The 44,583-nt window shown below is 45.2% G+C and carries 34 protein-coding genes and 1 pseudogene; 27 read left to right on the forward strand and 8 right to left on the reverse strand.

Annotation, left to right across the window (positions count from 1 at the left end):
* The first annotated feature begins 527 nt into the window (after window positions 1–527).
* Window positions 528–1,358, forward strand: coding sequence for an endonuclease/exonuclease/phosphatase family protein (locus PSI17_RS07590; protein ID WP_273551427.1), 831 nt, complete (start codon window positions 528–530; stop codon window positions 1,356–1,358).
* An 83-nt stretch (window positions 1,359–1,441) separates the two neighbouring features.
* Here PSI17_RS07590 and PSI17_RS07595 read toward each other — a convergent pair whose 3' ends face one another.
* Window positions 1,442–2,827 carry an amino acid permease gene (locus tag PSI17_RS07595; RefSeq protein WP_273551399.1) on the reverse strand — a complete coding sequence of 462 codons (1,386 nt, stop codon included), beginning with the start codon at window positions 2,825–2,827 and terminating at the stop codon, window positions 1,442–1,444.
* Between the two features lie 169 nt (window positions 2,828–2,996).
* Here PSI17_RS07595 and queE point away from each other — a divergent pair, with 169 nt between their 5' ends.
* Entirely contained in the window at window positions 2,997–3,668 is a 672-nt protein-coding gene (queE, locus tag PSI17_RS07600; RefSeq protein WP_273551400.1) for a 7-carboxy-7-deazaguanine synthase QueE, read from the forward strand.
* A 34-nt stretch (window positions 3,669–3,702) separates the two neighbouring features.
* On the opposite strand, the gene queD is transcribed toward queE, so the two are convergent.
* A complete protein-coding gene (gene queD, locus PSI17_RS07605) occupies window positions 3,703–4,065 on the reverse strand; it encodes a 6-carboxytetrahydropterin synthase QueD (protein WP_273551401.1) in 363 nt (120 codons plus the stop codon).
* A 330-nt stretch (window positions 4,066–4,395) separates the two neighbouring features.
* Here queD and cysJ point away from each other — a divergent pair, with 330 nt between their 5' ends.
* The 3 genes from cysJ to PSI17_RS07620 all read left to right on the forward strand — a co-directional run bounded on the left by cysJ (window position 4,396) and on the right by PSI17_RS07620 (window position 8,704).
* Complete coding sequence (gene cysJ / locus PSI17_RS07610) at window positions 4,396–6,201, forward strand: NADPH-dependent assimilatory sulfite reductase flavoprotein subunit (protein WP_273551402.1); 1,806 nt, start codon at window positions 4,396–4,398, stop codon at window positions 6,199–6,201.
* 101 nt (window positions 6,202–6,302) lie between these two features.
* Window positions 6,303–7,973 (forward strand): assimilatory sulfite reductase (NADPH) hemoprotein subunit, encoded by a 1,671-nt coding sequence (gene cysI, locus PSI17_RS07615; RefSeq protein WP_273551428.1) that lies wholly within the window; start codon window positions 6,303–6,305, stop codon window positions 7,971–7,973.
* Complete coding sequence (locus PSI17_RS07620) at window positions 7,970–8,704, forward strand: phosphoadenylyl-sulfate reductase (protein ID WP_273551403.1); 735 nt, start codon at window positions 7,970–7,972, stop codon at window positions 8,702–8,704. The genes cysI and PSI17_RS07620 overlap by 4 nt, the downstream gene beginning before the upstream one ends.
* Before the next feature lie 7 nt (window positions 8,705–8,711).
* Here PSI17_RS07620 and PSI17_RS07625 read toward each other — a convergent pair whose 3' ends face one another.
* On the reverse strand, window positions 8,712–8,873 hold the full coding sequence (locus PSI17_RS07625) for a hypothetical protein (RefSeq protein WP_273551404.1): 162 nt from the start codon (window positions 8,871–8,873) through the stop codon (window positions 8,712–8,714).
* A 135-nt stretch (window positions 8,874–9,008) separates the two neighbouring features.
* On the opposite strand from PSI17_RS07625, the gene cysG reads away from it, so the two are divergent.
* The 12 genes from cysG to rpoS all read left to right on the forward strand — a co-directional run bounded on the left by cysG (window position 9,009) and on the right by rpoS (window position 20,312).
* Window positions 9,009–10,463, forward strand: coding sequence for a siroheme synthase CysG (cysG, locus tag PSI17_RS07630; RefSeq protein ID WP_273551405.1), 1,455 nt, complete (start codon window positions 9,009–9,011; stop codon window positions 10,461–10,463).
* 10 nt (window positions 10,464–10,473) lie between these two features.
* A complete protein-coding gene (cysD, locus tag PSI17_RS07635) occupies window positions 10,474–11,382 on the forward strand; it encodes a sulfate adenylyltransferase subunit CysD (RefSeq protein ID WP_273551406.1) in 909 nt (302 codons plus the stop codon).
* An 11-nt stretch (window positions 11,383–11,393) separates the two neighbouring features.
* Entirely contained in the window at window positions 11,394–12,836 is a 1,443-nt protein-coding gene (gene cysN / locus PSI17_RS07640) for a sulfate adenylyltransferase subunit CysN (RefSeq protein WP_273551407.1), read from the forward strand.
* Entirely contained in the window at window positions 12,837–13,436 is a 600-nt protein-coding gene (gene cysC / locus PSI17_RS07645; protein WP_273551408.1) for an adenylyl-sulfate kinase, read from the forward strand.
* Window positions 13,437–13,691: 255 nt separating this feature from the next.
* The gene (gene ftsB / locus PSI17_RS07650) at window positions 13,692–13,985 is read left to right on the forward strand and encodes a cell division protein FtsB (protein WP_273551409.1); all 294 of its coding nucleotides are present in this window, start codon (window positions 13,692–13,694) and stop codon (window positions 13,983–13,985) included.
* Between the two features lie 32 nt (window positions 13,986–14,017).
* Entirely contained in the window at window positions 14,018–14,896 is an 879-nt protein-coding gene (gene ispD / locus PSI17_RS07655; protein WP_273551410.1) for a 2-C-methyl-D-erythritol 4-phosphate cytidylyltransferase, read from the forward strand.
* Window positions 14,893–15,366 (forward strand): 2-C-methyl-D-erythritol 2,4-cyclodiphosphate synthase, encoded by a 474-nt coding sequence (gene ispF / locus PSI17_RS07660; RefSeq protein ID WP_273551411.1) that lies wholly within the window; start codon window positions 14,893–14,895, stop codon window positions 15,364–15,366. The genes ispD and ispF overlap by 4 nt, the downstream gene beginning before the upstream one ends.
* Before the next feature lie 48 nt (window positions 15,367–15,414).
* Complete coding sequence (truD, locus tag PSI17_RS07665; RefSeq protein ID WP_273551412.1) at window positions 15,415–16,464, forward strand: tRNA pseudouridine(13) synthase TruD; 1,050 nt, start codon at window positions 15,415–15,417, stop codon at window positions 16,462–16,464.
* 191 nt (window positions 16,465–16,655) lie between these two features.
* Window positions 16,656–17,420 (forward strand): 5'/3'-nucleotidase SurE, encoded by a 765-nt coding sequence (gene surE, locus PSI17_RS07670; protein WP_273551413.1) that lies wholly within the window; start codon window positions 16,656–16,658, stop codon window positions 17,418–17,420.
* Entirely contained in the window at window positions 17,414–18,040 is a 627-nt protein-coding gene (locus tag PSI17_RS07675) for a protein-L-isoaspartate(D-aspartate) O-methyltransferase (RefSeq protein WP_273551414.1), read from the forward strand. Before surE ends, PSI17_RS07675 begins: the two co-directional genes overlap by 7 nt.
* 153 nt (window positions 18,041–18,193) lie before the next feature.
* Window positions 18,194–19,264 carry a murein hydrolase activator NlpD gene (nlpD, locus tag PSI17_RS07680; RefSeq protein ID WP_273551415.1) on the forward strand — a complete coding sequence of 357 codons (1,071 nt, stop codon included), beginning with the start codon at window positions 18,194–18,196 and terminating at the stop codon, window positions 19,262–19,264.
* 52 nt (window positions 19,265–19,316) lie between these two features.
* The gene (gene rpoS / locus PSI17_RS07685) at window positions 19,317–20,312 is read left to right on the forward strand and encodes an RNA polymerase sigma factor RpoS (protein WP_273551416.1); all 996 of its coding nucleotides are present in this window, start codon (window positions 19,317–19,319) and stop codon (window positions 20,310–20,312) included.
* A 411-nt stretch (window positions 20,313–20,723) separates the two neighbouring features.
* Here rpoS and miaE read toward each other — a convergent pair whose 3' ends face one another.
* The gene (gene miaE / locus PSI17_RS07690) at window positions 20,724–21,215 is read right to left on the reverse strand and encodes a tRNA isopentenyl-2-thiomethyl-A-37 hydroxylase MiaE (protein ID WP_273551429.1); all 492 of its coding nucleotides are present in this window, start codon (window positions 21,213–21,215) and stop codon (window positions 20,724–20,726) included.
* A gap of 47 nt (window positions 21,216–21,262) precedes the next feature.
* On the reverse strand, window positions 21,263–23,824 hold the full coding sequence (gene mutS / locus PSI17_RS07695) for a DNA mismatch repair protein MutS (RefSeq protein ID WP_273551430.1): 2,562 nt from the start codon (window positions 23,822–23,824) through the stop codon (window positions 21,263–21,265).
* Between the two features lie 533 nt (window positions 23,825–24,357).
* On the opposite strand from mutS, the gene PSI17_RS07700 reads away from it, so the two are divergent.
* The 6 genes from PSI17_RS07700 (at window position 24,358) to yjiA (ending at window position 36,970) form a co-directional block, all read left to right on the forward strand.
* Entirely contained in the window at window positions 24,358–30,333 is a 5,976-nt protein-coding gene (locus tag PSI17_RS07700) for a DUF3320 domain-containing protein (RefSeq protein WP_273551431.1), read from the forward strand.
* A gap of 300 nt (window positions 30,334–30,633) precedes the next feature.
* On the forward strand, window positions 30,634–31,443 hold the full coding sequence (gene map, locus PSI17_RS07705) for a type I methionyl aminopeptidase (protein ID WP_273551417.1): 810 nt from the start codon (window positions 30,634–30,636) through the stop codon (window positions 31,441–31,443).
* 304 nt (window positions 31,444–31,747) lie between these two features.
* A complete protein-coding gene (locus PSI17_RS07710; protein ID WP_273551418.1) occupies window positions 31,748–33,211 on the forward strand; it encodes a phosphoethanolamine transferase in 1,464 nt (487 codons plus the stop codon).
* A 299-nt stretch (window positions 33,212–33,510) separates the two neighbouring features.
* A complete protein-coding gene (locus tag PSI17_RS07715; protein WP_273551419.1) occupies window positions 33,511–35,664 on the forward strand; it encodes a carbon starvation CstA family protein in 2,154 nt (717 codons plus the stop codon).
* Window positions 35,665–35,798: 134 nt separating this feature from the next.
* On the forward strand, window positions 35,799–36,002 hold the full coding sequence (locus PSI17_RS07720; protein ID WP_047962587.1) for a YbdD/YjiX family protein: 204 nt from the start codon (window positions 35,799–35,801) through the stop codon (window positions 36,000–36,002).
* A gap of 11 nt (window positions 36,003–36,013) precedes the next feature.
* The gene (gene yjiA, locus PSI17_RS07725) at window positions 36,014–36,970 is read left to right on the forward strand and encodes a GTPase (RefSeq protein WP_273551420.1); all 957 of its coding nucleotides are present in this window, start codon (window positions 36,014–36,016) and stop codon (window positions 36,968–36,970) included.
* 357 nt (window positions 36,971–37,327) lie between these two features.
* On the opposite strand, the pseudogene PSI17_RS07730 reads toward yjiA, so the two are convergent.
* A pseudogene (locus PSI17_RS07730) lies at window positions 37,328–37,894 on the reverse strand (tyrosine-type DNA invertase); the annotation flags it as partial.
* A gap of 824 nt (window positions 37,895–38,718) precedes the next feature.
* On the reverse strand, window positions 38,719–40,044 hold the full coding sequence (locus tag PSI17_RS07735; RefSeq protein ID WP_273551421.1) for a hypothetical protein: 1,326 nt from the start codon (window positions 40,042–40,044) through the stop codon (window positions 38,719–38,721).
* 774 nt (window positions 40,045–40,818) lie between these two features.
* On the opposite strand from PSI17_RS07735, the gene PSI17_RS07740 reads away from it, so the two are divergent.
* From PSI17_RS07740 to PSI17_RS07750, 3 genes are all read left to right on the forward strand, one after another.
* The gene (locus PSI17_RS07740; protein ID WP_273551422.1) at window positions 40,819–41,490 is read left to right on the forward strand and encodes a CsgG/HfaB family protein; all 672 of its coding nucleotides are present in this window, start codon (window positions 40,819–40,821) and stop codon (window positions 41,488–41,490) included.
* A 69-nt stretch (window positions 41,491–41,559) separates the two neighbouring features.
* The gene (locus tag PSI17_RS07745) at window positions 41,560–41,916 is read left to right on the forward strand and encodes a DUF4810 domain-containing protein (RefSeq protein WP_273551423.1); all 357 of its coding nucleotides are present in this window, start codon (window positions 41,560–41,562) and stop codon (window positions 41,914–41,916) included.
* On the forward strand, window positions 41,916–42,578 hold the full coding sequence (locus tag PSI17_RS07750) for a DUF799 domain-containing protein (RefSeq protein WP_273551424.1): 663 nt from the start codon (window positions 41,916–41,918) through the stop codon (window positions 42,576–42,578). Before PSI17_RS07745 ends, PSI17_RS07750 begins: the two co-directional genes overlap by 1 nt.
* 98 nt (window positions 42,579–42,676) lie before the next feature.
* On the opposite strand, the gene PSI17_RS07755 is transcribed toward PSI17_RS07750, so the two are convergent.
* Window positions 42,677–44,017: an MATE family efflux transporter gene (locus PSI17_RS07755; protein ID WP_273551425.1), complete on the reverse strand. Its 1,341-nt coding sequence runs from the start codon at window positions 44,015–44,017 to the stop codon at window positions 42,677–42,679.
* Between the two features lie 257 nt (window positions 44,018–44,274).
* On the opposite strand from PSI17_RS07755, the gene PSI17_RS07760 reads away from it, so the two are divergent.
* A partial coding sequence (locus PSI17_RS07760; protein WP_273551426.1) for a transposase occupies window positions 44,275–44,583 on the forward strand: 309 nt, incomplete at its 3' end.

Raw genomic sequence — 44,583 nt, forward strand, 5'->3', positions numbered from 1 at the left:
CTGAGAGATATCTCTCAGGGGTTTTTTCTGTTTATTATCCAATCCATAGCTTATTGCTCATCCTTATCACCTATTTTAAATTCGTTTCTTTCTTTGGTTCTTGGCAGATAATAAACCTGAAACTTTCATTTAGCCGATAATTGGGCTTACCTACATTTTAATAACAAATTTTATAAATTAATTTATTTTATGAAAAAGACGTCTAATTAATCAGGCCATCATCACCCTTCATCAGTTTGAAAGGGGGGGTTGGTTATTAGGAGTCTATGTATTGCGCCGTGGAATGATTTATGTCTTAAGAATGATATTTATTGATACTTATCAAATGTATTAATGTTATTTTTAATATTAAATAAATCTTTCTACTCATTCTAAAGTTTAATGAATGATTATTTTGCCAGTATATTGTTTTGTTAACATATTGTTACGCAATAATGCTGCCTTTTTAAGCGTTAGAGATTGAAATCATTTATCAAGGTGTCATATTAGTAGAAGTAACGGTGTTTAGGTAAGCAGGGGGAAACTTGATCAGGAGTCGTTATTTAAGAAAAAGTTGGGCGAAAAAAGATCACGCTCAAAAGAATTATGCCATGAGATATGTCGCTGGGCAGCCTGTGGAACGAATTTTCCCCACCTCTAAGCGATTACTTGAAGATGCACTGTTACCACATGGAGAACCGCTTCTTGCCAACAATCGAGAGCTTTCTGTCGCCATCTGGAATATCTACAAACAGCAGCGCCCGTCATGGCAACATGTTTTGGCTTCTTTAATTGAGGGGAGTGATCTTGTCTTGCTGCAAGAGGCACAAACGACCCCTGATTTATTGAAATTTATTACGGTCAGCGGATTAGTCGCGGATCAGGTTCCGGCATTTGCTATTCCCCAACATCCATCAGGCGTGATGACACTGGCATACTCTTCACCCGTTTATTGTTGCCCGCTTCGTGAGAAAGAGCCGATATTCAGGCTGGCTAAATCATCATTAATTACGATTTATCCATTACCCGATGAACGTCAGTTGATGGTGATAAACGTGCATGCCATTAACTTTAGTCTTGGTGTCGATGGCTATAAGCGACAATTAAATAACATTGGTATCCATATCAGCTTACATCATGGCCCGGTCATTTTTGCCGGTGATTTTAATGCCTGGAGTCGGCAGAGGTTAAAAATATTAGAGCGCTTTGCCCGCCGTATGCAATTGAAAGAGGTGTATTTTAATGATGACCATAGAACGATTGTTTTTGGCAAACCGTTGGATTTTGTGTTTTATCGTGAATTAAACGTTTCGCGTGCAACTGTTGTCATGACCGGTGCTTCTGATCATAACCCGCTGATAGTGAATTTCTCTTTGTAACGACTTCTTTGCGCAATGATAACTGGGAACAAATAAAAAAGCGTCGGGGAAGACCGACGCTTTTTGAAACAGGATTGATTAGCTTACTGATTGAAGGCGCGTTTTGTTGATAGTTGCTTCTTTACGCCGAAGAAATAGGCCAGCGTTAGCACAACTACCCAACCTATACCAACATATAGCGCATCTCTTGTTTGCTCAAAATAGCCCAACAAAACGATGACGCTGACCATGAAGACGATCGTGATGGCGGGGGCAATTGGCCACATTGGAATTGGAAATTTCAATGTCTTGGTTTCTTCTGCACTCATTTGGCGGCGCATGGCAACATGTGAGACTAAAATCATCAGCCAAACCCATACGGTTGCAAATGTAGCAACAGAAGCGATAAGAATGAAAATCTCTTCAGGAATGAGGTAATTTAGAACCACGCCGAACAACAGAACCGTCGTCATGACAAGAACCGTCATCCATGGCACACCATTACGAGTCAGTTTCTTGAATGCTTTGGGCGCTTGTCTTTCTTGGGCCATACCATACATCATCCTGCCTGCGCCAAATATATCGCTATTGATAGCAGAAATAGCCGCAGTAATCACAACCACATTCAGAATATTCGCGGCGGCATTAATTCCTAAATGGGAAAAAATCTGGACGAATGGGCTTCCATCCTGACCAATTTGATTCCACGGATAGATGCTCATCAGGATACACAGCGTCAAAACATAAAAGATTAAGATGCGAAATGGAACAGCATTAATGGCTTTAGGAATTGTTTTTTCTGGATTTTTCGCTTCACTGGCCGTGATGCCAATGACTTCAATGCCACCAAAGGCAAACATAACAATGGCGAATGAAGCGATGACGCCACTGATACCATTTGGCATAAAGCCGCCATGCTCCCATAAATTGGACAAGCCAGTTGCATGCTCTGTTGTTTGCCCGAACCCGTAAAGCATAATGGCAAGGCCACCGACAATCATGGCAATGATGGCCGTGACTTTAATGATCGAAAGCCAAAATTCCATTTCACCAAAGATCTTGACGTGACACAGATTCAAGGCACCGATAAAACACACAATCCCCAGAACCCAAATCCACTGATCAACATGGGGGAACCAGAGCTTCATATAGGTGCCGAATGCGGTAATATCAGCCAGACAAACAAACAACATTTCAAGAACATAGATCCAGCCAGTTAAAAAACCGGCCAAAGGCCCCAGATAATGGCTGGCATATTGTGAAAAAGAACCAGAAACGGGATGGTGGACAGCCATTTCGCCCAGTGCTCTCATCACGATAAATACGGCGGCACCGCCGATTAAATAGGCCAGTAATACAGCGGGGCCAGCTTGCTGTATCGCTGCTGCCGAGCCATAAAACAGCCCCGTGCCTATTGCAGAGCCTAAAGCCATGAAGCGAATATGCCGCACGCTTAGACCCTGTTTAAGCTGATTTTCATTATTTTGCATTCGTTATTCCCATCTATCCTTTCATGCCTGAGAGTATGTTAGGCATACGATGCCCTGTCTGACGCGAGTTGCCAGCAAAAGCAACCTAGTACCATACCATAAAGATGGATGTTCGCGGGATAGATATCTGTAATAATAACGGGCAGCTTATTAAAACCAGAGTTTTTTTATGATTTACCCAATAAATGAAATTTTTCAGACTTTACAGGGAGAAGGCGTGTTTACCGGCGTACCTGCGGTTTTCATCCGACTACAAGGATGTCCGGTAGGGTGTAGCTGGTGCGATACCAAACACACGTGGGAAAAAGAGGCTGATAAACAGCAGCCGATGGAAAATATCTTACTGAAATCACAAGACAGTGATTTGTGGGGAGTGGCGAGTGCAAGGCAACTACTCAGTATATTCACTCGTCAAGGTTACAGTGCGAAACATATTGTCATTACCGGTGGAGAACCGTGCCTATATGACTTGCGCCCTTTGACTGAAACACTGGAAAGTGCCGGTTATCAATGTCAGATAGAGACAAGTGGCACACATGTGATTCAGTGTTCTGACAACACTTGGGTGACAGTTTCTCCGAAAGTGAAAATGCGTGGAGGATATCAGGTCTTGCCTGAAGCGATGAAACGTGCCAATGAAATCAAGCATCCGGTTGGGCGGCAGCGCGATATTGAAGCATTGGATGAATTATTGACTATGCTTGATGGAAATCCTGCTCCGGTTATTGCCTTACAGCCGATCAGTCAGAAAGAAGATGCAACCCGCCTGTGCATCGAAACGTGTATTGCCCGTAATTGGCGTTTTTCGATGCAAACCCATAAGTACTTAAATATCGCTTGAATTTCATTCAGCACCAGCCTCTGGTGCTGAATCTTTACTTGCCTCGATAAATACAACCGGCGCTACAGGTTTCTTTGACCATAACAGCACTGAGTTGAGGCAACGTCGGTTTTAACTGTTCCCAGATCCATTTGGCCAAGACCTCACTGGTTGGATTTTCAAGCCCCGTAACTTCATTGAGATAGTGGTGATCGAGCTGTTCCCAAATTGGTTTAAAGACCGCTTTTACATCGGCAAAATCCATGAGCCAGCCACTGAGGGGATCGACTTCCCCGGTGATTTCCAGACGTACCATAAATGAATGCCCATGCAGACGCCCACATTTGTGCCCTTTAGGTACGTTTGGAAGGTAATGTGCTGCTTCGAATTGAAAATCTTTAAAGATGGTTGTACTCATTGTGCTTTCCCCTGATGTCAAAAGGTCGGCTATTCTACCTGAACTTTACGCTCTTAACGTGATTTTTCTGGAGATAAAAAGCACGATGCTTAACGACTTTACCGATATATTAAATCTGTAAATAAAATTAGGCGTTTTGGTTATGAGATATTACGATCCTTTCTTTAAATATGGCTCCTATTTTGGGATAACCTGACGCCTAATCCATGTTTATGATTTCTACATTGTTTATAACTATTTATAACTATACCGCCTATAACGACATCGTTGATAACGACAACATGCAACGACAGCATGGATTCTGGCTATATAGCAAAGGGCACTGGGACAATGACCGCAAAACCACCTTCAACCGCATTACTACCCGTTTCTCCAGAACAATTATCACGCTTGCAATCTGCCATTAGCGATTATTCACCCCATCAATTAGCTTGGCTGTCTGGTTATTTTTGGGGAATGGTGAATCACCCGTCACAAACTGAGACAGAAACCTCAGCCGTTTCCGTTCAGGAAACCGTGACTTTGCTTTCTGCATCGCAAACAGGCAATGCCCGTCGTTTAGCAGAACAACTGAGAGATTCCCTCTTGGCAGAGGATCTCAATGTCAACTTGATTAATGCAGGTGACTATAAATTTAAGCAAATTTCCCAAGAGCGAATATTGATTATTATTGCTTCGACACAAGGTGAAGGTGAGCCTGCCGAAGAAGCCATCGCACTCTATAAATATCTCTATTCCAAAAAAGCACCGTCAATGAAAGAGACGGTATATGCCGTATTTGGTCTTGGGGATACGTCGTATGAAAACTTTTGTCAGGCAGGGAAAGATGTTGACCGTCGTCTGCATGAGCTTGGCGCGCAGCGTCTGCTGGATCGTGTTGATGCGGATGTTGAATACCAAGAACAAGCGGATCAATGGCGTCAGCAAATTACGGCTATTTTGACGCAACGCTTGTCTGTACAGGCGAAACCCGCACAGGCAAAATCGGCCACTTCACTTATCACTCCGGCACATGACAAACAAATCTATACCAAAGAAACACCGTTGACCGGTTCTCTGCTGACTAACCAAAAAATAACGGGGCGTGGATCGGACAAAGATGTTCGCCATATTGAAATTGATTTGGGTGAGTCAGGCGCGCGCTATCAGCCTGGAGATGCCCTTGGCGTCTGGTTTGAAAATGATCCGGCTTTAGTGGATGAATTAATGACCCTGCTTTGGTTGGATGGCTCAGAACAGGTGAATGTGCATGGAAAGTCACTCCCATTGCGTGAGGCGCTGATAAGTCATGTCGAGTTGACCCAAAATACCGGCGTGATTGTTGAAAAATATGCCGCCTTGGCGAAGGATGAAAAACTGTTGGCGTTAGTCGCTAACAAACCCGCATTGCAGCAATACGCCCGGACAACACCGCTTGTTGATATGGTCAGGGCGGTGGCTTCACATCCAGAAGCCCAACAATTTATTGATTTATTGCGCCCACTGACCCCGCGGTTCTATTCCATCTCCTCTTCACAATCTGAAGTGGAAAACGAAGTTCACGTTACCGTGGGCGTCGTCCGCTATGACATTGAAGGGCGTGCCCGTACAGGCGGTGCGTCAGGTTATCTGGCCGATCGCTTGCAGGCAGATGACAACATCCGCGTGTTTATCGAGCCTAACGACAATTTCCGTTTACCGACTGATCCTGATGCTCCCGTCATCATGATTGGGCCCGGCACAGGTATTGCACCGTTCAGGGCATTTTTGCAACACCGGGACAGTCAGGGGGAGAAAGGCAAAAACTGGCTGTTTTTTGGTAACCCACATTTTATGGAAGATTTTCTTTATCAGGTGGAATTCCAGCGTCATGTGAAAGATGGCTTATTGAGCCGCATTGATCTGGCATGGTCAAGGGATCAGCAGCATAAAATCTATGTACAAGACAAACTGCGTGAACAGGGAGAAGAAGTCTGGCGCTGGATTCAGGATGGTACGCATCTGTATGTTTGTGGCGATGCAAATCGCATGGCAAAAGACGTAGAACAAGCCCTGTTGGACATCATTTCACAACAGGGTGGCATGGATGCTGAACAGGCTGATGAATTCTTGGGTGAATTGCGCCTTGGGCGCCGTTATCAGAGAGATGTTTACTAATTATGAGCAATGTGAGCAAAGAGAAACCAGATCCGTTGATCGTTGAAGGTAAGATTGCTGAAGGTAAGATCGTTGAAGGCAAACTTGCAGACAGTGAGCGCATGAAGTCAGACAGCAATTATCTGCGCGGAACGATCAGCGAAGATTTAAAAAATGGGCTGACAGGCGGATTTGAGGGCGATAATTTCCTTCTTATCCGCTTTCATGGCATGTATCAGCAAGATGACCGTGATATTCGGGCGGAGCGTGCAGAACAAAAACTCGAACCGCGTCACGCCATGATGCTGCGTTGTCGCCTGCCGGGAGGGATTATTACCCCAAACCAGTGGCTGGGCATTGATCGGTTTGCAACAGAAAATACGTTGTATGGCAGTATTCGATTAACTAACCGACAGACATTCCAGTTTCATGGGATCTTAAAAAATAACCTCAAGCCGGCGCACCAATTATTGGCACAGATGGGATTGGATTCACTGGCGACCGCCAATGACGTCAATCGTAATGTGCTGTGTACCTCCAATCCGGTGCAATCGGCTTTACACCAACAGGCTTATGAGTGGGCGAAAAAGATATCGGAACACTTGCTGCCCCGCACCAGCGCCTATGCTGAAATCTGGTTGGATAAAGAAAAAGTCGCCACCACCGATGAAGAGCCGATTCTTGGTGCCACTTACCTGCCACGTAAATTCAAAACATCGGTCGTTATTCCGCCACAAAATGATGTGGATCTGCATGCCAACGATATGAATTTTGTCGCCGTTGCAGAAAATGATCAGTTAATCGGCTTTAACGTGTTGGTGGGTGGGGGATTAGCCATGACCCACGGTGACAAAAAAACCTTTCCACGACTAGCAAGTGAATTTGGTTTTATTGCACTGGAACACACACTGGCAATCGCGGAGGCGATAGTGACAACCCAGCGTGATTGGGGTAACCGAACTGATCGTAAGAATGCGAAAACCAAATATACCCTTGAACGCGTGGGTATCGAAACCTTCAAACAGGAAGTTGAAAAACGGGCTGGTGTGAAATTTTCCGCCATTCGCCCGTATGTGTTCACGGGGCGGGGCGACCAGATTGGTTGGTTAAAGGGCATTGATGACCAATGGCACCTGACCTTATTTATTGAAAATGGCCGTTTGCTGGATTATCCCAACAAGCCATTAAAAACCGGGATCGCAGAAATTGCGAAAATCCATCAAGGCGATTTTCGTCTGACAGCCAACCAAAACCTGATTGTGGCAGGGATACCTGAGAGTGAAAAATCGCGGATTGAAGACATTGCCCTTACTCATGGCTTAATTGATGAGAGCGTGACGACGTTGCGCCACCACGCTATGGCGTGCGTTTCATTTCCGACCTGTCCATTGGCGATGGCTGAAGCAGAACGTTTCCTGCCGGCTTTTGTTGACCATGTTGATGCGTTAATGGCAAAGCATGGTATTGGAGATGAAGAGATTATTCTGCGTGTGACAGGTTGCCCCAACGGATGTGGCAGGGCGATGCTGGCAGAAATTGGATTGGTGGGTAAAGCGCTTGATCGTTACAACCTGTATCTTGGTGGAAATCGCATTGGCTCCCGAATTCCCCGGATGTACAGGGAAAATATCACCTCAACGGAAATCCTTGAGATACTGGATGAATTAATCGGTCGTTGGGCAGCGGAACGTCATGCTGATGAATGTTTCGGTGATTTTCTAATTCGCGCTGACATCATCAAGCCAGTATTGAATTCAGCCGTTGATTTTTACGATTGGCAGGAGGCGGTATGAGCCAACTGAATTTACCGGAACTGGCAGCACTGACACCAGAGCAGCAAATTGCGTCATTGGCCGAAATCAATCAACGACTGGAAGCGCTGGATGCCCATAAACGTGTGAGGTGGGCATTGGAACATCTCCCCGGCGAATTTGTGCTTTCTTCCAGTTTTGGCATTCAGGCGGAGGTTTGCTTGCACCTTGTGACACGGGAGTATCCGTATATTCCCGTGGTACTGACCGATACGGGATATTTATTTCCTGAAACTTATCAATTTATTGATAAATTGACTGAAAAACTCAACCTGAACTTGAAGATTTTTCGTGCAGAGCACTCTCCGGCCTGGCAAGAATCACGTTATGGAAAATTATGGGAACAGGGAATAGCAGGGATTGAGCGTTATAATCAAATCAACAAAGTTGAGCCGATGAACCGTGCATTCAAGACGCTGCAAGCGCAAAGTTGGTTCGCGGGCTTGCGTCGTCAGCAATCAGAAAGCCGAACTCACTTACCGGTGCTGGCCATTCAACGGGGCGTTTTTAAAATCCTGCCTATTATTGATTGGGACAATCGGCAGGTACATCAATACCTGACAAAGCAGGGGCTTGAATACCATCCATTATGGGAACAGGGTTACCTTTCCGTGGGAGATACTCATACCACGCAAAAATGGGAACCCGGCATGAGTGAAGAACAGACCCGTTTTTTTGGTCTGAAACGTGAGTGCGGTTTGCACGAAAGTTAAATTAATATCACAGATCACAACCATTTTTATCAGGCAGCGCTTCTTGCAGCACGCAGCGCTGCTTTTTTCTGTGCTGGTTTCTGTACTGGATATGTTGCTGAACGGGCTTGGTTACCGCCGAAAAAAATAAGCTTATGCGATTCAGGAACAAATAATTACTTTTTGTCATTTCATAACCTGATCACAGCCTCATATATTCATCCTTTAGTCATCATAATAATTAAGAGCTATACCCTTCGTAACCTGAAATTCATAGGGTAGATCATGAAACAGGCTCTGACACAGGATAGTACAGGACAGTATTGTGGATTATTTACCTTTATTTATTGAGCTTAAAGCCCGATCCGTATTGCTGGTGGGGGGCGGAGAAATCGCTTCCCGCAAAGCAGATCTATTACTTCGTACTGGTGCCGCGCTAACGGTAGTTGCGCCTGAACTGCATGTAGAATTACAACAACGCCAGCAAAAAGGTGAATTTGAGTGGTTACAGGGAACATTTAAAACCGAATATCTTGACGGCATATTTTTAGTCATTGCCGCGACGGACGATCACAACCTGAATCAACATATTTTTGCCGAAGCCAATCAGCGCGCCATCTTGACCAATGTCGTGGATAATCAATCCCTCTGTTCAGCTATTTTCCCCTCAATTATTGATCGCTCCCCGGTTATCGTGGCGATCTCATCGGCCGGAAAATCGCCGGTCTTAACCCGGTTATTGCGGGAAAAGCTGGAATCTTTACTCCCATTCAGCCTTGGCGCAATGGCAAATATCGCCGGGCGTTGGCGTGAACGAGTGAAACAGCATTTTACTTCCTTACGTCAGCGGCGTCATTTTTGGGAAAAAGCGTTCAATGGGCGTTTTGCCACACTGGTCGCCAATGGGCAATTGCAGCAAGCCGAGAAGCAACTTGAGCAGCAATTGGCCCACGATGCTTCTCACCCTCAGGGAGAACTCGCGCTGGTAGGGGCGGGGCCCGGTGATCCGGGGTTATTGACCATAAAAGGTTTACAGGTGATCCAGCAAGCTGATGTCGTCCTTTATGACCATTTGGTGAGCGCAGGCGTGTTGGAATTAGTTCGCCGTGATGCAGACAAAATCTGCGTTGGGAAAAGGGCGGGTGATCACTCGGTGGCGCAGGAAGACATTCATAAACTTATCATCAAGCTCGCGGATCAGGGGAAAAAAATTGTTCGCCTGAAAGGTGGCGATCCCTTTATTTTTGGTCGTGGGGGCGAGGAATTGCAGATTGCGGCAGCAGCGGGGATACCTTTTCAAGTCGTGCCCGGTATTACCGCGGCGATAGGCGCTTCCGCTTATGCCGGTATCCCACTGACCCACAGGGAACACGCGCAAAGCGTCACCTTTATTACAGGGCATTGCCGTGAAAATGGCACCGAATTGGATTGGCCGGTATTGGCTCGGGGCAACCAAACATTAGCCATTTACATGGGGATTGTGAAAGCCGCCTTGATCAGCCAGAAGCTGATTTCACATGGCCGGGATCGCAATACGCCCGTGGCCGTGATTGGTTGTGGCACACGCCCAGAGCAGCAAGTATTGACCGGAACCTTATCCGAATTGGAGCGATTGGCGCAAGAAGCCCCATCACCCGCCTTGCTGGTCGTCGGAGAGGTGGCCCAACTCCACCATCAGATAGCATGGTTTGAACAGCAGTCCGCTGATCAAAAGCAATTCATTGAACAAAGAGATGCGGCTGGTCAGACAAATCGCCCTGCTGTGATTGATTTAGTATAAGGAGTGCTCAATGGACGAAAAAATACTGACACACTTACAGCAACTTGAAGCTGAAAGTATTCATATCATTCGGGAAGTGGCGGCTGAATTTGCCAATCCCGTCATGCTCTATTCAATCGGCAAAGACTCCTCTGTCATGCTGCATCTGGCACGTAAGGCGTTTTATCCGGGAAAACTGCCTTTTCCTTTATTACACGTGGATACCGGCTGGAAATTTCAGGACATGTATGATTTCCGTGATCGCACAGCGGAAAAGTATGGCTTTGAATTGCTGGTTCACCGTAATCCACAAGGAGAAGCGCTGGGAATGAATCCTTTTATTCATGGCAGTGCAAAACATACGGATATCATGAAAACAGAAGGGTTAAAGCAGGCGCTGGATAAATATGGCTTTGATGCAGCCTTTGGCGGAGCGCGGCGTGATGAAGAAAAATCGCGCGCCAAAGAACGAATTTACTCATTTCGCGACCGTTCCCATCGTTGGGACCCGAAAAACCAACGTCCCGAACTTTGGCGCAACTATAACGGCCAGATTAACAAAGGGGAAAGCATCCGCGTTTTCCCCTTATCCAACTGGACAGAGCTGGATATCTGGCAATACATCTATCTGGAACAGATCGAGATCGTCCCCCTTTATCTGGCTAAACCTCGCCCGGTTGTTCAACGCGAAGGGGCATTAATTATGGTTGATGATGATCGCATCGACCTGAAAGCAGGGGAAGTGATTAGCCAGCGCAAAGTGCGTTTCAGAACACTTGGCTGCTGGCCACTGACCGGGGCGGTGGAATCAGAAGCAGAAACACTGCCGGAAATCATCGAAGAAATGTTGATATCAACCACGAGTGAACGGCAAGGGCGGCTGATTGATAGTGATCAGTCCGGTTCTATGGAGCTGAAAAAGCGTCAGGGTTATTTTTAAGGAGTCCAGCTATGCCAGCACTTGCACATAATGAAACCATTGCCGGCCAGATCAAACAACAAGGCGGCGTTGAAGCCTATCTTCGGGCACAACAGGAAAAAGGCTTATTGCGCTTTTTAACCTGCGGCAGCGTAGATGATGGTAAAAGCACACTCATCGGCCGTTTGCTGCATGACACCCGCCAAATTTATGAAGATCAACTTGCCACCTTACAAAGTGACAGCAAGCGGATCGGGACTCAGGGCGAAAAACTCGATCTGGCTTTATTAGTTGATGGATTGGTGGCTGAACGGGAACAAGGCATCACCATTGATGTGGCCTACCGCTATTTTTCCACCGAACAGCGTAAATTCATCATTGCGGATACACCAGGCCATGAACAATATACCCGCAATATGGCGACCGGTGCCTCAACCAGTGATCTCTCCATTTTATTAATCGATGCCCGCAAAGGGGTTCAAGAGCAAACGCGCCGCCACAGTTTTATCAGTACCTTACTGGGCATTCGTCACTTGGTGGTGGCCGTCAATAAAATGGATTTGATTGAATATCAACAAGCTATCTTTGAACAGATCAAACAAGATTATTTGCATTTCGCAGCCCAATTACCGATTGATTTGAACCTCTATTTTGTGCCCATTTCGGCATTGGAAGGGGATAACATCGTCACCCGCAGTGAAAAAATGGCGTGGCACACGGGAGAAACCTTGCTGGACATCCTGGAGTCCGTAGATGTACAAACCAAAGCGGCGGAACAGCCCCTGCGTTTTCCCGTACAGTATGTCAACCGTCCTGATCTGGATTTTCGTGGCTACAGTGGCACCCTGTCGTCAGGGATATTACGGCAGGGCCAGCAAATAAAAGTGATGCCGTCTGGTGTTGTTTCTACCGTGGAAAGGATTGTCACTTTTAACGGCGATCTCACCTTTGCCGTGCCCGGACAAGCTATCACCCTCGTATTAAAAGATGAAATAGATATCAGCCGTGGTGATTTGTTGATTGCCGTAGACGATCAAATGAGAGTCACTCGCCATGCGGTGGTTGATGTCGTCTGGATGTCAGAACAGCCGTTGATTCAAGGGCAAAGTCTGGATATCAAAGTCGCGGGCAAAAAAAGCCGGGGCAAAGTCGGTAATATTCAATATCAGGTGGATATTAACCATCTGACCCAGAAAGTCGCGGTTGAGTTACCCCTCAATGCCATTGGGCGGGTGGAATTTTCATTTGATGAACCTTTATTGCTCGACAATTACGCGCAACATGCGGATAGCGGTGGCATTATCCTGATTGATCGCCTGACCAATGTGACGGTAGGCGCGGGATTGGTGCGTGAAATTCAGGCAGATGTTTACGAAGAGCCGAAAGAATACAGTGAATTTGAGCTGGAACTTAACCGATTAGTTCGCCGCCATTTCCCGCATTGGGGAGTACGTGATCTATTGGGAGGAAAATAAGTGGCGCAGAAGAATATCGTCTGGCATACACATGCCTTGGACAGGGAACAGCGGGAAACGGCAAATGGGCATCCTGCGCGGGTGATTTGGTTCACAGGGCTGTCCGGCTCAGGAAAATCCACGCTTGCAGGGGCATTGGAACAGGCCTTGTTTGCACAGGGAGTCAAAACATACTTACTGGATGGCGATAATGTCCGTCATGGCCTATGCAGTGATTTGGGTTTTTCTGAAACCGATCGGCAGGAAAATATCCGGCGGGTCGGTGAAGTCGCAAAATTGATGGTGGATGCGGGGCTGGTTGTACTGACGGCATTTATTTCTCCTCATAAAACAGAACGGCAAAAAATACGTGAATTAATGGGAGAAGGGCGCTTTATTGAAGTGTATGTTGATACACCACTGGAGGTATGTGAAGCCCGCGATCCCAAGGGACTGTATAAAAAGGCACGGGCGGGAGAATTGCACAATTTCACTGGAATCGATGCGGCCTATGAAGCGCCCGAACAGCCGGACGTTTATTTAGAGGGATCACAGCCGGTAGGTTCCTCGATTGAAAAGCTGCTTTTTACCCTGAAAAACAATGAGATCCTGCTAATTTAACTACCAAGCCAACAAATCATCATGAAACACATTATTCTTGTTAGTGGAATAATGTGTTTCTACACTCATTTAATCCAGTGCATTTCTGTATATGTTGCGCACGTCGCGCAGCCATGTCCTGCAACCCTGTTCTTGTCTGGCCTTATGGGGATATGTAAATGGTTTTATGGATGATTTTGCGAATGGTTTTGTGAGAGCTAGTGGCGTCATGCTTTTAGTTGTGGGATGATGAGCGGGTTTTTCAGGGGGGGGGAGATGGGCAAACTAACGCTACTATTACTGGTTTTGCTGGGTTGGTTACAATATTCGCTGTGGCTTGGCAAAAATGGCATTCATGATTATGTGAGAGTTAAGGCCGAAGTTGACAGACAAGAGGTCGATAACCTTAAGCTGAAAGCGCGTAACGACCAACTGTTTGCTGAAATCAAGGATCTTAAGGGCGGTCAGGAAGAGATTGAAGAGCGTGCTCGCAGTGAATTGGGCATGATTAAACCCGGCGAATCGTTCTATCGCATGGTGCCTGATACCTCAAAACAGAACGCGCAATAATCTTTAAATCAGAACAGTAAATAATAATCGAAATGAATAATTCACGACTTCATTCCTCTGTTGATGTTTCTCTTGCCGATAATGCTTTTGTTGAAGATCACGATATTGTTAACGATCAAAATAGTATTAAAGATCAAAATAGTATCAAAGATCAAAATAGTGCTGAAATCATTGCCGTGATCCCGGCTGCGGGTATCGGCAGCCGGATGCAGTCAGAGTGTCCCAAACAGTATCTCAACGTTGCCGGAAAAACGGTTCTTGAACACACCTTGGCGGCACTGCTTGGGCATCCTCGTATACAACGCATTATTCTCGCGCTGAATCCTGCTGATACCCAATTTGAGCAATTGCCCATCGCTTCCGATCCAAGAATTACAACCGTCATTGGCGGTAAAGAGCGGGCTGATTCGGTACTGGCCGGATTGGATTATTTGGCCAGTTTGCCGACAGGCAGGACAATCTGGGTCTTAGTGCATGATGCAGCCCGGCCTTGTCTGCACAGGAATGATCTCGATAGCCTGCTGCGGATTATTGATCACAGTGCCGCCTCTCCTGACGTATGCGGCGGGCTTCTGGCCTCACCGGTGAGGGATACCATGAAACGCATGGTATCGCCATCAGTGGCAGGATCATCCACAAACCACACATTGATTGCTCATACCGTTGATCGCAACGGGCTTTGGCACGCGTTGACCCCACAGTTATTCCCTTTGCCGCTATTGCGTGATTGCCTGATCAAAGCACTTGCCGATCACGCCTGCGTGACCGATGAATCTTCGGCACTGGAATATTGTGGCTACCATCCCGTATTGATCAATGGACGAGCGGACAATATCAAAGTGACTCAACCTGAAGATTTGGCACTGGCTGAATTTTACTTATCCCAAAAAGCGAAGGAATCTACCCTATGAGAATTGGACACGGTTTTGATGTGCATAAATTCGGCGGAGAAGGGCCATTGATCATTGGCGGTGTCCGCATTCCTTACGAACAAGGATTGATTGCCCATTCAGACGGCGATGTTGCCTTGCACGCTGCCACAGATGCCCTGCTGGGAGCCGCCGCATTGGGCGATATTGGTAAATTGTTTCCCGATACCGATCCTGCTTTTAAAGGCGCAGATAGCCGGGAATTACTGAAAGAAGCCTACCGCCGTATCCGTATGAAGGGCTATCGGATAGGGAACCTGGATATCACTATCATGGCACAGGCACCGAAAATGTTGCCGCATATTCCCCAAATGCGGGTTAATCTGGCGGAAGATCTTGAATGCCACATAGATGATATTAACGTTAAAGCGACAACCACAGAAAAACTGGGATTTGTTGGCCGTCAAGAAGGTATTGCCTGCGAAGCGGTTGCCTTATTGGTAAAAGAATAGTTGGTAAAAGAATAGTTGGTAAAAGAAATAGTTGGTAAAGAAATAAACATGGCATTGAATGAATTACATTGGTTTTATGGTCAACCAGAAGCGACCGGCGTTGTTAAAGCGACACCAGAAGATTTTATTGTTCGCGAAGACTTGGGATTTTCTCCTGATGGAGAAGGTGAACACTTAATGATACATCTCCGTAAAACGGGATGTAACACCCAATTTGTTGCGGATCATCTTGCCCGTTTTGCCAAAATACCGGCGCGTTCTGTCAGCTATGCGGGGTTGAAAGATCGCAATGCGGTGACGGAACAGTGGTTTTGTCTGCACTTGCCGGGAAAACAAGATCCGGATTTAACGGCATTTCAACTTGAAGGTTGTGAAGTGCTGGCGACCTCACGCCAGAAGCGCAAACTACGGATTGGCGCATTGAAAGGCAATGATTTTACTCTGTTATTAAGAGAAATCTCTGACCGTCCATCGGTGGAAAAACGCTTGCAGCAGATAGCGCAAACCGGCGTTCCAAATTACTTTGGTGAACAACGTTTCGGACGGGATGGACAAAATTTAGTTCAGGCCCAACGTTGGGCGGCTAATGAAATTCATGTCAAGGAACGCAGCCGCCGCAGTTTTTACCTCTCTGCCTGCCGTAGCGCTATGTTTAATACCATTGCCAGCAGACGTATCGCACAGGGTGAACATCAGCAGGTGAAAAAGGGTGATGCGTTACAATTAACCGGACGGGGTAGCTGGTTTGTGGCTGATGAATCTGAATTGTCAGTGTTGCAGCAGCGAGTCATGGATGGCGAGTTACAAATCACCGCGCCTTTACCGGGAGACAAGGCATTGGGAACGCAGTACCAAGCCTTGGATTTTGAACAGCAATGCTTATTGGATTACGAATCTCTTTGGGCATTGGTCAGACGTGAACGCGTGGAAAGCGCCCGTCGGGCAATATTGGTGAAACCGCTTAATCTGGGTTGGAAATGGCAAGATGACCAAACCGTCACCCTCCATTTCTCCCTGCCATCCGGTAGCTTTGCAACCAGTGTGGTCAGAGAACTCATCAATCAGGATCAAAATAAGGTGGCGGATATTGCTGAATAATGGCGCTGGCTAATTATATCGCCTGAATGCAAAGCCGCTCTACAAAACTGTCAACCTCATGCTAAGATCAAACAATTTTCTGATAGCCTTAATATTGTCCAATCATAGGTTATACCAGACAAACGGGACAACACAGGGTAAGTTATCGTATTAATCTATGTTATTATCAATGAAATCAACGAGATATATCAATGCTGCGGATATCGCTGAGTAACGATGATGGTGTCACCGCGCCGGGTATTCAAACCTTAGCGGCTACATTGCGGAAACACTATCATGTTCAGGTCGTTGCACCTGACCGTAACCGTAGTGGTGCGTCGAATGCCTTAACGCTGGATCGCCCCTTGCGCATCCACACACTGAACAATGGTGATATTTCTGTTCAGGAAGGTACACCGACAGATTGTGTGTATTTGGGCGTGAATAATCTGGTTCGTCCTCGTCCTGATATTGTCGTTTCAGGCATCAACTGTGGCCCTAACCTCGGTGATGACGTTATATACTCTGGCACAGTCGCGGCTGCAATGGAAGGGCGTCACTTAGGATTACCCGCACTGGCAGTATCGCTCAATGGTGACAAACATTACGAAACAGCGGCAGAAGTGACCGTGCGTTTATTAGCTTGGCTGCAAAAGTCCCCATTGCGAGCGGGCAATATTCTGAATATTAATGTGCCTGATATTCCCATTGAACAAATCAAGGGGTTTCGAGTGACGCGGTGTGGTAGCCGCAGCGCTGCTGAGCAAGTCTATTCCCTGGAAGATCCCAAAGGTAATATGCTCTATTGGATAGGCCCGCCGGGAGAAAAAAGTGATTTTGGGCCGGAAACGGACTTTGCTGCGGTGGACGAGGGATTTGTCTCCATTACCCCCTTGCAGGTGGACTTGACGGCGTATAAAGCTCAGGCGCTGATCAATGATTGGTTGGCAAAAGTCGGGGATATTGGGGAATGTTAAACCGGTCGATGAAAAATTTGCTGGCGCAATTGCGTCAGCAAGGCATTCACAATGAGCACCTGTTAGAAATTATTGCCAGAGTACCTCGGGAATGTTTTGTAGATGAAGCCCTTGCCCATAAGGCATATGAAAATACCGCACTGCCCATTGGCCATGGGCAAACCATATCCCAACCTTATATCGTTGCTCGCATGACAGAATTGCTGAATTTAACCGCTGTATCCACTGTATTGGAAATTGGGACAGGCTCAGGTTATCAAACAGCAATACTTGCTCACTTAGCCAAACACGTTTTCTCCGTAGAGCGGATTAAGGGATTGCAGTGGCAGGCTAAACGCAGACTAAAGCAACTCGACCTGCACAATATCTCAACCCGCCATGGTGATGGCTGGAATGGATGGCCATCAAAAGGGCCTTTTAACGCCATCATTGTCACCGCTGCACCACCAGAAATTCCGCAGGCGCTGCTTCATCAACTTGCCGATGGGGGGGTGATGGTTTTGCCTGTCGGCGAGCATACTCAATTACTGAAAGTGGTACATCGTTATGGGAATGATTTTCATGGCGACATTATCGAATCTGTCCGTTTTGTACCCTTAATTCAAGGCGAGCTAGCATAATCAGCTAAATTTATTTGAGAAGTCATTTTCAAATTAGCTGTTATTTTTTCTGAAATTAAGCAAAATGTTTCGCTTTAAGTCTTTAGTCATTCTAAATTTCTTTATAAATCATCGTTATTTACACTTATATTTGCCTTTATGGGGGAATAAAGTATGAACCTAGGAAACCCAGTGAAAAAAATAAAGTGGATAATCGCTAGCACCGTCATGGGAGCTATGCTGGTAGGTTGTAGCAATACACCAAATCGTCCGGCTCCAATAGTAAATATCGACAATAAGGAGAAAAACGGAGGATTACTCTCCAGACCATCATCAGTTTCGACGCCAATGGCATCTTCTCCTTCTGTACTCTCAACAAATCGCATACCAGATAATCATGCTGCTAAAAACCGTCATTCAGTGAATGATGCTGCCAGTGAGCAGGCATCTCAAGGACGAATCATCTATAGCCGTAACTACGAGAGCATCCCGAAAGGAAGCTACAACGGGAGTACTTACACGGTTAAACATGGCGATACCTTGTTTTATGTCGCTTGGATTACCGGTAATGACTTTCGTGATCTGGCTAGCAGAAATAATATTTCAGAGCCTTATAGCTTAAATGTTGGCCAAGTCCTGAGGATGGGGAATTCAACCTCCAAAAATGGTGTATTAATAGCATCAAATAGTACCCAATCTAAAATTAAGCAGGTTGATTTTCAAAAAATTAATGCGTATCCTGCAACTATTGATAGACCAAGGTCAGGAAAGATGTTGCCAAAGGAAACTATTTCTGGTAGCGACAGTGCCTCTTCAACAGTATCGACAGCAACAGATACGGGGATAAACAGCGCTATTAATGGGCTTGATACTATTAATAGTTGGAGGTGGCCGGCAGAAGGAAAAACTCTCGAAGGTTTCTCTGATTCTCAAGGGGGAAATAAAGGCATTGATATTGCGGGGACTCGCGGTCAACCCGTATTTGCAACAGCCAGTGGGAAAGTGGTTTATGCCGGAAATGCATTACGCGGATATGGAAATTTAATAATAATAAAACATAACGATGACTACCTAAGCGCTTATGCCCACAACGACACAATGTTGGTTCGTGAGCAGCAGGATGTTCAAGCCGGGCAAAAAATTGCCACGATGGGTAGCACCGGAACAAGTTCAGTAAGATTACATTTTGAAATTCGCTATAAGGGAAAATCCGTAAACCCGCTGCGTTATCTTCCGCAGCGATAAACCGGGGCAGGATCTGAAATCCTGCCCGCATTATCATGGGTAGGAGCAGCTAATGAGCCAAAGTACGCTTAAAGTTAATAAGTTGTATGATGATGCGGATTTAGACGAAAATAGCATGGAAGCTGATGACTTTGATGAAGCGTTGCTGAAAGATGAGGATGAATTAACTGGTCTTGATGAAGATTTGGATGTGTTGCAAGGAGTAAACCAACGGGTTCTTGATGCAACACAACTTTATCTGGGAGAGATTGGTTTCTCACCTCTGTTGACAGCAGAGGAAGAGGTTCTTTTTGCCAGACGGGCACTGCGAGGAGATATTGCTGCGCGCCAACGTATGATTGAAAGTAACTTGCGATTGGTTGTAAAAATATCCCGCCGATACAGTAATCGTGGATTGGCACTGTTAGATCTGATTGAAGAAGGTAACCTCGGGCTTATTCGTGCAGTAGAAAAATTTGATCCAGAAAAAGGTTTTCGTTTTTCTACTTATGCGACATGGTGGATACGTCAAACAATTGAACGAGCCATCATGAATCAAACTCGTACAATTCGTCTGCCTATTCACATAGTCAAGGAATTGAATGTCTATTTACGTACTGCAAGAGAACTGGCACACACATTGGATCATGAACCCAGTATCGAAGAAATTGCGGAAAAACTGGATAAACCGGTTGAAGACGTAAGTCGTATGATGCGGCTTAATGAACGCATTACGTCTGTCGATACCCCAATTAGTGGTGATTCAGATAAAGCATTATTGGATATTTTATCTGATGAAAATGATTCAGGGCCGGAAACCACCATTCAAGATGATGATATGAAACAGAGTATCGTGAAATGGTTGTTTGAATTGAACGCAAAACAGCGCGAAGTGTTGGCCCGTCGTTTCGGTTTGCTTGGATACGAAGCAGAAACATTAGAAGATGTTGGACGAGAAATCGGTTTAACAAGGGAGAGAGTTCGTCAGATTCAAGTTGAGGGATTGCGCCGCCTTAGAGATATATTGCATACCCAAGGCTTGAATATGGAATCATTATTCCGCACTTAGTTCTTTATACAAAAGAAGCTTATACAAAAGCAACTTATACCAAAGAAACTTATATTTAGAAAATAGACCTAAGAAATTTCAAATTGCAACGTGGTGGAAAATAAACATATTTCCAGCAACAAAGATAACGAGATAGCTAGATAACTCGTGATTGGAAAGAGTCGAAATCATTCACAAAGTGACAATTGAATAGACAAAGGTATATTACATGGTCATTCAAAGGTGGGCAAAATAAGCCCACCTTTTATTTATTCATTCACTCATTGATACCCTATAAACTTCAAGTTGCAGCTCGCAAGACAAAAGCAACTTATTATTCCCCGCGTCGCGGGGAGATAATCAATGTATCTTGAAGTACGGATGAGTATATATTCCTATTAGCATTTTAGAATGCGATTTGATTTACCCATTTCAGATAATGGGAATGCCACTATGAAACTTAAAATCATAATCAGGTGTTTGAATAAGCTCCGCTTCAACCTGACCAAAATAATTCACCCTCGTTGTAATATCTTCTTTAGATATTGACTGAGCCAGTGCCAAATAATCTTGATAATGGCGCGCTTCTGAACGCAGAAGGGAAATATAAAATTTGCCCAAGTCTTCATCCAAATGGGGAGCCAGTTTTGCGAAACGTTCGCATGAGCGCGCTTCAATATAGGCACCAATAATCAGCTTATCGACCAGCGTACCGGCACTCTCAGGTTCAACGGCATATTTACGGATTAAGAACATGGCACTTTGTGCCGCTTTCAATTCACATAGCAGGTGATCGCGCAACAAAATCGGCAAGCTTTCGGGCCGCCGGGCCTTGTCTACCCACTGATCGGGCGTCTCGCACTGTAAAAATTGATAAATGGACGCTAACAGATTGGTATCAAACTTGGTTGCTGTTCCAATCATCGCTGCCCCAATCATTGTTACTCCATTCATTGCGATCCCTGCCACCGTTAAACCATATCTTTGAGACGATAAATCCATTCCAATGCCTGACGTGGTGTCAAGGTATCAGGATTAAGGTTTTCCAATGCTTCAACAGCCGGAGATGTTTCTTCTGTCAGCAGCGTTAATTGTGGGGTATCAACATGGCCGACCGTCGCATGATTGGAGAGTGATTCCAACTCCTTCAATTTTTGGCGGGCGCGTTTAATCACATCGCGCGGAACCCCTGCCAGCGAAGCAACGGCGAGTCCATAACTCTTGCTTGCTGCTCCTTCCTGTACATTGTGCATGAAAGCGATAGTTTCGCCATGCTCGACCGCATCAAGATGGATATTGACGACACCTTCCAGTTTTTCCGGCAGGTTTGTCAGTTCGAAATAGTGAGTCGCAAACAGCGTCATTGCCTTGATGCGGTTAGCCAAATTTTCAGCACAAGCCCATGCAAGGGATAAGCCATCGTAAGTTGATGTGCCACGGCCGATCTCATCCATCAAAACCAAACTGTATTCAGTCGCGTTATGCAAAATATTGGCTGTTTCGGTCATTTCCACCATAAAGGTAGAGCGCCCGGAAGCCAGATCATCAGAGGCCCCGACACGTGTAAAGATGCGATCAACAGGGCCAATAACCGCTTTTTCGGCAGGCACAAAACTGCCAATATAGGCCATCAGCGTAATCAACGCTGTCTGGCGCATATAAGTGCTTTTTCCCCCCATATTCGGGCCGGTAATAATCAGCAAGCGGCGCTGTGAAGAGAGCGTCAATGGGTTAGAAATAAATGGTTCGCTCAATACTTGCTCGACAACCGGATGCCGGCCACCTGTGATCTGGATACCGACTTTATCCGTCAGGGTCGGGCAGGTGTAATTCAGCGTTTCAGCACGTTCGGCAAGATTTGCCAGTACATCCAGTTCTGACAGTGCTTCGGCACAGGTTTGCAAATCAGCCAGATGAGGCAGCAACAAATCGAATAACGCTTCGTACAGGGCTTTTTCAATGGCAAGTGCTTTGCCTTTGGAAGTGAGCACCTTGTCTTCATATTCCTTTAATTCAGGAATGATATAGCGTTCGGCATTTTTCAGTGTTTGACGACGAACATAATGGATAGGGACTAAATGGCTCTGTCCACGACTCACCTGAATATAATAACCATGCACCGCATTAAAGCCCACTTTCAGCGTATCAATGCCAAGTTTTTCGCGTTCGCGGATCTCCAGTTTATCCAGATAATCACTGGCACCATCGGCCAGTGCCCGCCACTCATCCAGCTCCGCATGATAACCTGTGGCAATCACACCACCGTCACGCACTAAAACAGGCGGCGTTTCGACAATGGCATTCTCCAGTAGTGTCTGCAATTCATCAAAATGCCCCACACGCTGCTGTAGCGCCTGAATATAAGGGAAATCGGAAGATGTCAGGATCTGATGAATATCCGGTAATTGCTGGAAAGCATGGCGCATTCTGGCCAGATCACGGGGACGGGCAGAACGAAGGGCAAGACGGGCAAGAACACGCTCTAAGTCACCGACCTGACGTAAAAACGGCTGCAATTCATCACCGATTTCCTGTAATGCGGAAATGGCTTGATGACGATTTTTCAGCGTCTCTTTATTGCGGATTGGCGTATGTAGCCAGCGTTTCAGCATACGGCTGCCCATCGGTGTCACACACTGATCGAGGACTGACGCCAGCGTATTCTCAGTGCTACCGGATAAATTTTGTGTCAGCTCCAGATTACGGCGGGTGGCGGCATCCATAATGACCGTTTCCTGCGGGCGCTCCATCGTCAGGCTGCGAATATGAGGCAGGGCAGTGCGTTGGGTATCCTTGACATATTGCAGCAAACAGCCTGCTGCACGCAGGGCGAGCGTCGCCTTTTCCACACCGAAGCCAATCAGGTCATGTGTGCCAAATTGCAAATTCAGTTGCTGCCTTGCTGTATCCAGCTCAAACTCCCACATGGGGCGTCGGCGCAGGCCATGACAACGTTCAATCAGCGCCATAGGCGCAAAGGCTTCAGGATAGAGCAATTCTGCGGGGCGGGTGCGTTGCAGTTCTGCGGCAATGGTATCTTCGTCGGGCATTTCGGCCACACGGAAACGGCCAGAAGTGATATCCAGCGTCGCGTAACCAAAGCCCTGGCTATCATGCCAGATAGCCGCCAGCAGATTATCCTGGCGCTCTTGTAGCAAGACCTCATCAGTGACAGTGCCGGGGGTAACAATACGTACAACTTTGCGTTCAACAGGGCCTTTACTGGTTGCAGGATCACCAACTTGTTCACAGATTGCCGCAGATTCACCGAGTTGTACCAGTTTTGCCAGATAGTTTTCGATTGCGTGATAAGGAACGCCCGCCATAGGAATAGGCTGACCTGCTGATTGCCCACGTTTGGTCAGGGAGATATCCAGTAATTTCGCCGCTTTTTTGGCATCATCATAGAATAACTCGTAAAAATCCCCCATCCGATAAAACAGCAGAATATCTGGGTGCTGTGCTTTCAGGCGCAGGTACTGCTGCATCATGGGAGTATGGCTATCGATATCCTTTGCTGGCGATTCTTTCATATTGACTTGATTCAATTGTATTATTCCTGTTGACTCAGTTGGGCCATCGACGCTCAGTCAACCCATGTGACGGCTCCCCACCCGCATTGGGCGAAAACGCTATCTTATCACTGATAATCTGTGTGATTCATCTGTAGATGCAATTAGGAAGATTTGCACGGTAGGTTAGCAGGATTACTCGCAGGAATGTATCGGATTTTTTCATAATTCAGCAGGATTGCGAAGCGGCTCGATTAATCCTTTATTATCCCTGTCCTGAAGTCGCCATCAGTAAACACATCGTCCTAAGGTTTCAAGAATATTGATATCATATTTGGTATACAAGGGTAGAAATGCGTGCCTGTGGCGTATGAAGGCGAGAGTGCATGAAAAACGCTCTGCAATCATTAATAAAATGATTAAATTGAGTGCGTATCACAATTATTGGATATGAAGTTATGCAATTATATTAGGCTTTTTATTCCAGACTAACCGTCAATAATTCTGAGCGGATATTTATACCGCATATTCTGGAGATTTTATCAGTGGATATCATGTTAGAAGGAAGCATTACCAACAAAATTGGTTTCGCCTCCCATCAAAATGCTGTGCCGATTTTACGTGAGTTACGAGTGAACTATGTGAAGGAAGACTATGAGGGGGAAAATAAAGAGGAACTCTCTGAGAAAAACGATTATAAAAATTTGACACTTTCACTCACCTCGTCACCCGCCTTTCTTGAATCCAAGACATGGAGTATTGACCAATTATCGCCAGGCGACAGCATTGAAATTGCAGAGCGTGATATAAAACTGAATGCGGAATATCTGTTTTCTCTCTCAGAGAGTGTTAAAGGAGGTATCACATTAACGCTCTCTGATGGTGGAAATCCCCTTGTCACTCATCACTACCCAATTGAGCTACTGGCAAAAAATGAATGGGGTGGTGGAACCATGCCAGAGCTGATCGCAGCTTTTGTCATGCCAAATGATGTTGCTATTGATAAGGTGTTGAAAGGTACCTCAGACGTATTGCGCAGGGCTGGGAAGAATGACGGTATTAATGGCTATAAGGCCCAATCCAGACGACGTTGTTGGGAAATGGTGTCTGCACTGTGGTCTGCCATTGCTGGCTTGAAACTCAGCTATGCGTTGCCACCTGCCAGTTTTGAAATACAAGGGCAGAAAATACGCACACCATCAACTATCTTGGATGGAAAAATTGCCACCTGTCTGGATAGTACTTTGTTTTTTGCCGCGGCCATTGAACAGATGGGAATGAATTCGATGGTGATTTTCACTGAAGGTCACTCGTTTGTTGGATTCTGGTTACAGCCACAGGAATTTTCAACGCTGATAACAGAAGATGTTTCTGCGGTTCGCAAGCGCATTGATTTGCAGGAAATGGTGGTTTTTGAAACGACGATGATAACCAAATCTCCTGCCCCGTCTTTTAGTCAGGCCATTGAAGCGGCAAAACGCCAATTGACGGAACAAGAATTTATTATGGCAGTCGATATCCACCGGGCACGAATGCAGAAAATTCGCCCCCTTGCGTTGGCTGCACAACATAGGGCTGAAACCTTGCCTCAAGGTACTGAAACAGAGGTGATCAATGATGCGCTGGAAGAGGCTCCTGTTTTGCCCGGATTTGATGTCGAGATTCGAGCCGATTTGCCCAATAGCGTTGCCGATAAGCTAACGGTTTGGCAAAGAAAGCTATTGGATCTCACCACGCGAAATCGATTGCTTCACTTACCCGAAAATGCTAAGGGAGTCAGGTTGATTTGCCCCAATCCCGCGGAGTTGGAAGATAAGTTGGCAGAAGGCAAAACTATTCGTATTGTCGCTATGCCTGATTTAGAAATGGCTGGACGTGATGCTGAACTTTACCAACAGCAACACAGCGAGAATCTCTATGAAGAATATGCCAGAGGTGCTTTAAAGCGTGGTGAAGTTGTTGGGGCACTGGAAAAAATAAAACTTGAAGCTTCGTTGATCGATCTCTATCGAAAAGCTCGCAATGATTTGGACGAAGGAGGGGCCAATACCCTGTTTCTGGCTATTGGTTTTTTGAAATGGAAGAAATCGGCAGATGATCCGAAAACATATTCTGCACCACTAATACTGCTTCCCATTCGTCTTGAGCGTAAAAGTGTTATATCAGGTGTCACGATGCGTATCCTTGAAGAGGAGTCGCGCTTTAACCTTACCCTGCTTGAACTGTTGCGCCATGATTTTCAATTGGCAATTCCTAAATTAGAAGGCGAATTGCCAACTGATGAAAGTGGCATTGATGTTGAGGGAATTTGGAATATTGTCCGCAGGGCAGTTCGAGACATCTCGGGTTTTGAAGTCACCAAAGAGTTAGTTATAGGAACATTTTCATTTTCCAAGTACTTGATGTGGAAAGATTTGGTTGATCGATCTGAACAGTTGATGCAGCACTCATTAGTGAAATACTTGATTGAACGGGAAGCCGGAAAAGCAAAACTGGAGCCGTCAGGAGAGTTTGTCGAACCAGGGGAGTTGGATAATAAAATTAAGGCGAGCAACGTTTTCATTCCCCTTCCTGCGGATTCATCACAACTCTCTGCCATTGTTGCTTCCGCCAGTGGCCGGGATTTTGTTCTGGATGGTCCGCCGGGAACGGGTAAATCGCAGACCATTGCCAATATGATAGCTCACAACTTAGCGCTAGGCCGGCGTGTACTGTTTGTCGCTGAGAAAAAAGCGGCGTTGGATGTCGTTTATCGCAGGCTAGCAGAGAAAGGGCTGGGTGAATTTTGTATTGAATTGCATTCCAGTAAAACCTCGAAAGTCGAATTTTTGAAGCAACTGGAAAAGGCGTGGGATACGCGTGATGTATTGTCAAAGGAAGAGTGGGAAAAAGAAGCCCGTCATGTTCAGCGGTTACGAGAAAAATTAAATGATGCGGTTAACGTTCTACATAAGAAGTGGCCTAACGATTTAACGGTACATCAGGCGATCGGTAGAGTGATTCGGGATGCCAATGAAGCAACGCCAAAATTGCCGTGGCTGGCAGGTACGCTTCACGATCAAAATGCCATGATCCAGTTGAGGGATGTTGCCCGACGACTTGATTTGAATGCACCATCAGCTAAACAATTTTCAGGCATGTTTGATGCAATTTTGCGCATTGATTGGTCGAATGGTTGGCAGGAAAGTATTGTTGCTACTGCGGGCGAACTTTCCAACGCACTGGAAAGGCTTACTGTGGCAATGGAAGCATTACTGACAGCAACGGGACTTGTTATCAACAGTGATACCAATGAAGTCTCTCTCCATCACTTACAGCAGTTGGTTAGGTTGACTGAGTTATTGCTGGCAGCACACGCTTGCGATCTGCGCTTTATGTTTGCTCCTAACGTGAGCGAGAAAGTGAGTACGGCAAGGAAAGCGAGCGCGCTGGTGGAAGTGTACCGTGAAACACAACAGACATTATCCATTGCCTATTCGGTGGAACACTATCGACGTATAAATATTGAACAGATTGAACGTGATTGGCAAAAAGCTGAGAAGAAATTCTGGTTCTTGAGTTCATTGGCGAAAAAGAAAGTTGGCAGGGAACTGGCGAATCAAGGCGGAGCATCGGGTATTCCTGATGTCATGGACGACTTGGCAAGATTGCGTAAGATACGGGAATATTTAACCGATATAGAAGGGATCGCTCCCGAATTGTTGGATATACCGGGTTGGAATGCCCAAAACAGCGACCTGAACAAAATGGTAGCTGTGGTGAATTTGTCTGAACAAATTCGAACCGCTATGAGTGCCACCGCAACATCCTCACAACACTTTGTACAACTTCGTACTGCTGTTACTACTTTGGTGATTGATTCTAATGATTTGTTAAGCCAAGAAGGAAATTTGGCCACTCGTTTGGTGAACCTTAAACAAGCAATGACGGATTTTCAGTGCATAGCAAAACATCTTGGTCAACAGTCTGGTGAGCCCAATCTGCAAGAACAAACGTTACCCCATATCAGAGAACTTGCTATAAACATTACTCAGTATAAAGCTGAATTAAAATCTTGGTGTGATTGGTGTCGGGTACGGGAAGAAGCCAATTCTATTGGATTGCAACCACTGACAGAAGCACTGACTAAAAATGCCTTGCCTGAAGGCCAAATAACTGAAATTTTCGAAACTGCTTACGCACGTTGGTTTGCTGCATGGGTTATTGATGCTGAGCCACTCTTGCATAATTTTGTTCCCGCAGAGCATATGAGTGATATTGAAGCCTATCGTAAGCAGGATGATCGCTTATCCGAGCTTTCAGTACGGTATATCCGGGCAAAATTATGTGGATTGATCCCAGCCAAAAACGAAGTGAGCAAGCAGAGTGGGTTTGGGATCTTAAAACATGAATTGCAAAAATCCCGCCGACATAAGCCAGTGCGTCAATTAGCGCTGGAAATGGGGGATGCGATGACAAAATTGGCGCCCTGCATGTTGATGAGCCCACTCTCAATTGCGCAATTCCTCCCAGCCAATCAGGAATTATTTGATTTGGTTATTTTTGATGAGGCATCGCAGATCTCTCCATGGGATGCCGTTGGTTCTATAGCAAGGGGCAAGCAGGTGGTAATAGCCGGTGATCCGCGTCAAATGCCACCAACCAGCTTCTTCAACAGAGGCGCGACGGATCAGGAAGATGATACTGAACAGGATATGGAAAGTATTCTTGATGAATGCTTGGCTGCCGGATTGTATAACCATAGTCTAAGCTGGCACTACCGCAGCCGCCATGAAAGCCTGATTGCGTTTTCCAATCACCGCTATTACGACAGCAATCTGATTACCTTCCCGGCGGCACAGACTACGCCAAGTACAGTCAAGTGGCACAGAGTTGAAGGTGTTTATACCAAAGGAAAAAATAAGCGTAATCAGAAAGAGGCCGAAGCGATTGTTGCGGAAACGGTCACGCGCCTGACAGATCCCGAGTTTATTAAAACAGGCCAGTCTATTGGCATCATCACACTAAACAGTGAACAGCAAAGTTTGATTTCTGACTTACTGGATAAAGCGCGTCAGCAATATCCAGCGATTGAGCCTTACTTCCAAGATGATTTGCATGAACCTGTGGTAGTCAAAAATTTGGAGACAGTACAAGGAGATGAACGTGATTTGATTATGTTGGGAATTGGCTATGGCCCGACGGAGCCGGAAGCCAATACGATGTCCATGAATTTTGGCCCACTGAATAGAGAAGGGGGATGGCGTCGCCTCAACGTCGCTATCACCCGAGCCAGACATGAAATGCTGCTCTTTACCTCATTTGATTCATCAATGATCGATCTTAACCGAACCAATGCCCGTGCGGTTCAAGATCTCAAACATTTCATCGAATTTGCCAGACGTGGGCCGATTGTATTGGCACAAGCGATCAAGGGATCACTGGGTAGCTATGATTCGCCATTTGAAGAAGCTGTTGCACAAGGGTTGCGCCAGAAAGGGTGGAATGTGGTTCCCCAAATTGGCGTATCACGTTTTCGCATTGACTTGGGTATCGTGCATCCTGATCGGCCTGGGGACTATCTCGTTGGCGTTGAATGCGATGGTGCAACCTATCACAGTGCTGCAACCGCAAGGGATCGAGACAAAGTACGTGCTGCTATCTTGAAAAGATTGGGATGGGAGTTAGTTCGAGTTTGGTCAACCGAATGGTGGGTAGATAAACACGGGGCACTTGAACGCCTTCACAATGCGATAGAAGCATTATTGGCAGAATCGAGAGCACAATTAGAACGTATACCTTCACCTGACCACACTTCGGAAACAGCACATACAGTCACCGGAAATGTCATCTTGCAAGATAAAGAGGTATCGGAGTCCTTATCTATCGGGAAAACAGTAGTCGAAGAAACTAGCGCCATTGCGAATATTGATGGGAGACAGGGCGATTTTATCTTTTCTGAAGGTAAAATTGCCAGTAATTATGTTGAGAGCAATAATAGCGATCATATTCGCTATGATAATGTTCGCCATATAGCGCAAGTAGAACATCAAACGAAAGAGTACAGAGTCACCGATTTTTCTGACCTTATGCCAAACATCAATCCAGATAAATTCTATCATTCTGAATATGAGGTGATATTGCGTCAATTGATCTCTCATGTTCTCGAACAAGAAGCCCCTTTATTGGATACGCTGCTAGTACAACGTATCGCCAGAGTGCATGGTTTCAGCAGGGCGGGGCAAAGGATCCGTCATCGTATTTTAGAAATAGTGGCAAGTGAACACTTTATCAAGGCAGATGAAATCGATGGAGATTTTGTTTGGGTATCACAAAAACAGAGTGAAACGTGGCATCAAGTACGTTTACCTGCCACGGAAGATGATATGCGCTCCATCAATGAAATTGCTTATGAAGAAATACGTCTATTGGCTGAATTGATTAAAGAAGCCGATCGGGCGGCAGAAATCTCACGAATGTTCGGTTTTAGGCGTGTAACCAGCACGGTGAGGACAAGGATCGAGGCGGTTATCAATGATATTGCTCGGTAGTTAAACTTATACACAGTAGCGACAATAATAGTTGTTATCTTTATGATCAGGCTGTTATCTGGCAGCCTGATACTCACTTCTGGAGGCGATTATTATGGTCTTACCATTATTATCCAAAAACAAAATTCTGCCATAATGTCGGTACAAATGTCGGTAGAAAATCCACAATCCTTAAGGGAATTTGATACGTGTCGGGGCGAAGAAAGGTGGTTATTGGCGGATGAGTCAATAACGATCTCTTGTCCAACCCGTGTATTATGGAAAAATGACCTACATAACTTGAATCAAGAGAAAAATAATATGGCAAGCAATCACGGAATACGGATAAAAGACAGGCGCGAAATCGAGAAGATGGAAATAGCGGGGCGCTTGACCGGTCAGGTGCTGGAAGCTGTTTGTCCGATTATTGTGCCCGGTGTCACGACCCTTGAAATCGATTCATTTTGTCATGATTACATTATCAATACCCTTGATGCGATACCGGGTAGCTTAGGGCAGTATGGTTTTCCTTATACGGTGAATACCTCCGTTAATCACGTTGTCTGTCATGGCTGGCCTTCGGAAAAAAAGCTGAAAAATGGGGATATCGTGAATGTGGATGTCACCGTCAAAAAAGAGGGATATTACGGCGATAGCAGTATCACATTTTGTGTCGGGGATGTGCCATTCCATGCCAGACGCTTGGTCAATGTGACTCAAGAATGTTTATATCAGGCCATTAAGCGGGTCAGGCCGGGCATCACGCTGGGGGATATTGGTCATACAATACAGCAACATGCCGAAGCCAATAATTACACCGTGGTGCGTGAATATTGTGGCCACGGCATTGGTCGCAGTATGCATGAGGAACCACAAGTTCTGCATTATGGCAAGGCGGGAGAAGGGATTATCTTGGAAGAAGGCATGACTTTCACGATTGAACCGATGATCAACCAAGGTCGAAAGGACATTAAGCTGCATAAAGATGGCTGGACAGTCACGACTAAAGATCGTCGCTTATCGGCTCAGTTTGAGCATACAATCTTGGTTACCCATGATGGATTTAACGTGTTGACGCTGCGGGATGAAGAACGCGAATCTTTTGAACGTTACCTGTCAATCAATCGCTAATCCATCATTTTATTGTTCTGTTGTGTGATAACGCCCCAATACTGTGTGGTGCAGTGTTGGGTTTTTGCGCAAAATCTGTGGATTGGATTTTGTTCAAATTGAATGAATTGACTGAATGAATTGACTTAAATAAAGTTTAGCTACGGCTATGTGAAATGATAGGGTGATTATGTCTTGGCTTGATAAAAACAAGAATCTCTCTTGTATTGTTGTTCTCTTTTTTCTTATTTTTCTGATACATAAATGTTTGGGCTATCAGTTAAAATTAATATATGTTTTCAGTGCCTTTGCATTCTTTTTATTTTTGGCTGCAACCAGTAGACGAACCTATCTCTTTTTGATTGCTTTCTTTTCCCTGATCGGAATGTGCTATACCCCAATCGGCCTCAATTACGGTTATCCGGATGTCAATGCAGTAGGATCATTAATCTATACAAACGGGAATGAAACGGCGGAATATATCAGCGGGCTTTCGGTTTTCACTTATTTAACCGCCATCGCCATTTTAGTTTTAATGATATTTGCACTTAAGGTAAATATTACCTTATCAGGCAAAAGTAAAAAGGGGTTGCTTGCCCTGTTTTTTATTTCTGCTTTCTGGTCACCGGCTAAGGGATATATAAAATCGGGTTTTGAAGATTGTTCGGAACTTTTTGATACCAGTTTACCGGAAGTTCGCTTTTTCAGTGATGCGTATCAAAGCTACCAGAAAGTCATGTCGGAAAATAACCGATTTGCCCAGATCATCAAATATCGGGATGACTGGCAGCCCGTGGTGAAAGAAGGAAAATATGATACCTACATCATGGTGATTGGCGAAAGTGTCCGCAAAGATTTCATGAGTGCCTACGGGTTCCCGACTAAAAATACCCCTTGGTTGGACAACGCGAATGCCACTGTATTAACCCACTATATTTCTGCGGCACCCTCGACCCAATTATCACTGACTAACTCACTGGCAATGCGTGAAGCCAATGAACTTCACCTGAATAACAGTATTGTTTCACTGGCGAAAAAAGCGGGCTTTGAGACTTACTGGTTGTCCAATCAGGGAATGAAGGGCGGGTTTGATTCTCCGGTCGCACTGATTGGGCAGCAGGCCAATCATTACACTTTTCTAAAAGAAGGCAGTTCAGACGACCGCAGTTATCTGCCGGATGAAAATTTATTGCCTTATATTCGCAAGGCGTTGGTGAAGGATGGGCAGAAGAAGAAACTGATTGTTATTCACTTAATGGGATCGCATCCACAACCTTGTGCCAGAACAGATGGAAAGTATGGCAGCTATTTCCATTCCCAAAATATCGCCTGTTATCTCCAGAGTATCCAAAATACGGATAGTTTGCTGGCAGACATTGAGGCGATTGCCAATAAAAATCAATTGCACTGGGCAATGCTCTATTTTGCGGATCATGGCTTGTCATTTGTGGATAAAAACACAGAGCGTGAGAATCTGACGCATAACGATAGTCATAAGCAAAATTATCAAGTTCCTTTGATTATTACCGGCTATGACTATTCCACTGAAAATGCCATTGAAAATGCGGATCAGAGTAAAGCTGGCAAACATATCATCGATGCCCAACGTAGCGGTTTGCATCTCCTGCCTATGCTAGCGACATGGCTGGGAATTGAAGAACCTCGCTTGATCTCCGCATGTGATTGGTTTTCCAATCAGGCATGTCAGAACCAACATACCGTGATTTCATTCAGTAACGAGTATCAAGACTTCAATCATCTGAAGGATGACAGCATTAACTTCCATTGAGAAATAGGCTTTTGTTTTTCAACCTGTCGAATCAGTGAGTTATCTCACAAAACGGGGTTCAGGTTTTAGGGGGATGAACCACTGATGGGAGGATTTTGACCGCTTAATGCGGGTATTTAACCGCTGGCTCAGATCCTCCCCTCTTATCAGGGAGAGTTTTGTATCATAGCGCAGTGTGGCGAGGAGTATATACCCTGCGGGGTGCCGCTTCCTGTCGGCCATGATAAGGCCGGTTTATACAGAGGGAAGTAAAATTAAATAATGACTTGCTGTTCGTCTTACTGTGAAAAGGAAGTTTTATGAACAATAATAAATTCTTAAAACATATCCCCTGGATGATATTGGGGATCATTGGCGCATTTTGTCTTGGTGTTGTTGCGCTGCGCCGGGGAGAACACGTTAGCGCTTTGTGGATCGTTGTCGCTTCCGTCGCGGTTTACTTGGTTGCTTATCGGTATTACAGCCTTTATATCGCCACCAAGGTGATGAAGCTGGATGCCACGCGGGCAACGCCTGCCGTGGTCAATAATGACGGTTTGAACTATGTTCCCACCAACAAAAATGTTCTGTTTGGTCACCACTTTGCGGCGATTGCCGGGGCAGGCCCATTGGTCGGGCCGGTCTTGGCGGCACAGGTGGGTTATCTGCCGGGAACATTGTGGTTATTGGCCGGCGTCGTGCTGGCCGGAGCTGTGCAGGACTTTATGGTGCTGTTTATCTCCTCCCGCCGCAATGGGGCGTCATTGGGTGAGATCGTCAAAGAAGAAATGGGGCGTGTGCCGGGCACCATTGCCCTGTTTGGTTGCTTCTTAATTATGATCATCATTCTGGCGGTACTGGCCTTAATCGTCGTGAAAGCCTTGGCGGAAAGCCCTTGGGGTGTATTTACGGTTTGCTCAACCGTACCCATTGCGCTTTTCATGGGGATCTACATGCGATATATCCGTCCGGGACGTGTGGGTGAAGTCTCCGTGATAGGTGTCCTGATGCTGATTGCTGCCATTTGGTTTGGTGGTGTCGTCGCCGCCGATCCTTACTGGGGGCCGGCGCTGACGTTCAAAGACACGACCATCACTTATGCGCTGATCGGCTACGCATTTGTCTCTGCGCTATTACCGGTTTGGCTGATTCTGGCACCGCGTGACTATCTGGCAACCTTCTTGAAAATCGGGGTGATTGTTGGCTTAGCCGTCGGCATTATCATTCTGAATCCAGAACTGAAAATGCCCGCCGTCACACAATACATCGATGGAACCGGGCCGGTTTGGAAAGGAACCCTGTTCCCATTCCTGTTTATTACCATCGCGTGTGGTGCGGTGTCTGGTTTCCATGCGCTGATCGCTTCGGGGACGACACCTAAACTGCTGGCCAATGAAAAAGATGCACGCTTCATTGGTTATGGTGCGATGTTGATGGAGTCGTTTGTCGCGATCATGGCATTGGTGGCTGCGTCCATCATTGAGCCGGGCCTGTATTTTGCGATGAATACCCCGCCGGCTGCATTGGGCATCACCATGCCTGACCTACATAACTTGGGGACGGCTGAAGCACCGATGATTATGGCCTCGTTGAAAGACGTGACGACCCATGCGGCAGCGACGGTCAGTTCCTGGGGCTTTGTCATTTCGCCGGATCAAATTCTGCAAACGGCAAAAGACATTGGTGAACCTTCGGTCCTGAACCGGGCAGGGGGAGCACCAACTCTGGCCGTGGGGATTGCTCACGTATTCCATCAGATCATTCCTGCGGCAGACATGGGCTTCTGGTATCACTTCGGGATTCTGTTTGAAGCGCTGTTTATCCTGACCGCTTTGGATGCGGGGACACGCTCTGGCCGTTTTATGTTGCAGGATCTGTTGGGTAACTTTGTTCCCTTCCTGAAAAAAACCGACTCCCTGATTGCGGGCATCATTGGTACAGCCGGTTGTGTCGGCTTATGGGGCTATTTGCTCTATCAAGGTGTGGTTGATCCATTGGGCGGCGTCAAGAGCTTGTGGCCGCTATTTGGTATTTCTAACCAGATGTTGGCCGCCGTTGCGTTGGTATTGGGGACAGTGGTACTGATCAAGATGAAACGCACCCAATATATTTGGGTCACGGTTATTCCTGCGGTTTGGTTGTTGATTTGTACGACATGGGCGTTGGGGCTGAAATTATTCAGTGACAACCCGCGGCTTGAAGGCTTCTTCTTTCTGGCGAAAGAATACAAGCAACGGATTGCCGACGGGGGAGCAGATTTGACGGCGGCACAAATCAGTAACATGAATCACATTGTTGTAAACAATTACACCAATGCGGGTTTAAGTATTCTGTTCCTGATCGTGGTGTATAGCATCATTATCTATGGTATCAAGACGGCGATAAACGCGAATAAAAACCCTGAGCGTACCGATAATGAAACCCCTTATGTTCCGGTTCCAGAAGGTGGGGTGAAAGTCTCTTCTACGCACTGATGCGATACTAAAACGGATATCGGCTAAAACAGGCTGTATCAGTAACCGCGATACCCCATATAATCGGCTTTGTATTATGTGGGGTATTTTTTTGGCGGGTCATTCCTTATAGGACAAGCCTTGGAGAACAATTTATGTTTGGTAACCTTGGTCGGGCAGGCAAATATCTGGGGCAGGCAGCCCGCATGTTGGTCGGCGTGCCTGACTATGACACCTATGTACAGCACATGAAGGAAAACCACCCGGATAAGCCTTACATGACTTATGAAGAATTTTTTCGCGAACGTCAAAATGCTCGCTATGGTGGCGATGGCAAAGGTGGCATGCGCTGCTGTTAGAGGAAATAAAAATGCAATCAATATCCGTCACGATCCTGACCGGTTTTTTGGGATCAGGCAAAACGACGCTGCTGCGTCATATCCTCAATGCCAATCATGGTTATAAAATAGCCGTCATTGAAAATGAATTTGGTGAAGTGCCGATTGATAATGAATTGATTGGTGAGCGCGCCACCCAGATTAAGACATTAAGTAACGGATGTATCTGCTGTAGTCGTGCGAATGAACTGGAAGAGGCGTTATTGGACTTGCTGGACAGCATGGATAAAGGGCAGATCAGCTTTGACCGCCTGATTATCGAGTGCACAGGCATGGCTGATCCCGGCCCGATCACGCAGACTTTCTTTTCCCATGAAACGTTGTGTCAGCGTTTTTTACTCGATGGCATTATTACGCTGGTGGATGCTGTCCATGGGGAACAACAGTTAGATCGTTTCTCCATTGCTCAGGCACAAGTGGGCTATGCAGACAGAATTCTTTTAACCAAAACCGATATTGCACCTGCTCATGATGCCTTAGTTGAACGCTTGCAGCGAATCAATGCCAGAGCCCCTGTTTGTCACGTCATTCAGGGCGGGGCTGATTTAGGCTTACTGTTCGATATCGACGGTTTTATGTTGAATGACACACTGGCGGTTTCGACGCCTGTATTTCGGTTTATGCCGAAACAACCAAACTCGGTTCAGTCGATTGTCGTTAACTTATCGTATCCGGTTGAACTGTCAGCCGTTTCTGACCTGATGGAAGAGCTATTGCTGAGTTTCGCGGATAACCTCCTGCGTTACAAAGGCATTCTTGCGATTAAAGAGGCGTCACGCCGATTGCTGTTTCAGGGGGTTCAGTGCCTGTATAGTGCGGATTGGGACAGAGAATGGCGCGATGATGAATCCCGTGAAAGTGTGCTGGTTTTCATTGGTATCGATCTGCCGGAACAGCAAATCCGTGAAAAATTTGCCGCATTGGTTTGACGCATCGTTGTTTGAATAATCATTTTCTGTGGAATTTTAATCGTTTATTTTTTATTTCTTATTGAGCAGTGAAATTGTTTAATATAAATTCGCTGCTCAAGTTTAAATAGAAATTTATTTTATACATTCACCTATTAAACTTAATTTTCTGTAAAGCATTAATTAGCGAATTAACAAATAAAAAACACTAAAAACAAAATTCATTCACAAGTCGGATTTGTCATGCGTATAAAAGAGCAATCTATTTTAGAGGATAATGTGGTCTATTTTATCTACCGGCAATCTCCACAAACTCATGCGTGGAGATTGTTGCAATAACAGGTTATGTTAGTGAAAACAGCAGAAAAAACAACCCCGTTATTTAGCGGGAGATTCCCAGATTCTGGAGAAACGTTTCACATTACTGGCGGTATAAATGACAGTATGTGAAATATTGCGGTGCCCGAGATAATCTTGAATCAAACGGGTATCACGACCGAGGTCGGCTAATGCATAACCACACGCGTGCCTTAACATATGCGGATGCGGAGAAACACTGACAGCAGCCTGCTTTCCATAACGTTTCAATAACCCGTAAACTTGTTGCCGTGAAACAGGGCCTGATTTTTGAGAGAGAAATACCCACGGAGAATCGGCTTCCCGCCATTTTTGACGAATATCCAACCATTTTTTCAATGCTTCAATTTCCTCTGGGATTAAAGGATGTGTGGTTGAAAGACCACCCTTTAACCGCCTGATGTGAATAATTGCTGAATTTAAATCGAGATCAGACAGGCATAGATTACATAGCTCACTTACCCTAAAACCATGAATAAAACACATTAATAGCATGCAGTAATCCCGCTCTGCGTGACGCCCTTGTTTTGTTGCTGCCAAGATTGCGTCTATTTCGTATCGGGTTAAAAACTTACGTTGTTTCATGAAATTATCATTCCTATGAAATCAGAGAGATGAATTGTGAATAGCAAGGTAGTTAAGCCAATCGAATACAACAAAACATTAATGTTTTTTAAACATGATTGGAAAAATACCAGATTAATTTAATTGGAATACCGCAAATAAAAAATTTGCGCCGTCTTTTCGTCTTATTCTTAATGAAAATACTAATTGAAATCGTATAAATACGTGCTATGTGGTTCTGATATACAGAATGAGGCAATCATAAATAGAATTCCATACATAAAGACAGTTCTATTGAACTTTACAACTAATCATTGGAGTGGTGTATTTTTTGGTTTTTTATTCTTTTAAAATTTCCTTTTTAGTGTATTAAGTTTGTATTTTTACTGCATTTAGTAGAAAAAGTAAATGATTTATCTAAGTTGTTTAGATAATGCCTTATGAATGATTAAAAATTACCTTTTACTCAGTGCTTTTGAAATAAAATTTTATATTTGAATTTTTCACTGGGTTTTTATTCTGATTTGCCATGTGATTTGGATGAAAAACAAACAATTTTGGGGGGGAGGGCTACGAGGGTGCTTAAAATAGCATCAAGTTTCTGGAAGGATTTCCGCCAATTTAGTAACGTAAGTTATAACTTCAAGTTGTTACTATGTGTTATTCGGCGTGAAGGAAGTCACCGTTTTTTATTCAATTTGTAAAATTTAATTAAATAGATATTTTTCATGATTAATTAAATATCGTAGCATCATTAAAATGATTATTTAATAAATAAGAGTTGCGGAATATGATTTGGTTGAGGCCAAAAAAACTGCAAAAAGAATTTTTTTGGCCTTATCTGCTATTTAGGTAAAAGCCAGAAAAGGGGAAACGCATAGCAAGATCCCGGTAAAGATGATCAAGATGAGCGAGGCGCCTTTGTAATGGTGCAAACCGGGAACCTTGTAGACCAAATAAGCAGGAATGAGGCAGCCAACGATGCCAAATATTGGGCTACAGAGAGAAGTAAAGCTTAATACGGGCGCATTCAGGATAATCGCGCTCCATGCCAATAAGATGGCGAAAACCATGATACCTTTTTGCACCCACTTTTCGTTGATCTTTTCGACAGGCATCAGACGGCCAAGAACATTCATCACAATGCCCTGGCTGGCTTCGCGGAATCCAAGGTAGACACCAAAAAAGGCCGTCATCACGGCAAAAACGTTGAGCATGATACTGATAATAACCACCCAACCGCCGGGAAAGAACTGAGCGGCAATCGCCAGTGCCGAAATATTCTGTTCATAGGCTTTGAGGGCTTCATCATGTCCCATCGCCAGTGTAAAAGAGATAGCATAGAAAAATACCGTACAAAACAGCACAGCAAAAGCCATATTCATGGCGCGTTGTGCTTTGTGACGGGCAACTTCACGGTTTTTCTCACGATTGCGGTAAGAGATCACCATCGGGCTTAGTGTTTGGATAAACAGGATAGAAGTAAGTGTAAAAGGCAACGTGATAACGGCCTGTTTGATCAATAGGCCGAAGGGAGGCAATGCGCCGATATTGTAAAGGTGCCACATGCCGATCATGGAAAACCCTAATGCCGCGATCACAAATAACTTTGTCATGACCATCAGGCTGGATATTTTGAACAGTAATTGTTCACTACGGGAAGAAATAGCGACTAATACACAAATTAACACCAACCCATAAAGTGGATTTTTCGACATGAGTTCGTCGGTGATGCCAAATGTTTGCAGGTAAGAAGCGCTATCATTGGTTATCGCGGTGGAATAAACAAACATCCAAATCACCAGCATAATGAAATAGAGCACGCCGAGCAGGATGCCCCAATTTTTACCCAGATAGCCACTGATGATACTGGGATAATCTTTACATTCGGGCGACTCTGCAAGGGTATTGATGAAGAGCCGCTGAAAAAGATACATGGCGGGATAACCGATAATGGAAGAGAGCAGGAAAACCCACAATCCCATCAATCCAACCTGAACAGGCAAGAAAACAATGCCGGCCCCGATTGCCATGCCAATACTCATAATGACCCAACCGGTATCACGATGGTCAAATTTTATGGCTTTTTTCCATTCTGCTTCCGTCATATTGGCGCGTTTGGCCGACGAAGATAACCGTGACGTGGCATCACTGTTTTTTGTTGTTGTTTTCATAATAGTTCTCGTTGAGATCTTTGGTGCTGTAATTTGGTGCCTAAACATGCCATCTGATACGGCTTTTGGGAGAACAACCTCTTCATAAAGAAGAAATCGCAAAGGTAAATTACGCAAAAAAGAAGTTATTTTTATCATTTTGATAAATAACGTTATTTATTTTCAATGCGAAGGTATTGTGAGTATTTGTGATATTAACAATTGAAACAGCCAGAAAAAGAGGTGGTATGCTTTATGACGTTTTTATCACATTTGTCTCTGTTCAAAACACCCTGTCAGGATTAAATCCTTTTTTATTGTCAATATTATGATGTATTTCAGTAGGTTAATCTAGCATTTTTTATTGGTGAAATAGGGCGGTACATGCCTTAATCTCTGCTTATCGATCATTCAGTATGCTGATGATAAAGTACCAGACGCCCTCAGGTAACATAATATATGGCAATAAGATCAGATTTATTTTTATTAAGAATAAGTGGCGTTTTATTGGGTTTATTTTATTTGCCGATAATAAAACGGAAAGGGAATAACATTCTTTCCTTTATTTTTTGATTAGTAACCATGGTGAAATTAAGTGATCATGCAATCACCTGATGAATTATATTTAATACTTAAAAATCAATTTGTTACTTGGTTTCGATTAGGCGCTATTTTCTAATTAAATGGACTTTTACTATAATAATACTTATTATTCTTCCGTTTTTAGGTTAGCGGAATTCGCTGAATAAAAAATCGAACAGGTTTATTCTAACAATCATTCAGGAAGATGTAATAATGAAAAGCAAACTCACATTAACTTCACTTTGTCTGGCTTCTCTCATGCTGGCCGGTTGTGCAACGGAATCTTCATCAACACTTCCAGTACAAAAAGTCACCTCTTATAAAACGACCTATGCCGGTATTCGCAGCCCGATTGCGGTGGGTAAATTCGAAAACCGTTCAAGCTACCAAAATGGCATTTTCTCTGACGGCATTGACCGTTTAGGCAACCAATCAAAAACCATCCTTGTCACGCATTTACAGCAAACAGGTCGTTTTAACGTATTGGAACGCACCAACTTGTCCGAGCTGAAAATGGAAGCGGGTTTACAAGGCAAGGCTCAGAAATTGAAAGGGGCTAATTACATTATCACGGGTTCAGTGACTGAATTTGGCCGCAAAGAAGTGGGCGATCACCAGCTATGGGGCATTTTGGGACGCGGTAAGTCACAAGTTGCCTATGCAAAAGTGATGCTGAATGTTGTCAATGTGGAAACTTCTGAAGTGGTTTTCTCCTCCGCAGGGGCGGGAGAATATAAACTTTCCAGCCGTGAAATCATTGGCTTTGGCGGTACTTCCAGCTATGACTCCACTCTGAATGGTAAGGTGTTGGATCTGGCAATCCGTGAAGCCATTAATGATCTGGTCGCCGGTATTGATAATGGTGCATGGAAGCCAACTAACTAATCACTTTTTTAAATATAATCAACTTGTTAAATATTAATTTGGTGAAATATTTTTAGGGAAAATTGTTGTATGTTTTTGATAAAAAAGACCGGGATGTTGCTGGGCGCACTATTATTGGCGGGATGTGTACAAGCCCCTAAGCCCCTATATGAATGGGGTAATTATCAATCAACCCTGTATCAATATTACCAGCAGGATAAAACGGGGCCACAGGAACAGCTTCAAGCATTGCAAAAAGTTATCGAGCAAGCCAAGGCCAAAGATAAACCTGTTCCGCCGGGTTTGCATGCGCAAATGGGGTTGCTTTACAGCAAAACGGGCAATATTGAGGATGCTTTCCAGCAGTTTGAGATAGAGAAAAACTTATTTCCTGAATCAGCACCTTACATGGATTTTCTGCTAAGCAAAAATAAGGGAGTGAAATAATGACGCGTTTTCTGGGGGCGATGGGTGCCTTATTATTGCTGATCCTGACAGGGTGTGCCAACCATAAACCGTATGATTATTCAGCATTGAGAGAGAGTAAACCGAAATCCATTTTGGTTTTGCCTGCCATCAATAAATCGGTGGAAGTGCAGGCTTCTGGCAGCTTTCTGTCTCAAGTGACTTACCCACTGGCAGAATCCGGCTATTATGTTTATCCGGTTGCGGTGGTTGAAGAAACCTTCCGTCAGAATGGTGTCACAGAAGCACAGGATATCCACAATATCAGCTACCAAAAGCTGTATGACATATTTGGTGCAGATTCTGCCCTTTACCTGAATATCACACAATACGGTACGCAATACCAAATTATTAACAGTGATACCCGCGTCAGTGCGACAGCCCGTCTGGTAGATTTGCGCACGGGTAAGCAACTGTGGAGTGGTGTCGCGACAGCTTCTTCCACCGAAAATGACAATTACTCCAGCGGGGGATTGATCGGCATGTTGGTATCGGCAGCCATTTCCCAGATCGCAAATACGGTGATGGACAGAGGTCATGACATTGCAGGCATTACCAGTCATCGCTTGCTGAGTGCGGGTGGGTATGGATATGGCCACTTGCTGTATGGCCCACGTTCAGCGTTTTATGGCAAAGAAAAATGATAAGATTTGCTTGAAGTCAGTAAAATAAATGCAATAAAAATGCCGCAGACAGATCTGCGGCATTTTTTGTACTATTTTTGTTTTGCAGTGATTTTTAATCAGATATCTAAGCGCTTGGTTTGCCATCTTCTGGATTTCCAACGCCAGGCATTCACTAACCCACGGATCCACTCATCGCAGAAAAACCCTATCCAGATCCCCAGGATCCCCATGCCCATCGTGATCCCCAGAAAATAACCGACGGGAATGGAAACGCCCCACATGAAAATCAGTGCCGTATAGAGTGGAAAACGCGCATCACCAGAAGCACGCAGCGCATTGACCATGACAATGTTGAAAGAACGTCCGGGTTCCAAAAAGACCGAAAGCAGGAACAGTGGCAACAGAATTTCAATAATCTTCTGATCTTCTGTCATGAAATTGAGGAGTGATTCCCTGAACATCCAGAACGTCAGGACGACACCTACCGTGACAATGACACCAATCCGCAGGCTTTTCAGCCCCCGAAGATAGGCGTCTTCAAAGCGTTTTGCCCCGACAAGGTGACCCACCATAATTTCATTACCAATGCTGGTGGAGATACCAAACAGCATAATGAACAGAGATAGCTGGAAGTACAGTGTTTGCGCCGCCAGAGACGTTTCCCCCATCAGGCCGATAAACGCTTGCGCGGTCATATATTGCAGGATCCACACCAAATTTTCACCAGCAGCGGGTAAACCGACATGCAGGATTTTGCTCAACATACTCTTAGACCAGTTGATGAGCAATTTAGGCTCTAGCTTGATCTTCAAACCACAGAACAGCAATCCACAGAGCAAAACAACGGCAACGATACGCCCAAATACCGTAGACCACGCCACGCCTTCCAACCCATATTGGGGCAGCCCAAAGAACCCATACAGCACGATCATATTGCCGACAATCGTGAGCAAGTTGGCAATCAGCGTCACATACATGGCCGATTTCGATTTCCCATAGACCCGCAGACAGGTCGCCAGAATAATCGAAATGGCTTCGGGTATCAGACAGATACCCAGTACATGCAGATAAGCGAACCCATCCGCCATCAGATTTTCGGGCAGGTTCATGAGATGCAGGATCTTATAACCGAAGAACACCGTGATCAGCGCACAACTCACACCCAGCACAGAATTAAAGGCAATGGAAATATGAATCGCCTGACTGGCTTTCTCACGTTTTCCTGAGCCTAAATATTGAGCGATGACAACACTACAACCTACGCTGATAAAGTTAAAAATGGTAATAAAGAGATCAAAAACATGATTACCCACTCCCATTGCGGCGAGATAAGCAGAAGAAATATGGCTGACCATATACGTGTTAATTAATAACGTCGCCATATGCAGAAAGATATCAATGAAAATCGGCCAGCTTAATGAAAAAAGAGAACGATCAACAACATCAGACTGATGCATTAGTAAAACCTATTTATTAGAAGTGAGATGAATGGTCTTTTTGCGGTATGACATCCCCAGAAAAAAGCATAGATGATTTTACAAGGTTTATTGGTGAGTTGATAGACAGAGTCGGTGATTTATGCCGTTGGTTTGCTGGGGGATTTGGTTGGGGGAAAATGCCTGCGGATCTCTGCTTTTGGTCGCTTTAGCATTTTCAGCGGGAGTGTTAGAAATTCTGTGTCATTCCAGTAATATGAACCAAAAAGGAATGACAAATGACTCAACCCTTCGATTTCGATAAAGCCCTGAAAGCACTTCAGGCAGGTCAGGCTATGACAGGTAAAGATGGCATCCTGACCCCACTCATCAAGCAGCTAACGGAAGCTGCTTTAGCCGCTGAACTTGACTCCTATCTGGCTCAGGATATCGAGGTCAACCGGCGGAATGGTTCCACCAAAAAGACCATCAAGACTCCGACTGGTCACTTTGAACTGGCTACGCCACGGGATCGTAATGGCACTTTTGAACCCCAACTGGTGAAGAAGCACCAGACCACGCTCTCAAACGAGATTGAGCAAAAGATT

Origin of the sequence: Xenorhabdus sp. IM139775, assembly GCF_028598745.1 — a bacterium.
Taxonomy (GTDB): domain Bacteria; phylum Pseudomonadota; class Gammaproteobacteria; order Enterobacterales; family Enterobacteriaceae; genus Xenorhabdus.

Excerpts from the sequence above, each read along its gene's own strand:
- PSI17_RS07595 (WP_273551399.1), bottom strand. The coding sequence starts at position 2,827 with ATGCAAAATAATGAAAATCAGCTTAAACAGGGTCTAAGCGTGCGGCAT.
- queE (WP_273551400.1), top strand. The coding sequence starts at position 2,997 with ATGATTTACCCAATAAATGAAATTTTTCAGACTTTACAGGGAGAAGGC.
- queD (WP_273551401.1), bottom strand. The coding sequence starts at position 4,065 with ATGAGTACAACCATCTTTAAAGATTTTCAATTCGAAGCAGCACATTAC.
- cysJ (WP_273551402.1), top strand. The coding sequence starts at position 4,396 with ATGACCGCAAAACCACCTTCAACCGCATTACTACCCGTTTCTCCAGAA.
- cysI (WP_273551428.1), top strand. The coding sequence starts at position 6,303 with ATGAAGTCAGACAGCAATTATCTGCGCGGAACGATCAGCGAAGATTTA.
- PSI17_RS07620 (WP_273551403.1), top strand. The coding sequence starts at position 7,970 with ATGAGCCAACTGAATTTACCGGAACTGGCAGCACTGACACCAGAGCAG.
- PSI17_RS07625 (WP_273551404.1), bottom strand. The coding sequence starts at position 8,873 with ATGACAAAAAGTAATTATTTGTTCCTGAATCGCATAAGCTTATTTTTT.
- cysD (WP_273551406.1), top strand. The coding sequence starts at position 10,474 with ATGGACGAAAAAATACTGACACACTTACAGCAACTTGAAGCTGAAAGT.
- cysN (WP_273551407.1), top strand. The coding sequence starts at position 11,394 with ATGCCAGCACTTGCACATAATGAAACCATTGCCGGCCAGATCAAACAA.
- ftsB (WP_273551409.1), top strand. The coding sequence starts at position 13,692 with ATGGGCAAACTAACGCTACTATTACTGGTTTTGCTGGGTTGGTTACAA.
- ispD (WP_273551410.1), top strand. The coding sequence starts at position 14,018 with ATGAATAATTCACGACTTCATTCCTCTGTTGATGTTTCTCTTGCCGAT.
- ispF (WP_273551411.1), top strand. The coding sequence starts at position 14,893 with ATGAGAATTGGACACGGTTTTGATGTGCATAAATTCGGCGGAGAAGGG.
- truD (WP_273551412.1), top strand. The coding sequence starts at position 15,415 with ATGGCATTGAATGAATTACATTGGTTTTATGGTCAACCAGAAGCGACC.
- surE (WP_273551413.1), top strand. The coding sequence starts at position 16,656 with ATGCTGCGGATATCGCTGAGTAACGATGATGGTGTCACCGCGCCGGGT.
- PSI17_RS07675 (WP_273551414.1), top strand. The coding sequence starts at position 17,414 with ATGTTAAACCGGTCGATGAAAAATTTGCTGGCGCAATTGCGTCAGCAA.
- nlpD (WP_273551415.1), top strand. The coding sequence starts at position 18,194 with ATGAACCTAGGAAACCCAGTGAAAAAAATAAAGTGGATAATCGCTAGC.
- rpoS (WP_273551416.1), top strand. The coding sequence starts at position 19,317 with ATGAGCCAAAGTACGCTTAAAGTTAATAAGTTGTATGATGATGCGGAT.
- miaE (WP_273551429.1), bottom strand. The coding sequence starts at position 21,215 with ATGATTGGAACAGCAACCAAGTTTGATACCAATCTGTTAGCGTCCATT.
- mutS (WP_273551430.1), bottom strand. The coding sequence starts at position 23,824 with ATGAAAGAATCGCCAGCAAAGGATATCGATAGCCATACTCCCATGATG.
- PSI17_RS07700 (WP_273551431.1), top strand. The coding sequence starts at position 24,358 with ATGTTAGAAGGAAGCATTACCAACAAAATTGGTTTCGCCTCCCATCAA.
- map (WP_273551417.1), top strand. The coding sequence starts at position 30,634 with ATGGCAAGCAATCACGGAATACGGATAAAAGACAGGCGCGAAATCGAG.
- PSI17_RS07715 (WP_273551419.1), top strand. The coding sequence starts at position 33,511 with ATGAACAATAATAAATTCTTAAAACATATCCCCTGGATGATATTGGGG.
- PSI17_RS07720 (WP_047962587.1), top strand. The coding sequence starts at position 35,799 with ATGTTTGGTAACCTTGGTCGGGCAGGCAAATATCTGGGGCAGGCAGCC.
- yjiA (WP_273551420.1), top strand. The coding sequence starts at position 36,014 with ATGCAATCAATATCCGTCACGATCCTGACCGGTTTTTTGGGATCAGGC.
- PSI17_RS07735 (WP_273551421.1), bottom strand. The coding sequence starts at position 40,044 with ATGAAAACAACAACAAAAAACAGTGATGCCACGTCACGGTTATCTTCG.
- PSI17_RS07740 (WP_273551422.1), top strand. The coding sequence starts at position 40,819 with ATGAAAAGCAAACTCACATTAACTTCACTTTGTCTGGCTTCTCTCATG.
- PSI17_RS07745 (WP_273551423.1), top strand. The coding sequence starts at position 41,560 with ATGTTTTTGATAAAAAAGACCGGGATGTTGCTGGGCGCACTATTATTG.
- PSI17_RS07750 (WP_273551424.1), top strand. The coding sequence starts at position 41,916 with ATGACGCGTTTTCTGGGGGCGATGGGTGCCTTATTATTGCTGATCCTG.
- PSI17_RS07755 (WP_273551425.1), bottom strand. The coding sequence starts at position 44,017 with ATGCATCAGTCTGATGTTGTTGATCGTTCTCTTTTTTCATTAAGCTGG.